The sequence below is a fragment of the Amycolatopsis sp. NPDC048633 genome, assembly GCF_040650695.1.
Lineage (GTDB): Bacteria > Actinomycetota > Actinomycetes > Mycobacteriales > Pseudonocardiaceae > Amycolatopsis.
Genome location: NZ_JBEZHS010000054.1, coordinates 1 through 41,156, shown reverse-complemented (window position 1 = coordinate 41,156; position 41,156 = coordinate 1). Strand labels below are relative to the sequence as shown.

The 41,156-nt window shown below is 70.9% G+C and carries 45 protein-coding genes; 19 read left to right on the top strand and 26 right to left on the bottom strand.

From position 1 onward, the window contains the following. Positions 1-98: 98 nt before the first annotated feature. Genes AB0C38_RS46745 through AB0C38_RS46730 form a run of 4 tightly spaced genes read right to left on the bottom strand, consistent with a single transcriptional unit; the run spans position 99 to position 3,306 of the window. Entirely contained in the window at positions 99-746 is a 648-nt protein-coding gene (locus AB0C38_RS46745) for a DedA family protein (protein WP_360687178.1), read from the bottom strand. 45 nt (positions 747-791) lie between these two features. Next, positions 792-1,793: a lipoyl synthase gene (gene lipA, locus AB0C38_RS46740; RefSeq protein ID WP_360687175.1), complete on the bottom strand. Its 1,002-nt coding sequence runs from the start codon at positions 1,791-1,793 to the stop codon at positions 792-794. 25 nt (positions 1,794-1,818) lie between these two features. Next, on the bottom strand, positions 1,819-2,766 hold the full coding sequence (locus AB0C38_RS46735; protein WP_360687172.1) for an oxidoreductase: 948 nt from the start codon (positions 2,764-2,766) through the stop codon (positions 1,819-1,821). A gap of 18 nt (positions 2,767-2,784) precedes the next feature. Further along, positions 2,785-3,306, bottom strand: coding sequence for a hypothetical protein (locus AB0C38_RS46730; RefSeq protein WP_360687169.1), 522 nt, complete (start codon positions 3,304-3,306; stop codon positions 2,785-2,787). A gap of 130 nt (positions 3,307-3,436) precedes the next feature. Between AB0C38_RS46730 and AB0C38_RS46725 the strand changes: the two genes are divergently transcribed. Both AB0C38_RS46725 and AB0C38_RS46720 read left to right on the top strand, forming a co-directional pair. Further along, complete coding sequence (locus tag AB0C38_RS46725) at positions 3,437-4,048, top strand: TetR/AcrR family transcriptional regulator (protein ID WP_155541882.1); 612 nt, start codon at positions 3,437-3,439, stop codon at positions 4,046-4,048. Between the two features lie 5 nt (positions 4,049-4,053). Continuing rightward, positions 4,054-4,989: an LLM class F420-dependent oxidoreductase gene (locus AB0C38_RS46720; protein ID WP_360687166.1), complete on the top strand. Its 936-nt coding sequence runs from the start codon at positions 4,054-4,056 to the stop codon at positions 4,987-4,989. 97 nt (positions 4,990-5,086) lie between these two features. On the opposite strand, the gene lipB is transcribed toward AB0C38_RS46720, so the two are convergent. The 5 genes from lipB to lpdA all read right to left on the bottom strand — a co-directional run bounded on the left by lipB (position 5,087) and on the right by lpdA (position 10,640). Beyond that, the gene (gene lipB / locus AB0C38_RS46715; RefSeq protein ID WP_360687163.1) at positions 5,087-5,830 is read right to left on the bottom strand and encodes a lipoyl(octanoyl) transferase LipB; all 744 of its coding nucleotides are present in this window, start codon (positions 5,828-5,830) and stop codon (positions 5,087-5,089) included. Continuing rightward, the gene (locus tag AB0C38_RS46710) at positions 5,827-6,450 is read right to left on the bottom strand and encodes a phosphatase PAP2 family protein (RefSeq protein ID WP_360687160.1); all 624 of its coding nucleotides are present in this window, start codon (positions 6,448-6,450) and stop codon (positions 5,827-5,829) included. The genes lipB and AB0C38_RS46710 overlap by 4 nt, the downstream gene beginning before the upstream one ends. After that, positions 6,447-7,322 (bottom strand): TIGR01777 family oxidoreductase, encoded by an 876-nt coding sequence (locus AB0C38_RS46705; RefSeq protein WP_360687157.1) that lies wholly within the window; start codon positions 7,320-7,322, stop codon positions 6,447-6,449. Before AB0C38_RS46705 ends, AB0C38_RS46710 begins: the two co-directional genes overlap by 4 nt. A 119-nt stretch (positions 7,323-7,441) precedes the next feature. Further along, positions 7,442-9,211, bottom strand: a complete 1,770-nt coding sequence (gene sucB, locus AB0C38_RS46700) for a 2-oxoglutarate dehydrogenase, E2 component, dihydrolipoamide succinyltransferase (RefSeq protein WP_360687154.1) — start codon at positions 9,209-9,211, stop codon at positions 7,442-7,444. A 55-nt stretch (positions 9,212-9,266) separates the two neighbouring features. Continuing rightward, the gene (lpdA, locus tag AB0C38_RS46695) at positions 9,267-10,640 is read right to left on the bottom strand and encodes a dihydrolipoyl dehydrogenase (RefSeq protein ID WP_360687151.1); all 1,374 of its coding nucleotides are present in this window, start codon (positions 10,638-10,640) and stop codon (positions 9,267-9,269) included. A gap of 182 nt (positions 10,641-10,822) precedes the next feature. On the opposite strand from lpdA, the gene AB0C38_RS46690 reads away from it, so the two are divergent. Continuing rightward, entirely contained in the window at positions 10,823-11,167 is a 345-nt protein-coding gene (locus AB0C38_RS46690; RefSeq protein ID WP_360687148.1) for an oxidoreductase, read from the top strand. Here the strand turns inward: AB0C38_RS46690 and AB0C38_RS46685 are convergent. The 5 genes from AB0C38_RS46685 to AB0C38_RS46665 all read right to left on the bottom strand — a co-directional run bounded on the left by AB0C38_RS46685 (position 11,164) and on the right by AB0C38_RS46665 (position 17,187). Then, positions 11,164-11,616 (bottom strand): GNAT family N-acetyltransferase, encoded by a 453-nt coding sequence (locus AB0C38_RS46685; protein WP_360687145.1) that lies wholly within the window; start codon positions 11,614-11,616, stop codon positions 11,164-11,166. The two genes, AB0C38_RS46690 and AB0C38_RS46685, sit on opposite strands and share 4 nt — an antisense overlap. Positions 11,617-11,626: 10 nt before the next feature. Then, a complete protein-coding gene (locus AB0C38_RS46680; protein WP_360687142.1) occupies positions 11,627-12,592 on the bottom strand; it encodes an SMI1/KNR4 family protein in 966 nt (321 codons plus the stop codon). 21 nt (positions 12,593-12,613) lie between these two features. Continuing rightward, positions 12,614-13,588 carry a TAXI family TRAP transporter solute-binding subunit gene (locus tag AB0C38_RS46675; protein ID WP_360687139.1) on the bottom strand — a complete coding sequence of 325 codons (975 nt, stop codon included), beginning with the start codon at positions 13,586-13,588 and terminating at the stop codon, positions 12,614-12,616. Next, positions 13,585-15,555 (bottom strand): TRAP transporter fused permease subunit, encoded by a 1,971-nt coding sequence (locus AB0C38_RS46670; RefSeq protein ID WP_360687136.1) that lies wholly within the window; start codon positions 15,553-15,555, stop codon positions 13,585-13,587. Before AB0C38_RS46670 ends, AB0C38_RS46675 begins: the two co-directional genes overlap by 4 nt. Before the next feature lie 132 nt (positions 15,556-15,687). After that, on the bottom strand, positions 15,688-17,187 hold the full coding sequence (locus tag AB0C38_RS46665; protein WP_360687133.1) for a leucyl aminopeptidase: 1,500 nt from the start codon (positions 17,185-17,187) through the stop codon (positions 15,688-15,690). Positions 17,188-17,297: 110 nt separating this feature from the next. Between AB0C38_RS46665 and AB0C38_RS46660 the strand changes: the two genes are divergently transcribed. Continuing rightward, complete coding sequence (locus AB0C38_RS46660; RefSeq protein WP_360687130.1) at positions 17,298-18,146, top strand: hypothetical protein; 849 nt, start codon at positions 17,298-17,300, stop codon at positions 18,144-18,146. Next, positions 18,139-18,813 (top strand): DUF402 domain-containing protein, encoded by a 675-nt coding sequence (locus AB0C38_RS46655; protein ID WP_360687127.1) that lies wholly within the window; start codon positions 18,139-18,141, stop codon positions 18,811-18,813. The genes AB0C38_RS46660 and AB0C38_RS46655 overlap by 8 nt, the downstream gene beginning before the upstream one ends. Here AB0C38_RS46655 and AB0C38_RS46650 read toward each other — a convergent pair. Next, positions 18,770-19,072, bottom strand: a complete 303-nt coding sequence (locus tag AB0C38_RS46650) for a hypothetical protein (RefSeq protein ID WP_360687124.1) — start codon at positions 19,070-19,072, stop codon at positions 18,770-18,772. The genes AB0C38_RS46655 and AB0C38_RS46650 overlap by 44 nt on opposite strands. 107 nt (positions 19,073-19,179) lie before the next feature. Between AB0C38_RS46650 and AB0C38_RS46645 the strand changes: the two genes are divergently transcribed. Continuing rightward, positions 19,180-20,283, top strand: coding sequence for a branched-chain amino acid aminotransferase (locus tag AB0C38_RS46645; protein ID WP_360687121.1), 1,104 nt, complete (start codon positions 19,180-19,182; stop codon positions 20,281-20,283). A gap of 70 nt (positions 20,284-20,353) precedes the next feature. On the opposite strand, the gene cobT is transcribed toward AB0C38_RS46645, so the two are convergent. Then, a complete protein-coding gene (gene cobT, locus AB0C38_RS46640; RefSeq protein WP_360687117.1) occupies positions 20,354-21,430 on the bottom strand; it encodes a nicotinate-nucleotide--dimethylbenzimidazole phosphoribosyltransferase in 1,077 nt (358 codons plus the stop codon). Between the two features lie 86 nt (positions 21,431-21,516). Between cobT and AB0C38_RS46635 the strand changes: the two genes are divergently transcribed. Next, positions 21,517-22,194 (top strand): IspD/TarI family cytidylyltransferase, encoded by a 678-nt coding sequence (locus AB0C38_RS46635; protein ID WP_360687114.1) that lies wholly within the window; start codon positions 21,517-21,519, stop codon positions 22,192-22,194. A 12-nt stretch (positions 22,195-22,206) separates the two neighbouring features. Here AB0C38_RS46635 and AB0C38_RS46630 read toward each other — a convergent pair whose 3' ends face one another. Further along, positions 22,207-22,659: a hypothetical protein gene (locus AB0C38_RS46630; protein WP_360687111.1), complete on the bottom strand. Its 453-nt coding sequence runs from the start codon at positions 22,657-22,659 to the stop codon at positions 22,207-22,209. A 138-nt stretch (positions 22,660-22,797) separates the two neighbouring features. Between AB0C38_RS46630 and AB0C38_RS46625 the strand changes: the two genes are divergently transcribed. From AB0C38_RS46625 to AB0C38_RS46615, 3 genes are read left to right on the top strand one after another with little or no spacing between them, the layout of a single operon-like run. Beyond that, entirely contained in the window at positions 22,798-23,547 is a 750-nt protein-coding gene (locus tag AB0C38_RS46625; RefSeq protein WP_360687108.1) for a GntR family transcriptional regulator, read from the top strand. Then, positions 23,544-24,386: a phosphoribosylaminoimidazolesuccinocarboxamide synthase gene (locus AB0C38_RS46620; RefSeq protein ID WP_360687105.1), complete on the top strand. Its 843-nt coding sequence runs from the start codon at positions 23,544-23,546 to the stop codon at positions 24,384-24,386. The genes AB0C38_RS46625 and AB0C38_RS46620 overlap by 4 nt, the downstream gene beginning before the upstream one ends. Next, the gene (locus AB0C38_RS46615) at positions 24,379-24,591 is read left to right on the top strand and encodes a hypothetical protein (RefSeq protein WP_360687102.1); all 213 of its coding nucleotides are present in this window, start codon (positions 24,379-24,381) and stop codon (positions 24,589-24,591) included. Before AB0C38_RS46620 ends, AB0C38_RS46615 begins: the two co-directional genes overlap by 8 nt. On the opposite strand, the gene AB0C38_RS46610 is transcribed toward AB0C38_RS46615, so the two are convergent. Both AB0C38_RS46610 and AB0C38_RS46605 read right to left on the bottom strand, forming a co-directional pair. Beyond that, positions 24,592-25,581 carry an aldo/keto reductase family protein gene (locus AB0C38_RS46610; protein ID WP_360687099.1) on the bottom strand — a complete coding sequence of 330 codons (990 nt, stop codon included), beginning with the start codon at positions 25,579-25,581 and terminating at the stop codon, positions 24,592-24,594. A 225-nt stretch (positions 25,582-25,806) separates the two neighbouring features. After that, positions 25,807-26,454 carry a DUF3043 domain-containing protein gene (locus AB0C38_RS46605; RefSeq protein WP_360687096.1) on the bottom strand — a complete coding sequence of 216 codons (648 nt, stop codon included), beginning with the start codon at positions 26,452-26,454 and terminating at the stop codon, positions 25,807-25,809. Between the two features lie 146 nt (positions 26,455-26,600). On the opposite strand from AB0C38_RS46605, the gene AB0C38_RS46600 reads away from it, so the two are divergent. Continuing rightward, a complete protein-coding gene (locus AB0C38_RS46600; protein ID WP_360687093.1) occupies positions 26,601-26,978 on the top strand; it encodes an iron-sulfur cluster assembly accessory protein in 378 nt (125 codons plus the stop codon). A 103-nt stretch (positions 26,979-27,081) separates the two neighbouring features. Here AB0C38_RS46600 and AB0C38_RS46595 read toward each other — a convergent pair whose 3' ends face one another. Then, positions 27,082-27,252: a hypothetical protein gene (locus AB0C38_RS46595; protein WP_360687090.1), complete on the bottom strand. Its 171-nt coding sequence runs from the start codon at positions 27,250-27,252 to the stop codon at positions 27,082-27,084. Positions 27,253-27,399: 147 nt separating this feature from the next. On the opposite strand from AB0C38_RS46595, the gene AB0C38_RS46590 reads away from it, so the two are divergent. Next, a complete protein-coding gene (locus tag AB0C38_RS46590; RefSeq protein WP_360687087.1) occupies positions 27,400-28,389 on the top strand; it encodes a carbohydrate kinase family protein in 990 nt (329 codons plus the stop codon). A 97-nt stretch (positions 28,390-28,486) separates the two neighbouring features. Here AB0C38_RS46590 and AB0C38_RS46585 read toward each other — a convergent pair whose 3' ends face one another. Both AB0C38_RS46585 and asnB read right to left on the bottom strand, forming a co-directional pair. Continuing rightward, positions 28,487-29,149 carry an alpha/beta hydrolase gene (locus tag AB0C38_RS46585; RefSeq protein WP_360687084.1) on the bottom strand — a complete coding sequence of 221 codons (663 nt, stop codon included), beginning with the start codon at positions 29,147-29,149 and terminating at the stop codon, positions 28,487-28,489. Positions 29,150-29,156: 7 nt separating this feature from the next. Next, positions 29,157-31,091, bottom strand: coding sequence for an asparagine synthase (glutamine-hydrolyzing) (gene asnB, locus AB0C38_RS46580; protein WP_360687081.1), 1,935 nt, complete (start codon positions 31,089-31,091; stop codon positions 29,157-29,159). Between the two features lie 184 nt (positions 31,092-31,275). Between asnB and AB0C38_RS46575 the strand changes: the two genes are divergently transcribed. Both AB0C38_RS46575 and AB0C38_RS46570 read left to right on the top strand, forming a co-directional pair. After that, positions 31,276-32,220: a cytochrome c oxidase subunit II gene (locus AB0C38_RS46575; protein WP_360687079.1), complete on the top strand. Its 945-nt coding sequence runs from the start codon at positions 31,276-31,278 to the stop codon at positions 32,218-32,220. Between the two features lie 32 nt (positions 32,221-32,252). Beyond that, positions 32,253-32,678, top strand: a complete 426-nt coding sequence (locus tag AB0C38_RS46570) for a cytochrome c oxidase subunit 4 (protein ID WP_360687076.1) — start codon at positions 32,253-32,255, stop codon at positions 32,676-32,678. Here the strand turns inward: AB0C38_RS46570 and AB0C38_RS46565 are convergent. Continuing rightward, on the bottom strand, positions 32,626-33,558 hold the full coding sequence (locus AB0C38_RS46565) for a DMT family transporter (protein ID WP_360687073.1): 933 nt from the start codon (positions 33,556-33,558) through the stop codon (positions 32,626-32,628). The two genes, AB0C38_RS46570 and AB0C38_RS46565, sit on opposite strands and share 53 nt — an antisense overlap. A gap of 83 nt (positions 33,559-33,641) precedes the next feature. Here AB0C38_RS46565 and AB0C38_RS46560 point away from each other — a divergent pair, with 83 nt between their 5' ends. Beyond that, the gene (locus AB0C38_RS46560; RefSeq protein ID WP_360687181.1) at positions 33,642-34,595 is read left to right on the top strand and encodes a helix-turn-helix domain-containing protein; all 954 of its coding nucleotides are present in this window, start codon (positions 33,642-33,644) and stop codon (positions 34,593-34,595) included. A 100-nt stretch (positions 34,596-34,695) separates the two neighbouring features. Here AB0C38_RS46560 and trpD read toward each other — a convergent pair whose 3' ends face one another. From trpD to AB0C38_RS46545, 3 genes are read right to left on the bottom strand one after another with little or no spacing between them, the layout of a single operon-like run. Beyond that, positions 34,696-35,730, bottom strand: a complete 1,035-nt coding sequence (trpD, locus tag AB0C38_RS46555) for an anthranilate phosphoribosyltransferase (protein ID WP_360687070.1) — start codon at positions 35,728-35,730, stop codon at positions 34,696-34,698. A gap of 5 nt (positions 35,731-35,735) precedes the next feature. After that, entirely contained in the window at positions 35,736-36,146 is a 411-nt protein-coding gene (locus AB0C38_RS46550) for a hypothetical protein (RefSeq protein WP_360687067.1), read from the bottom strand. 59 nt (positions 36,147-36,205) lie between these two features. Next, entirely contained in the window at positions 36,206-36,619 is a 414-nt protein-coding gene (locus tag AB0C38_RS46545) for a hypothetical protein (RefSeq protein ID WP_360687065.1), read from the bottom strand. 95 nt (positions 36,620-36,714) lie between these two features. On the opposite strand from AB0C38_RS46545, the gene AB0C38_RS46540 reads away from it, so the two are divergent. The 4 genes from AB0C38_RS46540 to AB0C38_RS46525 all read left to right on the top strand — a co-directional run bounded on the left by AB0C38_RS46540 (position 36,715) and on the right by AB0C38_RS46525 (position 41,074). Further along, complete coding sequence (locus AB0C38_RS46540; RefSeq protein WP_086681061.1) at positions 36,715-37,338, top strand: heme-copper oxidase subunit III; 624 nt, start codon at positions 36,715-36,717, stop codon at positions 37,336-37,338. Positions 37,339-37,404: 66 nt separating this feature from the next. Next, entirely contained in the window at positions 37,405-38,223 is an 819-nt protein-coding gene (locus tag AB0C38_RS46535; protein WP_360687062.1) for a c-type cytochrome, read from the top strand. Beyond that, complete coding sequence (locus AB0C38_RS46530; RefSeq protein ID WP_360687059.1) at positions 38,220-39,386, top strand: ubiquinol-cytochrome c reductase iron-sulfur subunit; 1,167 nt, start codon at positions 38,220-38,222, stop codon at positions 39,384-39,386. The genes AB0C38_RS46535 and AB0C38_RS46530 overlap by 4 nt, the downstream gene beginning before the upstream one ends. After that, complete coding sequence (locus AB0C38_RS46525; RefSeq protein WP_360687056.1) at positions 39,383-41,074, top strand: cytochrome bc complex cytochrome b subunit; 1,692 nt, start codon at positions 39,383-39,385, stop codon at positions 41,072-41,074. The genes AB0C38_RS46530 and AB0C38_RS46525 overlap by 4 nt, the downstream gene beginning before the upstream one ends. Positions 41,075-41,156: the final 82 nt, after the last annotated feature.

The following is a 41,156-nucleotide window of genomic DNA, read 5'->3' as shown; positions in this document are numbered from 1 at the left end:
GGCCTTCGGTGCGTTCAACGCACCGAAGGGCCCCTTGGGTGCGTTGGACGCAACCAAGGCCACATTGGGGCGCTGGGGGTCGCCGGGGGGAACGTGAGTCAGGGGACTCGCTCGGGCTCGGGTTCCGGCGTCGCGAGAGCCTTGCGCTTCTTCAAGCGCAGCAAGAAGAACACTCCCACCGCGGCGAGCACGCCCACCACGATCAGGCCTCCCGTGTTGAGGACGCCCTCGATCCGTTTGGCCGCCTCGCCCAGGGCCGCGCCGATGCTGATGTGGACCAGGGACCAGCAGAACGCGCCCGCCGCCGCGGCCGGGAGGAACCTGCGGAACGGCAGCCCGGACGTTCCCGCGGCGGCCGGGGTCAGCGTGCGGATCACCGGCAGGAACCGGGCGAAGAACACCGCCCACGCGCCGCGGCGCTCCAGGACCGCGGTCGCCTTGTCCCACGCGTCGAGGCCGTACTTGCGGATCAGTTTCGTCTCGCGCAGGCGTGGCCCGAAACGGCGGCCGATCAGGTAGCCGAGCGCGTCGCCCGCTGTCGCGCAGAGCGTGACCACCAGCCACAGGACCACGAACCGGGGGAGGGTGTTCGCTGTCGTCGCGGCGATGAGCAGCCCGGACTCGCCGGGGGCCACGAAACCCAGCCCGATCGTGCACTCGGCGAAGACCAGCCCGCCGGTCGCCGCAACGAGCCCCGGTTCCGGGAGTCCTTGCAACCAGCTGAGGAGGTCCGAAACCAGGGCCATGCGGCCCACTTTACCGATCCTTTAAGGATGGTGGGGTGACGTGCGTCACCGCGCCAACAGCGACGCGGCTTCCTGAGCTGCGGGTCCTTCGACCGCGAGGTGCTGGAGGTTCTCCGGGAGGACCTCGCCGCGGTGGGCCTTCGTCTGCGCGTACAGCCGTCCCGCGCGGTACGAGGAGCGCACGAGCGGTCCCGCCATGACACCGGCGAAGCCCATCGCCTCGGCGGCCTTCGAGTGCTCGACGAACTCCTCCGGCTTCACCCACCGGTCCACCGGGTGGTGCCGTGGCGAGGGACGCAGGTACTGGGTGATCGTCAAGATCTCGCAACCCGCGTCGACCAGATCCTGCATCGCCGGAGCGACCTCGTCCGGGGTCTCACCCATACCCAGGATCAGATTGGACTTCGTCACCAGACCGGCCTCACGCGCGGCAGTGATGACTTCCAACGAACGCGCGTACCGGAACCCGGGACGGATCCGCTTGAAGATCCGCGGCACCGTCTCCACGTTGTGCGCCAACACCTCCGGACGCGACCCGAACACCTCAGCCAACTGCGCAGGGTCCGCGTTGAAGTCCGGGATCAACAGCTCGACACCAGTGCCCGGATTGAGCGAGTGAATCTGACGCACGGTCTCCGCGTACAGCCACGCACCGCCGTCGTCCAGATCATCGCGAGCGACCCCGGTCACCGTGGAGTACCGCAGACCCATGGCCTGCACGGACTCCGCGACCTTCCGCGGCTCAGTCCGGTCCAGCTCAGCCGGCTTACCCGTGTCGATCTGACAGAAGTCACACCGACGCGTGCACTGATCACCACCGATGAGGAACGTGGCTTCGCGGTCTTCCCAGCACTCATAGATGTTGGGACAACCAGCCTCTTCACAGACCGTGTGCAAGCCTTCGCGGCGCACGAGACCCTTGAGTTCGGTGAACTCCGGCCCCATCCGCACCCGCGTCTTGATCCACGGCGGCTTCTTCTCGATCGGCGTCTCACTGTTGCGGACTTCCAGACGCAGCAGCTTCCGGCCTTCAGGCGCAGCACTCACGCTCTCAACCGTACGCCCGTCCGGGCTACGCGGGGTCGGGGGTGACGTCGGTCAACTTCGCCGTGAGCTCCCACAATGCGGACCCCAGCGGCTCGATGCGGGCGGTGGCCAGCGTGGGCACCTTGACGGGGTAGCCGCGCAGGTTTCCGAGGCCTCGCGGTGCGAAGTAACTGCCGCCTTCGACGCCGTCCGCCGTCGCCGCGTGGAGCTGGGGGAGGGCGCCGAGGCGGGGGCCCTGGGCGAACACCTCGCCGATGCGGTGGCCGCCGGCGATCAGGAACCGGACCACCGGGTTCGAGTACGACCGCGCCATGCCGCTGCCGAGCCCGGTCGCGGTGTACCCCGGGTGCGCGGCGACGCTCAGGATGTCCGAGCCCGCCGCCCGCAGGCGCCGGTCCAGTTCGAGCGCGAACACCTGGTCGGCGAGCTTCGACTGGCCGTACGCGGCGGCCGCGTTGTAGCGGCGGTGGTCGCCGTTCGGGTCGTCGAGGTGGATGCGCGCGCCGGTGGCGGCGAGGCTGGACAGCGTGACGACGCGGGCGTGCCGGCCGCCGCGCAGGGCGGGCATCAGCAGCCAGGTCAGCGCCGCGTGGCCGAGGTAGTTCGTGCCGAACTGCAGCTCGAAGCCGTCGGCGGTGCGGCCGCGGGCGGTCGCCATGACGCCGGCGTTGTTGACCAGGACGTCCAGCTTGTCGCCGGTCAGCTCGCGCGCCGACGCGGCGGCCGCGCGCACCGAGGCGAGCTCGCTCAGGTCCAGTGGGATGAGCTCGGGCTCGGCGCCCGCGGCGGCCGCTTTGACGACGTCCAGGGCCTTCGCCCCGCGTTCGGCGGAGCGGCAGGCGAGGAGCACGCGGGCCCCCTTGCCCGCGAGCACCTCCGCGGTGCGCAGCCCGAGCCCCGAGTTCGCCCCGGTGATCAGGGCGGTCCGACCGGTCTGGTCGGGAATGTCGGTGTCGGTCCAGCGCTCCGTCATGCGCTTACTTAACCGCGTTCACGCACTGGGCGCGAGCAGGCGCCGCAGGTGTCCCATGACTGGACGGCGGCGGGCGGGCTCCGCGCGGCTCGTGCGCAGCAACGCCTCGAGCGCGTGACCCACCTTGACGATCTCTTCGCCCGGCTCGCGCGGGTCGGCCAGGCCGGCGGTGACGGCGAGCATCCGCAGCTCACCTTCGTGCATCCGGCGCAGCGACGCGTGCCGCTCGTAGCCGCCGTCGAGCACCGCGCGCAGCGTCTCGTGCTCTTCGACGGACGCGCGCCAGGCGCGCGTGACGGCGTCGACGTGGTCGCCGAGGCCGTCGGCGTCGTCCGGGTCGGTGACCTCGGCACGCAGGCGGCCGCTCAGCGTCCGCGTCCACTGGTACTGCAGGGCCAGCAGGACGTTCTCCTCGGTGCCGAAGTGCTCTTCGGCACCGGGGATCTCGTCGAGCGGCAGCGGCGCGCCCGGGTTCCGGGCGGCCAGGCGAACCGTGGCGTCGAGGATTTCCTGACGCCGGTAGAAGTCTGTCCAGCTCATCGTGGGCTCCCCTTCCGTGGTCCGGGTCATACCGCGGGTCTGCGGCATACTCCCGGTACGGACCTGACCCGGTGAACATACCATGAGTATGGAGAGATCCTCCGGGCGTAAGGTTGTGAAGGTGGCGACAATGAGGTCCAGACGGCTCGACTACTCCGAGTCGACGCGGTCGGCGCTGGTCGACAGCGCGGTGGAACTGTTCACCAAACGCGGTTACGCGGGTACCTCGCTCGACGAGATCGCCAAACGCGCACGCGTCACGAAGGGCGCGCTGTACCACCACTTCAGCGGCAAGCAGGCACTGTTCGAGGCCGCGTTCGACCAGGTCGAAAGCCTCGTCTACGACCGCCTCGACAAGATCATGACCGGTGAGGGCTCACCGTGGGAGCGGGCCCTCGGCGGGCTCAACGCGTTCATCCGCGCCTGCCTCGACCCGGCCTACCAGCGGATCGCCATCCACGAGGCGCCGGTCGTCATGGGCTGGGAGCGCTGGCGCGAGGCCGAGGAGCGGTGCAGCTTCGGGCTCGTCCGCTCCGGCCTGCAGTCGCTGATCGACGCGGGCGAGGTCGAGCCGGTACCGGTCGAGGTCACCGCGCGGCTGCTGTTCGGCGCGCTGTCGAGCGCGGCGACCGAGATCGCCAGCTCGCCGGACCCGAAGAAGGTCGGGGCCGAGATCGAGGACGTGATCGTCCGCATGCTGGTACGGCTGCGGCGCACGGAGCCGGACGTCTCTATAGGCTGACTTTCGTGGACTTGAGGATCTTCACCGAGCCCCAGCAAGGGGCCAGCTACGACGACCTGCTGCGTGTCGCCAAAGCGACCGAAGCCGCCGGATACGACGCCTTCTTCCGCAGCGACCACTACCTGAAGATGGGCTCGGCCGACGGCCTGCCCGGCCCGACCGACGCCTGGATCACGCTGGCCGGCCTGGCCCGCGAGACCAGCCGGATCCGGCTCGGCACGCTCGTCACCGCGGCGACGTTCCGGTACCCGGGCCCGCTCGCCATCTCGGTCGCGCAGGTGGACCAGATGTCCGGTGGGCGCGTCGAGTTCGGCCTCGGCTCCGGCTGGTACGACGCCGAACACGAGGCGTACGGCCTGACGCTGCCGCCGCTGAAGGAGCGCTTCGACCGCTACGCCGAGCAGCTCGAGATCATCACCGGGCTGTGGAAGACGCCGGCGGGCTCGACGTTCTCGTTCAAGGGCGAGTACTACACGCTGTCGGAGTCGCCGGGCCTGCCGAAGCCGGCGCAGTCCCCGGCGCCGCCGGTGATCGTCGGCGGCCAGGGCAAGAAGCGCACCCCGGCGCTGGCCGCGCGCTTCGCGGACGAGTTCAACCTGCCGTTCGTGGACGCCGAGGCGGCGGCCGCGCAGTTCGCTCGCGTCGACGCCGCGGCGCGGGAGATCGGCCGCGACCCCAAGGAGATCCTGCGCTCGGTGGCGCTGACCATCGCCGTCGGCCGCTCCGACGCGGAGGTCGCGCAACGGGCGTCGGCCGTCGGCCGGGACGAGACCGAGCTGCGGGCGAACGGCCTGGCCGGGACGCCCGCCGAGGTCGTCGACCGGATCGGGCAGTGGCGGGAGAAGACCGGGATCACCCGGGTCTACCTGCAGCTGCTGGACCTGTCCGATGTGGACCAGCTCGAGCTGGTCGCGGCCGAGGTCGCCCCGCAGCTGGACTGAGCAGGCCCCCGTTTTCCACGCTAGCGGAAGGGACCGACAGTTCCGGACCGCCGAAGCCGGGCAGGCCTCCTGTTGTCCACAGGAGGCCTGCCCGCTTTCAGTTCTGGAGGGCGAAGGTGACGCCCGGCGCCTGGGGCGCTTCGGGACGCGGGAGCCAGCGGTCCTCGCTCACCGGGAGCTCGCCTTCGAGGGCCGCCAGGACGGCGTCGCGCGCCAGCGGGAGCACCGCTTCGACGCTGACGTCGCGCTGCAGCTCGTAGGACAGCGACGTCACGCCCGCGTCGCGGATGCCGCACGGCACGATCGTGTCGAACGCCGAGAGGTCCGCGTTGCAGTTGAGCTCGAAGCCGTGCATCGTCACGCCGCGCTGGACGCGGATGCCGATCGCCGCGATCTTGCGCTCGATGCCGCGGTCGTCGGCCGGGATCCAGACGCCGCTGCGGCCCTCGACGCGGCCGCTGTGCACGCCCAGCTGGTCGCACACGTGGATCAAGGCCTCTTCGAGCCGCCGCACGTAGTGGACGACGTCGATCGGGTCGCCGAGCTTCACGATCGGGTAGCCGACCAGCTGGCCGGGGCCGTGCCAGGTGATCTTGCCGCCGCGGTCGACGTCGATCACCGGCGTGCCGTCGGCCGGGCGGTCGGCGGGCTCCGTGCGCTTGCCCGCGGTGTACACCGACGGGTGCTGCAGCAGGAACATCGTGTCCGGCGCGGTGCCGTCGGCGCGCTCGGTGAGCCGGCTCCGCTGGAGCTCCCAGGCTTCGGTGTACTCGATCGTGCCGAGCTCCACGACGTCGACGGGCTCGGTGGTGGCGCGGCAGGAGATGCGGGAAGAACTCACCCGTCGAGGCTACGCCCGTCACCCGGGGGAAGCAGCCGCAAGGCGCACGCTGAGAGCAGCCCGACACCGGTCACCGCGAGCACTGCTCCGATCGTGTCCGTGACCCAGTGCACGCCCAGCACGACGCGGCACGCGGCGCCCAGCACGACGGCCACGACGACCGCGACCGAAACCCGGCGCAGCAGCCGCGGCCACAGCCACGCGGACAGCAGGAGCAGCACGAATCCCGTGCTCGCGACCGACACCACGTGCCCGCTCGGGTAGCTCAGGTCCGGGTAGTCGCGTGGGCGCTCCCGCAGGAAGAGCGGCTTGAACACCAGGCTCGTCAGCCGGCACAGCACCAGCACCGCGGCCAGCCGCACGCACAGGCCGACGTGCTCGCGCCGCCGCAGCGCCAGCGCGAGCAACGCGAAGCCGAGGACGAAGGGGAGCACCGGCCCGAGAACGTCGCTCCCGGCCTCCGCGACCCGGCCGAGCGGCTCCGCGTACACGCCGTGAAGAGCGTCCGCGACCGCGACGTCGAGGGTCAGCGGCTGCCGCGCCACGCTCAGACCCAGCACGATGAACGCGGCCGAGAGCACCGCGCCGACGACGAGCCAGCGCTGCAGCGGAACGCTCATGCGGCGGCGAGCGCGCTGTCCAGGGTCCGGTGCCGGAACTCGTAGCCGGACCGCTCCAGCGCGGCCGGGACGGCCCGCTGCCCGAACAGTGCCATCTCCTCGCCGGCCTGGCCGAGCACGGTTTTGAGCGCGATCCCGGGCACCCACCACGGCGCGGGGCGGTGCAGCGCCCGCCCGACCGCCTTGGTGAACTCGGCGTTGGTGACCGGAGCCGGGCCGCTGAGGTTGACCGGGCCGGACAGGTCGTCGTGCGTGAGGACGTGGACGATGGCGCCGACCTCGTCCTCGAGGGCGATCCACGGCATGAACTGGCGGCCGTCGCCGAGCCGTCCGCCCAGGCACAGCTGGAAGAGCGGGCGGAGCGTGCCGTACAGGCCGCCCTCGGCCGAGAGCACCAGCCCGGTCCGGATGTTGACGACGCGCGCGTCGCCCGCGCCCGCCGTCGCCGCTTCCCAGGCTTCGCAGAGCTCGGCGAGGAAACCGCGTCCGCGGGGGGCAGATTCGTCCACAGTGGACTCGTGGGTGTGGCCGTAGTACCCGACGGCGGAAGCGTTGACGAGCACCCCGACACCGTGTTCGGCGACGGCCTCGGCGAGCACCTCGGTCGGCTCGACCCGGCTGTCGGTGAGCTCCTGCTTGCGCATCGCGCTCCACCGGCCCGGGAACAGCGGCTTGCCCCCGAGGTTCACGACGGCGTCCACGCCTTCGAAGGCGCCGTCCGCGATGGTGCCGGACGGCGGGTCCCAGCGGAACTCGCCGCCTTCGCGCGCCTCACGCCGCACCAGCCGGCGGACCTCGTGGCCCTCGCGCCGCAGGCGTTCGCCCAGCGCCGACCCGATCAAGCCGCTCGCTCCGGCGATCAGTACTCGCATGGGTCGATCGTGGCCCATCCGGCGCGCTCCCGCACAGCCGGACCGCGTGTTTCACACCCGGGACCGGAAACGGCGAAGGCCGCCACGGAAAATCCGTGACGGCCTTCGTCCGGTGTGACTCAGAGGCCGAGCTCGTCCTCGAAGCTGCCCTCTTCCAGACGCTGCTTGATCGTCGTCACGAAGCGGCCCGCGTCGGCCCCGTCCACCAGGCGGTGGTCGTAGGTCAGCGGCAGGAACACCATCGAGCGGACGGCGATCGTGTCGTTGCCGTCGGCGTCGGCGACGACCACCGGACGCTTGACGACCGCGCCCGTGCCGAGCATGCCCGACTGCGGCTGCACGATGATCGGCGTGTCGAACAGCGCGCCGTTCGAGCCGATGTTCGTGATCGTGAACGTGCCGCCGGACAGCTCGTCGGGCTTGATCTGGTTGGCCCGCGCGCGGCCCGCCAGGTCGGCGATCCGGTGCGCGAGACCGGCCAGGCTCAGCTCGCCCGCGTCGTGGATCACGACCGAGAGGAGCCCGCGCTCGGTGTCCACCGCGATGCCCAGGTGCACGGCGCCGTGGTAGGTGATCTCCTTCGTGTCCTCGTTGTAGGACGCGTTGACGTTCGGGTGCTGCTTGAGCGCCTCGACCGTGGCCTTCGCGAAGAACGGCAGGAACGTCAGGTTGACGCCCTCGCGCTCCTTGAAGGCCGCCTTCGCACGCTGGCGCAGCTTCGCGACCTTCGTGACGTCGACCTCGTGGACCTGCGTGAGCTGCGCGGACTCCTGCAGCGACTCGCGGGTCTTGGTGGCCGTGATCTGGCGGATCCGGCTGGCCTTCTGCACGGTGCCGCGCAGGGCCTGGATCTCGGGGGAGACCGGGGCGGCCGGGCGCGGGGCCGACGGAGCGGACGCCGCGGGAGCCGACGGCGCCGCCGCGGGGGCCGGGGCGGCCTGCTGCTTCTGCTTCTCCTCGGCCGCGGCCAGGACGTCCTGCTTGCGGATCCGGCCGCCGACGCCGCTGCCGGTCAGCGACGCGAGGTCGATGCCGTGCTCCGACGCCAGCTTGCGGACCAGCGGCGTGACGTACGGGCCGTCCGCCGAGCTCTCCTTCGCCGCGGCCGGCTCGGCCTTCGGCTCCGGCTTGGGCTCGGGCTTCGGTTCCGGCTTGGACTCCTGGACCGGCTCGGGCTTCGGCTCGGGCTTGGGTTCCGGCTTCGGCTCGGGCTTGGACTCCTGGACCGGCTCCGGCGCGGACTCGGCCTTCGGCGCCGCGTTCGCGTCACCGATCACGGCCAGGACGCCGCCGACCTCGACGGTCTCGTCCTCGCCCGCGCGGATCTCCAGCACCGTGCCGGCGACCGGCGACGGCACCTCGGTGTCCACCTTGTCGGTGGAGATCTCGAGCAGCGGCTCGTCGACCTCGACCGAGTCGCCGACCTGCTTCAGCCAGCGCGTGACGGTGCCCTCGGTGACGCTCTCGCCCAGCTCGGGCAGCTTCACCTCGGTACCTTCGCCACCGGCGGCCGGCGCGGTGTCCGGCTTGCTCGGCGCGCTGTCCTGAGCCTGCGGCTCCGGCTCGGACTGAGTCTCGGGCTCGGGCTCGGGGGCCGGCTCGGACTTCTGCTCTTCCTGCGCCGGGGCGGAAGACTCGGCGGCGCCGCCGGACCCGTCGTCGATGACGGCGAGCTCGCCGCCGACCTCGACGGTCTCGTCCTCCTGGGCGCTGATCTTCACGACCGTGCCCGCCACCGGGGAGGGAACCTCGGTGTCGACCTTGTCGGTCGAGATCTCGAGCAACGGCTCGTCGACCTCGACGGTGTCGCCCTCCTGCTTAAGCCACCGGGTGACGGTGCCTTCGGTGACGCTCTCCCCGAGCTCCGGCAATGTGACGGAGTAGGCCATCGTTCGCTGACTCCTCTTCCAAGTTCTGCGTGGTCTGGATTCTGCTGGTGGGACGTCAGCTGTGCACGTGCAGCGGCTTCCCCGCGAGGGCGAGGAACGCTTCACCGAGGGCCTCGGTCTGGGTGGGGTGCGCGTGGATGAGCGGCGCGACGTCTTCGGGGAAAGCCTCCCAGCTGTAGATCAGCTGCGCTTCGCCGATCAGCTCGCCGACGCGGTCGCCGACCATGTGGACCCCGACGACCGGGCCGTCCGGGGCCTTGACCAGCTTGACCCCGCCGGAGGTCTTGAGGATCTGGCTCTTGCCGTTGCCGCCGAGGTCGTAGGTGAACGTCGTGACGTCGGCGCCGTACTTGTCCTTCGCCTGCGACTCGGTCAGCCCGACCGACGCGACCTCCGGGTGCGAGTAGGTGACCCGCGGGATGCCGCTCTCGTCGATCACGCGCGGGTTCTGCCCGGCGATCTCCTCGGCGACGAAGATGCCCTGCTGGAAGCCGCGGTGCGCGAGCTGCAGGCCGGGGACGATGTCGCCGACGGCGTAGACGTTCGGCAGGTTGGTGCGCAGCCGGTCGTCGGTGAGGACGAAGCCGCGCTCGATCTTGACGCCGGCCTCCTCGTAGCCGTGGCCCGCGGAGTTCGGCCCGCGACCGACGGCGACCAGCAACAGGTCGGCCTCGATGGTCTCGCCGGACTCCAGCGAAACGCTCACGCCGTTTTCGTCCTGCTTCGCGCCGGTGAACTTCACGCCGGTCTTGAAGGTGATCTTGCGGCGGCGGAAAGCGCGCTCGAGCTGCTTGGACGCGAACTCGTCCTCGTTCGGGACGAGCCGCGGCAGGGCTTCCACGATGGTGACGTCGACGCCGAAGGAGGCCCAGACGCTGGCGAACTCGACACCGATCACGCCGCCGCCGAGGACCACGACCTTCTTGGGGACGTAGTCCAGGGCGAGGGCCTGCTCGCTGGCGATGACGCGGCCGCCGAGCTCCAGACCCGGCAGCGTGCGCGAATAGGAACCGGTGGCGAGGATGACGTTCTTGCCGGTGTAGCGGGTGCCGTCCACCTCGACGGTCGTGCCGCCGACGAACGTGCCGCTGCCCTCGACGAGGTTCACCTGGTGCGCCTTGGCCAGGCCCTGCAGGCCCTTGTACAGCCGGGAGACGATCCCGTCCTTGTACTTGTTGACCCCGGCGATGTCGATGCCCTCGAAGACGGCCTTGACGCCGACCGCCTCGGCTTCGCGGGTTTCGTCGGCGACTTCGGCGGCGTGCAGCAGGGCCTTGGTCGGGATGCAGCCCCGGTGGAGGCAGGTCCCGCCGAGCTTGTCCTTCTCGATCAACGTGACGGAAAGGCCCAGCTCGGCCGCGCGGAACGCCGCGGCGTAGCCGCCCGATCCGCCTCCCAGGATCACGAGGTCGGCGGAGGTGTCGGTCACTTCAATAGCTCCTCGGCAAGCAGTGGGGTGGTGCTCTGTCGTCGCCTGTGCCCGGTATAACCGCGCGCGCGACACCCGCCATCTTGTCACTACGCCGGGCCGGGCTGCGAGCTAGCCGGGTGTGCGACACCGACCACACGTGGACATCGGGATAATGAGTGGGGAATGTCTCGGGAGGGAAGGTGGTCGCGGTGGGGTTGTTCGACTCGCTGCGCAGGCGCGCCAAGGGCGGGCAGAAGGCCGGTACGCTGCGGAAAGCCAGCTCCGGGGACACCCGGCACCTGGAGGAGTGGGCGGCCGAGCGCCGGGGTGTCGAGGCCTTCGTCGAGCCGAAGACGAACGTCACCGAGACCACTGTGGTGTTGATCGCCCACGACGGCGAATGGACCCGGCGCCGGATCGGCAGCCTGGAGGCGGCCCAGCAGTTCGGCCACCGCCGGTCGATCCCGGTCTACGAGGTCGCGCGGGTCGGCTACCCGAAGCGCATGCGCGAGTACACCGAGCGCAAGAAACGCGGCGAGGCCTAGAGCTCGATCCGGCCGACCACCTCGCCGTTGAAGGTCTGCCCGGTCGGGCGGAAGCCCAGCTTGAGGTAGAAGCCCTCCGGGCCGCCCTCGGCCGGGAGCCACAGCACCGTGACGGCCTTTTCGCCGCGCCGGCGAGCCTCCTCGAGGACGGTTTCGACCGCGAACCGCCCGAGGCCGCGGCCCTGGACGCCGGCACCGACGTTGAGCCGCCAGACCCCGCAGCGGAAGAAGTCCAGCTCCGCGGCCGGGTTGAAGCCGCCCATCACGAAGGCGACCGGTTCGCCGTCGTCGAGGATCAGCCGCGGCCAGGCGACCTCCGGCTGGGTGTAGGCCTCGGCGAGCGAGACGGCGACGGGCGCGACGAAGTCCTTCTGGTGCGGCTCGACGGCCAGCTGGCACGCGGCCGCGACGTTGTCCGGGGTGATCTTCTCCGCGGTGAGGGTGGTCACCCGGACCAAGCTAGCCTGCCTGGGCGAGCAGCGTGGCGTGCCGGCCCAGCGCCGCGCGGAACGACGGGTGGACCGTCGAGCCGAGCACCGGGTCGACCTCCACGACGTGGGACGCCGAAAGCAGCAGCACCGCCGGTTCGGCCAGGACCACCACGCCGTTCTCGGCCCGCAGGTCCGCCGTGCCCAGCAGGCGCGGGAAGACCACGTCCGCGGGCAGGCCGTCGCAGGTGCGCAGGAACTCCCGGTGGTCCTCCGGCAGCTCGACGCCCAGCCGCAGCTCCGCCGAGCGGATCGCCGCCTCCGACGCCGGGGGAGGGGCGCTGGGGCCACCGCGCAGCCGCAGGATCTCCGCGATCAGCTCGGGCCAGGTGCCGAGGTCCGGCGGGTAGCGCTCGTGCAACGCCGCGACCAGCGCGCCCGCGCAGCTCCCGGCCCAGTCGCGCAGGCCCAGCGGGTCCGCGCCGGCCACCAGCGCCGGGGCCAGCGCGCGCGTCGCGGCGAGCGTCGCCACGTCCGGCCGCTGACCGGCCAGCGAAGCCCACCGGGTGAGGTCGCCGTCGGCGAGGGCCGTGCGGACGCGGTCCGGGCGTGCAGGCGCGACGTGCTTGACCACCTCGGCGATCGGTCCGGGCGGGAGGACGCCGTCGAGGTCGGACACCGGCTTCCGGAGGAATTCCGTGTGGGCTCGCTCTTCGGTGTCGAGGTCGAGCGGGAGCAGGCCCTCGGCCCAGTCCGGCCGGCCGCCGCGGGCTTCGGAGAGCATCGCCCACGCGCGGGCCCGGACCGGGCCGGCCGCCAGCGAGGTCACCGGTCGTTCCGTGCGGGCCAGCCACTGCCCGGCCAGCCGGTCGGCCTCGTCGAGGGCGCCGGTGACCGCGAGCAGCAGGGCGGCGTACCCGACCTGGTCGTCGAGGCCCGGGTCGGCGGCGGTCAGGACGTCCCGGACCGCCGTCTCGAGGTACTCGCCGGCATCCACGTCCCGACCATGGCACAGGCGTCAGCCGAGGCCTTGTTTGGCCCCCGGGTGCAGCGGAACCGGATCGGTCTGCGGTGCCAGCTGCTTGGTGATCTCCTTCGCGGCCGGGTGGATCTTCGCCAGCTCCGCCTGCTTGTCGAAGAGCAGCTTGGTGATCGCGCACGCGTTGGCCGCCGGGAAGTCCTCGCGCACCAGCAGCAGGTTGGGCACCACGACCGTGGGGACGTCCGCGGGCTGGCCGTAGGTCGCCGCCGGGATGACGGCCTGGTCGTAGACGTCGTTGACCTGCTTGAGCTTCGGCAGCAGCGGCGTGATGTCGACGAACTTCACCTTGTCCTTCAACGCCGTGGTGATGTCCGTGATCTGCGCGGTCGGCAGGCCGCCGGACCAGACGAGCCCGTCGAGCGTGCCGGACTTCATGCCGTCCGCCGTCTTCGCCAGGTCGAGCCGCTGCGCCTGGACGTCGGTCTCGGGCTTGAGGCCCGCCGCCTGCAGCAGGCGGTTCGCGATCACCTCGGTGCCCGACTTCGGCGAGCCCGTCGAGATCCGCTTGCCCTTCATGTCGGCGACGCTGTTGATGCCGGAGTCGGTGCGCACCAGCACCTGCGTCGAGTTCGGGTAGATCCGGGACAGCGCCTGGATCTTCTGCGGCTTGCCGTCGAAGGAGCCCTTGCCGCGCACCGCGTCCGCCGCGGTGTCCGCCAGCGAGAACGCGACGTCGTAGTTGCCGGCCACCAGCTGCTGGATGTTCTGCACCGACGCGCCGGTCTCCGCGGCCGTCGCGCGCAGCTTGGTGTTGTTGCTGATCAGCTGGGCCAGACCGCCGCCCAGCACGTAGTAGACGCCGCCGCTGTTGCCGGTGGCGATGGTGATCCGGCCTTCGCCGGCCTCGCAGGACTGCCCGCCACCTTGGGCGGGCTGGTCGGCCTGCTGTTTCCCGCCGCAGCCCGTGACGGCCAGGGCGAGCACCGCGGCCAAGACCCATGCGCGTTTCATGCTGTCCTCCTCTTGATCACGGTGTGGGCGAGCACGGCCACGACGCCGAACGCGGCACCGACCGCGATCGGCACCGGTTCCAGGTAAAGCAGGCACAGGGCGGCCGGGACGAACAGCAGCCGCACGGGCAGGCTGACCGGTCCGAACAGCCACCCGCCGGTCACCACCGCGAGCGCGGCGACGGCCACCGCGGACACCGCCGCCACCCACAGCACGGTGAGCACATCGGACTGCAGCAGCAGCGCGGCGCCGTTGTCGGTGAGCACGAAGGCGATCGGCACCAGGAACGCCGGCAGCGTGTACTTCCAGCACTGCCACATCGTCCCGAGCACCGACCCGCCGGTGATCGCCGCCGAGGCGACGGCGGCGAGCGCGGTCGGCGGTGTGACCTCCGAAAGCACGGCGTAGTAGAAGATGAACATCGCGCGCTCGGCGTCGGCGACCCCGAGCGTCTCCAGTGCCGGGCCGATCACCACCCACGCGATGATGAAGCTCGCGGTGACCGGCACCGCGAGCCCGAGCACGCCGACCGCGATCGCCGAAAGCAGCACGGTCAGGATCAGGATCACCGTGCCGTTGTCGGAGAGGGCGCCGGCCAGTTCCACCAGCGCGTCGGCGAGTTCGAGGCCGAGCCCGGTCTTGGTGATGGTCGAGGTGATCACGCCGGCCGCCGCGCACACCGCGATCACCGGCAGCGCCCCGCGGACCCCGGCCGAGAGCGCGTCGACCATGTCCTTCGCCCAGCCTTTGACGTCGTGGCGGCGGGCGATCAGCGCGAAGAGCGCGGCGACGCCGGTCGCGTAGACCACCGCGGCGAACGGCGGGATGTCCAGGGCCAGGAACACGACGATGATCGCCAGGGACAGGAAGTGGTAGCCGCCCTGCCGCAGGAGCCGCCACGGATGGCCGTGCGGGACGTCGACCGGCTCGGCCTCGAAGCGCCGCGCGTCGGCCTCCATCGCGAAGACGATGCCGAGGTAGTAGAGCAGCGTCGGGACGGTCGCCCAGATCAGCACGGTCAGGTACGACGTCTGCAGGTACTCGGCGATGATGAACGCCGCGGCGCCCAGCGTCGGCGGCGAGAGGATGGCGCCGATGCCGGACGCGGCGAGCAGCCCGCCGGCGTTTTCCTTGGGGTAGCCCGCTTTCTTGAGGATCGGCCAGGTGATCGAGCCGAGGCTGACCGCCGTCGCGGTGCCCGAACCCGACACCGTGCCGAGCAGGAAGCCCGACAGGACGGTGGTCCGGCCCGGCGCCGTCCGCGACTTCCGGAACGCGGCGAAGGAGATGTCCACGAAGAACCGGCCGGCGCCGGAGGCGTTGAGCACCGCGCCGTAGAGGGTGAACAGCACGATGTAGCTGGCCGCGACGTCGAGCGGGGTGCCGTAGAAACCGCTGGCGTCGTTGTAGAGCGCGTTGACGATCTGGCTGAAGTCGATCCCGGCGTGGGCGATGCCCCAGTTCTGCGGGAGATAGCCGCCGTAGTAGGCGTAGGCGAGGAAGAGCAGGCAGACGATCGGCAGCACCAGCCCGGTGGTGCGGCGGGTGGCTTCGAGGATGAGCACGAGCAGCAGCGCGCCGGCGACGATGTCCAGCGGGGACAGGATGCCCTGGCGGTTCAGGAAGTCGTCGTAGCCGATGAGCACGGGGTAGAGGCCGACGGCCAGGGCGATCGCGGCGAGCGCCCAGTCGGTCCAGCCGGGGTCGTCGCGGCCGCGCAGCCGCGGGCGGTAGCAGAGGAAGACCAGCGGGAGCGTCACGCCGAGGAAGAGCACCAGGTAGAACTGGTTGCCCTTGGCGAAGGGGAAGAAGACCTGCTTGAGCACCAGCACGGCGACGGCGAGCGCGACGAAGTAGACGACGCGGTCGGGGACGCGGGAGAGGGTGCGCGCCGGCCGTTCTTCGTCGTGCTCGGCGGCGATCGCGGCGGGAGTGTCCTCTTCGACCGGTCGGGTCGGTTGGGTCATCACTGCCCCCTTCGCGATGATGACACCGTACGGTGTCGCCGATCACACCGAAAGCGGCAAAGGGATCACCCCGGGCGAAAAACGCCGAAGGGGCCCCCGCCGTGGCGGGAGCCCCTTCGGGCGAACCGTTGCTCAGCCGTTGGCGGCGATGTCCGCCAGCACCGCGGCGATCGTCCGCACCGGGACGCCGGTGCCGCCCTTGCCGGTGTAGCCCCACGGCGCCGCCGTGTTGAACGACGGGCCCGCGATGTCGATGTGGACCCAGTCGAGGCCGTCGGCGACGAACTCGCGCAGGAAGATCCCGGCCGCGAGCATGCCGCCCCAGCGGTGGCCGGTGACGTTGGCCAGGTCGGCCAGGCGCGAGTCGAGGTCGCCGCGCAGCTCCTCCGGCAGCGGCATCGCCCAGCCGTTCTCGCCGGTGGCCTGCATGATCCCGGTGACGCGGTCGCGGAAGTCGTCCGAACCCATCACGCCGGCGGTGCGGTTGCCGAGCGCGACGACCTGGGCGCCGGTCAGCGTCGAGGTCTCGATCAGGTAGTCCGGGTTCTCCTCCGCGGCGCGCACCATCGCGTCGGCCAGCACGAGCCGGCCTTCGGCGTCGGTGTTGAGGACCTCGACGGTCTTGCCGCCGTACATGGTCAGCACGTCGCCCGGGCGGTACGACGTCCCGGACGGCAGGTTCTCCGCCAGTGGGATGTGCGCGACGACCTCCAGCGGGTACTTCAGCTTCGCCGCGAGCACCACCGAAGCGAGCACGCCGGCGGCGCCGGACATGTCCGACGTCATGTGGTCCATGTTCGCGGCGGGCTTGAGCGAGATGCCGCCCGAGTCGAACGTGATGCCCTTGCCGACCAGCGCGACCTTCTTGCTCGCCTTGGCCGGCTTGTAGGCCAGGCGCAGCAGCCGCGGCTGGCGTGCGGAACCGCCGCCGACGCCGAGGATGCCGCCGAAGCCCTTGCGCTTGAGGGCCTTCTCGTCGAGGACCTCGAACTCGAGGCCGTTGTCCTCGGCCAGCTTCTTCGCGCGGTCGGCGAAGGAGGCCGGGTAGAGGTCGTTCGGCGGGGTGTTGATCAGGTCGCGGGCGGTGAGGACGGCCTCCGCGATGGAGCTCGCCGCCTTCAGCGTCGCCTTGTGCTCGCGGGCGGTGCCGTCGGCCGGGCTCGCGAAGTCGACCTTCGCGACCGGCGCGTCACCCTTCTCGGAGCGGTACGCGGTGAAGACGTACGAGCCGAGGATCGTGCCCTCGACGGCGGCCTGCAGGTCGAGCTCCGACAGCGTCACGAACGCGCGGTCGGTGCCGGCCAGCGCGCGACCGGCGGCCCCGGCGGCGCGGCGGACCTGCTCGGGGGTGACGGCGGCACCCTCCTTGCCCAGGCCGACGGCGAGCACCACGCCCGCCGAGAGCTTGCCCAGCGTCGGGATCTTGACGACCTCTTCGGCCTTGCCGCTGGCGCCGAGCGTGGCGAGCAGCCCGGCGAGACGGCCGTCGAAGGCGGCGTCCACGGCGGCGGCGCCCGCCGCGAGCAGCGGGCCGTCCTCGCCGGCCACGGTACCGATGACGATCACGTCGGCGCGCGTCTTGGCCAGTGCCTCCCCGGTGTTGTCGGACAGGGCGAGCTTAGGCACGGTCACTTCTGGCTCCTCGCGCGTTCGCGGTGGTACCGGGCGCCGGCCCGGTCGGGATCGTGAGCCATGCTAATGACGACCGGACCACGGGTGAACAGAGGGAGCGGGAGGGCGGCGTGCGGCTGGGCGGTGGACTGCTGGTGGCGCTGGCGGCCGGGGCGGCGGGCGCCGGCTGGTGGCTGCTGGCCGGGCTGGTGCTGGCGGCGATCGCCGCGGGCGTGCCGGCCCGGGTCCCGGACCCGGGGGACGCGCTGGTCGACCGGGTCGTGGTGGCCGTGGCGCGGCTGGCCGAGGTGACCGTCTACGCGATCGCGTTCGGCGCCTATGTCGTCCCCTCGCACCGGGAACTGGCGGCTGTGGTGTTCGTCGTGGTGGTGACCGGCGCCGGGTTCGCCGGGCTGAAGATCCCGACGATCGTCGTACGGATCGCGGGTGGGCTGCTGCTCGTCGCGGGACTCGTCCTGGTCGCGTTGTGCGTGGCCGTGCCGCCCGTGTCGACGGCCGGGGGCGGGCTCCGGCCTCCGGACTTCGCGGGCGTGCTCGTCGCCGCGGTGGTGACGCTGCCGTTCCTGCGGCCCACCGGCCGCGAAGGCGCGGGCTGGCGCGTGCTGCTGCTCGGCGCGGTCGCGGTGCTGGCCGCCTTCGCCGCGCTGTACCAGCTCGGCGCCGTCCGGCTCGGGCTGTCCCTGACGTCGTTGCGTGACCTGCTTTCCGCCGCCGACGCGGACTCGCTGCAGCCGTTGCTCACCGTCGTCGCCGTGGTCGCGACCGTGGTGCCGGCGCTCGTCGCCGGGGGCGAGGTCCGGGAGCGGGCCGGCACGAGCGGCCTGGCGGGGATCGCCGTCGCCGCGGTGGCCGCGTACTTCCTGCCGGTGCTGCCCGTGCTCGTCGTCGCGGGGCTGGTGACCGTGATCGAGCTGCTACTGGGCGTGCGCGCCCGCCGGTACAGTGGGTCACGTGAGTGATCGACGCTGGCGGCCGGGGGAGACCGTGGTCGAACGGTTCCACCGCCCGGACGGCTCGATCGGCCAGGTCCACCCGCTGCGCGCGCTCGCCGACGACGGCCGCGTCCTGCTCGCCTGGATCCCGGCGGGCACCCCGATCGTCGGCAGCAGGCTGGTGGACGGCCGGCACATGGCGGACGCGCCCCTGCACCAGCGGTTCCGCATCCCGCGCGTGCCGGTGCCGGACTTCTGGCACCGCACGTCCACGCTGCGGCGCATCGCCGACGACGAGTGGTCGTCGGTGTGGTGGTTCTTCGACGCCGCGGGTGAGTTCACGAACTGGTACGTCAACCTCGAGGTCCCGCTCGGCCGGACCCCGGCCGGGGTGGACCGCATCGACGGCGTGCTCGACGTCGTCGTCGAGCGGGACGGCACCTGGCGCTGGGACGACGAGGACGAGGCCGAGGTCGCGATCGACGCCGGCCGGCTGACGCACGAGCAGCTGGACCGGCTGCGCGCGGAAGGCGAGCGGATCGGCGCGCTGGCCGAGCGCGGCGCCTACCCGTTCGACGGGACGGACACGGACTTCCGCCCGGACCCGGACTGGCCGGTGCCCGAGCTGCCCGCGGGGCTGCTCGAGGAGCTCAGCCCGCGGTCAGGAGAAGGATCAGCGCCAGCACCGCGTTGACGACCGCGAGGATGACCACCGACTTGGTGGGGATCACCTTGGGGAACACGACCTTGCCGTGGATGCTCCGCCACCACACGACGCCGAAGACGCCCGCGACGAGGCCGAGGAAACCGCCGAAGCCGCTGCTGAGGACGGCCCAGCCGACCATGCCGAGCAGGCCGACGCCGAAGGTCAGCAGCACCGCGGTGACGAACGTCTTGACGTCGGTCCCGCCGGTCTTGGGCCGGGGGACCGGCTCCGTGGAGTGGTAGGTCACGCCGTCATCCTAGAGTCATCACGGCCCGGACGCGGGGAAGGCGTGGGAACGCCGGAACAGTGGGACATCCGACTAACGTGCCTCCGACCAAACGGTATCGTGTAGCCATGACCACCTCGACGCAGTTCGCCCATGTCCCGCACCCGAGTCCTGCGAGCGCGGACCGTGTCGCGGAGGTACTCGAGACGCCCGGTTTCGGGCTGTACTTCACCGACCACATGGTCACCGTCAAGTGGTCGAAGACCGACGGCTGGCACGACGCCCAGGTCGGGCCCTACGCCCCCTTCACCCTCGACCCGGCGACGTCGGTGCTCCACTACGGCCAGGCCATCTTCGAGGGTCTCAAGGCCTACCGCCAGCCGGACGGCTCGATCGCGTCGTTCCGCCCGGACGCCAACGCCGCGCGGTTCCGGCAGTCGGCCGAGCGGCTCGCGATGCCGCAGCTGCCGGAGGAGGTCTTCGTCGAGTCGCTGCGGGAGCTCATCGCCGTCGACGGCCGGTGGGTGCCCACCCGTCCGGGTGATTCGCTCTACCTGCGGCCGTTCATGATCTCGACGTCCACCGGGCTCGGCGTCAACAGCCCGGCCGCCGACTACGTGTACACGGTCATCGCCTCCCCGGCCGGCTCGTACTTCTCCGGCGGCGTGAAGCCGGTGAGCGTCTGGCTGTCGACGGAGTACGTGCGCGCGGCGCCCGGCGGCACCGGCGCGGCGAAGTGCGCCGGCAACTACGCGGCGTCGTTCGTCGCGCAGGCGCAGGCCGTGGAGAAGGGCTGCGACCAGGTCGTCTGGCTCGACGCGGTGGAGCGTCGCTGGGTCGAGGAGATGGGCGGGATGAACCTGTTCTTCGTCTTCGGCTCCGGCGAGAACGCCCGGGTCGTCACCCCGGAGCTGTCCGGCTCGCTGCTGCCCGGCGTCACCCGCAAGTCGCTGCTGCAGCTCGCTCAGCGGCTCGGCTACAAGGTCGAGGAGCGTCGCATCTCCACCGAGGAGTGGGAGAAGGCGTCGGCTTCGGGTGAGCTGACCGAGACGTTCGCGTGCGGCACGGCGGCGGTGATCACCCCGGTCGGGCACGTCAAGCACGCGAACGGCGAGTTCACCATCGCCGACGGGCAGCCGGGCGCGCTGACGATGAAGCTGCGCGAAGAGCTGACGGGGATCCAGGAGGGCACCCGGCCCGACGCCGACCAGTGGATGGTCCCGCTCGGCTGAGGTTCTAAAGCCGTGAAGGGCACCTTCAGGGACTCCAGCTCCCTGAAGGTGCCCTTCACGGCGTTACGGGTCAGGAAGCGGTGGCCGGGATGACCGGGCCGGAGACGCCGGCCTGCTCGTGGGTGGCGGTTTCGGCGAGGACGCGGGCGGCCATCATCAGCAGCGGCAACGCCGTCACCGCGCCGGTGCCTTCGCCGAGGCGGATGTCCAGCTCCAGCAGCGGGCCGAGGTCGAGGTGCTCCAGCGCGAGCGAGTGGGCGGGTTCGGCGGTCCGCTGCCCGGCCACCCACCACCGGCGCGCACCCGGCGCGAGGTCCTCGGCGACGAGCGCCGCGGCGCACGCGACGAGCCCGTCCAGCACCACCGGCGTCCGCCGGACCGCGGCCTGGGCCAGGAACCCGGCCATCGCGGCGATGTCGGCTCCTGCGGTGGTGCGCAGCAGGGCGACCGGGTCGGCCAGGACCGCGCGGGCCCGGCGCAGCGCGTCGCGCACCGCGGTGGCCTTGCGCATCCAGGCGTCGTCGTCGATGCCGGACCCGCGGCCGACCACCGCGACCGGCTCGGTGCCGGTCAGCGCCGCCACCAGGACCGACGCCGGCGTGCTGTTGGCGATCCCGAGGTCGCCCGGGATGAGCAGGTCCGCGCCGCCGTCGACTTCGGCGTCGGCGATCGCGATCCCGGCGCGGATGGCGGCCTTGACCTCGTCGGCGCTCAGCGCGTCCTCGACATCGATGGACCCGGACCCGCGGCGGACCTTGTACTCGCCGATCGAGCGCGTCGCCGGCGCTTCGGTGTCCACGGCCATGTCGACCACGCGGACGCTCGCGCCCGCGGCGGCGGCCAGGACGTTGATCGCGGCGCCGCCGGTCAGCATCGTGCCCAGCAGCTGCGCGGTGACCTCGGCGGGATAGGCCGAGACGCCCTTCGCGGCGATGCCGTGGTCGCCGGCGAACACGATCACGCGCGGCCGGGTGAACGGCCGCGGCGGCGACTGACCCTGGCAGGCCGCGATCCACACGCCCAGCTCCTCGAGCCTGCCCAGCGACCCGGCCGGCTTGACCAGCTTGTCGTGCAGGGCGATCGCGCCGGACCGGGCGTGGTCGTCGGGCGGGGTGATCTCGGGGAACTCGATGTCTTCCGGCTCCACACCAGGCCCTTTCTCGTGCACGGCAGCGTTCGTGACGACGCCGTGGCCAACCTACCGGTGCACCGGCCCCGGTAGTCTCGCGGCTCGTGGAGACGACGGCGGCCGCGGTGGTGCTGGCCAGCGGCGCGGGCACCCGCGTCGGCGCGAAGCTGAACAAGGTCTACCTGCCTCTGGTGGGCCGGCGGGTGGTCGCCTGGTCGCTGGACGCCTTCAAGCGCGTCCCTGGCATCGGCGTCCTCGTGCTGGTGATCCGGCCGCAGGATCGGGAACTCGCCGAAGAAGTCGTCGACGGCACCGTCGAGATCGTGCACGGCGGGGACACGCGCCAGGCGTCCGAGCTCAACGCGCTGCGCCACCTCGCCCCGAGAATCGCAGGCGGCCGGGTCGACGCCGTGCTGCTGCACGACGCGGCCCGGCCGCTGGTCCACCCCGACCTGGTCGGTGCGGTGTTGGCCCGGACACGCGAGGACGGGGGGGCTGTGCCGGGCCTGGCCGCTGACGACATCTTCGGGGTGGATGCCGGGCACCTGGTCGCCCAGGTGCCCGGCGCGATCCGCGTCCAGACGCCTCAGGGCTTCCGGGCCGGACCGCTGCTCGAGGCCTACGAACAGGCCGAACGTGAAGGCTTCTTGGGAACGGACACTTCGTCCTGCATGGAGCGGTTCTCCTCGCTGCCGATCCGCTGGGTCCCGGGGGCTCCCGAGAACCTCAAGATCACCTATCCCCACGACCTCGTGGTCGCGGAGCGGCTGCTCGCCCGCTGAGCCCGGCGAAAGCTAGGCACACGCGGGCGGGCCGCCACCGTTGTCCTCCTCCGGCTCCGTGGTGCTCGTCGGCCGGATCGTGACGACCTGCCGCAGCTCCGGCGGGATGTGGCACTGCGGCTGCGGGCGCAGCGCCTGCAACGGGGCGCCCGGGGTGCCGGGCTCCGAGAGGGTGAGCACCGCCCGCAGCGTCCAGACCGGGGTGGCGTGGTACTGCCAGGTCACCACCCGCGGGCTGAACACGTCGGTGCCCGGGAAAGTCGGTACGCGGTAGGCGCTGGCGCGGTGCTCGTCCCGGAGGATGATGACGTCCGCGCAAGTCGGCCACGTGTGTACCGCGGCGTAGATCTCCGGGGCCTCGCGGCCGCCGAACAGGTGCAGAACCCACTTCCGGCGCCGGAGCTCCTCGAGGAGCTCCTCGAGGCCCGGGCCGTTGGAGCCGCTGTGCGCTGTGGGCGGGGACACACTTTCGAGAGTAACTTGCGTACTAGAGCGCAGTCCAGTGCGTGTACTAGTACACCTGGGTGGTTCTGAACAGGCCTTTGTGTGTCACCCGTCGGCGTGCTAGAACACTTGTGCGTGTTGTCCCCGTGAGGAGCCGCCTTGCCCACCCTCGACCGTCCTGAGCCGCCGTACCTGCAGATCGCGGGCCGGATCCGTGACGACATCCTGTCCGGCCGGTTGCAGGAGGGCGACGCGGTGCCGTCCGCCCGCGAGATCGCGCGTACGTGGGCCGTCGCCATGGCGACGGCCACCAAGGTCCTGGCCACGCTCCGCTCGCAGGGCCTCGTGCGCCCGGTGCGCGGCGTCGGCACGGTCGTCGACCGCGGCGGCCTGCACCGCACGGCCCGCGACCGCACCGCCGCTTCGGCGCGGACGGGCCGCATCTACCCGCCCGGCCACTACGCCGTGATCCGGTCGGCCGGCCTCGAGCAGGCGCCCGAACGCGCCGCGGCCGCGCTGGGCCTGGAGGAGGGCGCCCCGGTGATCCGGCGGCGGCGTACCACCTACGGGCCGGACTCGCGGCCGCTGTCGACGTCGACGTCGTGGTTCGACGGCGCGCTGTCGGCCAAGGCGCCGGCGCTGCTGGTGCCCGAGCGGATCGTCGAGGGCACCTCGGCCCACGCGGCCGCGCGGCTCGGCACGAAGATCGCGACGACGCAGGAACGGCACGCGGCGGGCCGCGCGGGCGACGAGGAGGCGGCCGAGCTGGGCCTGCCCGCCGGGTCGCCGGTGCTGCTGGGCCGGAGCACCTTCCTGGCGGCCGACGGGACGGTCGTCGAGTACGGTGAATCCGCCGCCTTGCCCGACCACTGGGTTTTCTACGAGTACACGACTGAGGACGGCGAATGAAGCACATCCACGCGGGCAAGGTCCGTGATCTGTACGAGCTCGACGGCGGGGACATCCTGCTCGTCGCGTCCGACCGGGTCTCGGTCTACGACGTCTCGCTGCCGACGCCGATCCCGGACAAGGGTGCGCTGCTCAACCAGCTGTCGGCGTGGTGGTTCGACCGGATGTCCGGCGTGGTCCCGAACCACGTCGTGTCGACGACCGACGTCCCGGCGGAGTTCGCCGGGCGCGCGACGCGCTGCAAGCCGCTGAAGATGGTCCAGGTCGAGTGCATCGCGCGCGGCCACCTCGCCGGCCTCGGCCTGCGCGAGTACCAGCGCGACGGCAAGATCTCGGGCGTCTCGCTGCCGCCGGGCCTGGTCGAGGGCGACAAGCTGCCGGAGCCGATCTTCACGCCGACGACGAAGATCTCCGACACCGGCCACGACGAGTTCATGACCTTCGACGAGGTGCTGAACGAGATCGGCGAAGACACCGCGAAGCGGCTTCGCGAGCTGACGCTGGAGATCTACACGAAGGGCGCCGAACACGCGGCCGCCCAGGGCGTGATCATCGCGGACACGAAGCTGGAGTTCGGGTTCGACGCCGACGGCACGCTGACCCTCGGCGACGAGGTCCTGACGTCGGACTCGTCGCGGTTCTGGCCCGCCGACGAGTGGGAGCCGGGCCGCCCCCAGCACGCGTTCGACAAGCAGTTCGTCCGCGACTGGTCGCTGACGACCGGCTGGGACAAGACCCCGCCCGGGCCGGAGATCCCGGCGGAGATCGTCGAGCAGACGCGGCAGCGCTACACCGAGGTCTACGAACGGATCACGGGGGAGACCTGGGTCCGTGGGTGACTGCGACCCGTACCGGCTGATCGACGACGTCGAGACGCTGCTGACCGAGCGCGGCCTGGCGCCGTCGCGCGTGCCCGGGCGCGGAGGCGACCGGCTGGCCGGGGCCAGCCGCCTCCTGCGCGGGTTCGGGCTCGAGCCCCGGATGGCCCCGGAAGACGCGCTCGACCTCGGCGTGCCGTTCCAGGGCCGGATCAACCAGGACTAGCTAGGGGCTCTTCGTCAGGCTCGCGTCGCGCTCGACGACGTCACCGAGGACGTCGTCGATGGCGGTCAGCAGGTCGGCGTCGAGCTTCTTGCCGGCGGCCTTGACGTTCTCGTGCACCTGCTCCGGCCGCGAGGCGCCGATGATCGCCGAGGCGACGTTCGGGTTCTGCAGCACCCACGCGACGGCCAGCTGCGCGAGGCTCAGGTCGGCCTGCTTGGCGAGGGGCTCCAGCTCGGCGACGCGCTTGAGGACGTTCTCGTCGAGGAAGCGGGCGACCATGTTGGCGCCGCCCTTCTCGTCGGTGGCCCGCGAGCCGGCGGGGTAGTCCTGGCCGGGCTTGTACTTGCCGGTGAGGACGCCCTGCGCGATCGGCGACCAGACGATCTGGCTCAGGCCCTCGCGCTCGGAAGCGGGGATGACCTGGTCCTCGATGACGCGCCAGAGCATGTTGTACTGCGGCTGGTTGGAGACGAAGGGGATCTTCAGCTCGCGGGCGAGGGCGGCCCCGCGGCTGATCTGCTCGGCGGTCCACTCCGAGACGCCGACGTAGAGCACCTTGCCCTGGCGGACGAGGTCGGCGAAGGCGAGCATGGTCTCTTCGAGCGGGACGCTCCGGTCGAACCGGTGCGCCTGGTAGAGGTCGACGTAGTCGGTGCCGAGCCGCTCCAGGGAGGCGTTGGCCGACTCCATGATGTGCTTGCGGGACAGGCCCTTGTCGTTGGGGCCCTTGGGGCCGGTGGGCCAGAAGACCTTGGTGAAGATCTCCAGGCTTTCCCGCCGCTGCCCCTTCAGGCCGCGCCCGAGCACGGACTCGGCGGCGGTGTTGGCGTAGACGTCGGCGGTGTCGAAGGTGGTGATGCCGGCGTCGAGGGCGGCTTTGATGCAGGCGTGCGCCTGGTCCTCCTCGACCTGGGAACCGTGGGTGAGCCAGTTCCCGTACGAGATCTCACTGACGTTGAGGCCGCTGCGGCCGAGACGACGAAACTCCATGGCGCCAGCCTAGGCGGTAATCGTTTGCTTTGCTAACGATCCTGGAGTGACTCCAGCCTCGCTCCCCACGCCGGCGAGGTGTCATGAAAGACCCTTTCATCGCCTCCGACGACATGAACGACCCTTTCATGACGTCCGGGCTGCCACCTGCCACGCGCGCTGGGCGGACCCTGGACAGCAAGAAGCCGGGTGGAGGCTCGCTCCACCCGGCTTCTCGAAAACCGCTCAGTTCGGGATCGGGTCCCCCGGCTTGAGGCGCGGCTTCGGCACCCGCAGCCGCCGGATCTGCGAAGCCCGGACGAACGCGTACCAGCCGATCGACCGGCCGCTCACCGCTTCCTTCGGGAACTTCTCCCGCGCCAGCTTCGCGATCTTGCGGCCGTTCACGAAGCCCTCGATCGCCATCACCAGCAGCATCGCCGTGCACAGCAGCGTGATGTACGACTGGACCTGGGGCAGCGGCACCAGCAGCGCCAGGAACACCAGGATCGCCAGCGGCATGAACAGGCCGAGCAGGTTGCGCCGGCTGTCGACCAGGTCGCGGACGTACGCCTTGACCGGCCCGCGGTCGCGCGGGAGCAGGGCCTTGTCGTCGCCCCGCATCATCGCCTCGCGGCGGGCCTTCGCCGCCGCCCGGCGGTCTTCCTTGGTCTGGGGGTTCGCCTTGCGCAGTTCCTTGTTGCGCTTCATCGCCTCACGCATCGACGTGGGCGGCGGCGCTACCGGGCCGCGCCGCTTCGCCTCCGCGTCGCGACGCTTCGGCGTAGCTTTGCCCTTACCGGGCGTGTACGACTTGCCGCTGACGTCGACGGCTTCCGCCGTCTCCGGCTCGTCGGCGGCGGTGTCTGTGGTGCTTCGGCGCAGGAACCTCACCTCACCAGGGTATTGCAGGCGTCACGCCGCCGTTCACCAGGTCGATCGATGTGCGACCATGGTGGGGGAACAGAACGGGCGCTCCGGGTGTTGAAGACGTCAGCACAAGGACTGTCCGCAGTGAGTTCGAACTTAGAGGGAGTGCCATGACGACCGCTGAGCACGCCGGCGCGACGCAGGCCGAGACCGCCGAAGAGACCCATGGCGTCACGCTGACCGCCACCGCGGCTTCGAAGGCGAAGGCCCTGCTCGAGCAGGAGGGCCGCGACGACATGCACCTGCGTATCGCCGTCCAGCCCGGTGGCTGCGCGGGCCTGCGCTACCAGTTGTTCTTCGACGAGCGTTCGCTCGACGGCGACCTGTTCCGCGACTTCGACGGCCTCAAGGTCGCGGTCGACCGGATGAGTGCGCCGTACGTGTCGGAAGCCGTCATCGACTTCGTGGACACGATCGAGAAGCAGGGCTTCACGATCGACAACCCGAACGCCACCGGCTCCTGCGCCTGCGGCGACTCGTTCCACTGAGTCACCGGCACGACTGAATCACCGGTACGACTGAGTCACCAGCGTTACGCAAAGAAGGCCCCGCCCTCCGACCGGAGGCGGGGCCTTCTTCGTCGCTGCCGACCTACACGTAGGCGTCGAGCTCCGCGACCTGGGCGTGGCACACCTCGTCGACCTCCCACGGCTTGGCCGCGGAGCGGGGCAACGGCAGGTTCTCCGCCTGGAGCGTCGCCGGGATGAGCGCGCAGTCGGCGATCAGCTCGGACAGGGTCTCGGGTTCGGTGACGGCGTTCACGATTCGTAACGCTATTGATCCGCTCTCGACTGGAGAAGGAGTACCAGCCGGTAGTGTCGGTGGGGCGTGCGCGAACTACCCGGACGGGTCATGACCCGGGGTAACTTCGCGCCTTTTGCCGTGAGGTCGAGCACAAAGGAGCAGCCGGTGGCAGACAAAGCCAGGATCGCGGTGTCCGGCAGTATCGCGACCGACCACCTCATGCACTTCCCCGGGAGGTTCGCGGAACAGCTGGTCGCGGAGCAGCTGCACCGGGTTTCGCTGAGCTTCCTCGCCGACGACCTCGTGGTCCGGCGCGGCGGCATCGGCGCGAACATCGCCTTCGGTCTCGGGGTGCTCGGCGTGCGGCCGGTGCTCGTGGGCGCCGTGGGTGCCGACTTCGCCGACTACCGGTCCTGGCTGGAGCGGCACGGCGTCGACACGTCCGGCGTGCACGTCTCGGAGGTCGCGCACACGGCGCGGTTCGTCTGCACGACCGACGAGGACCTCTGCCAGATCGCGACGTTCTACGCCGGGGCGATGGCCGAGTCCCGCAACATCGAGCTGCAGCCGATCGCCGAGCGCGCGGGCGAGCTGAGCCTGGTGCTGATCAGCCCGGACGACCCGGAGGGCATGGTCCGCCACGCCGCGGAGTGCCGCCAGCGCGGGTACGAGTTCGCCGTCGACCCGTCGCAGCAGCTGGCCCGGATGAGCGGCGAGCAGGCGCGCGCGTTCGTCGCCGGCGCGAAGTACCTGTTCAGCAACGACTACGAGTGGGAGCTGCTGCTCCAGAAGACCGGCTGGACCGAAGCCGACGTGCTCGACCAGGTCGGCCTGCGGATCACGACACTGGGGGAGAAGGGCGTCGAGATCGTCGGCAAGGACTTCGTCGCCCTGCAGATCGGCGCGGTCCCCGAGCGCGCGAAGGCCGACCCGACGGGCGTCGGCGACGGTTTCCGCGCGGGCTTCCTGGCCGGTCTCGACGGCGGCTTGAACGTCGAGCGCGCGGCCCAGCTCGGCTCGCTGATCGCGGTGCTGGTGCTGGAGACGGTGGGCACCCAGGAGTGGCTGTTCGACCGCGCGGACGCGCTGGCCCGCATCGGCGAAGCCTTCGGCCCGGAGGCGGCCGCGGAGATCTCGGCGGTCCTGCCGGCCTGACCGCAACGCCTTCGACGACCCGGCCCGCTCGAACGCAGTGAATGACTCATTCCTGTCGTCCGACGACAGGAATGAGTCATTCACTGCGCGGCCGACGTCAGCCGCTGGTGAGCAGTGCGGCCAGTTCGGCGGGCCGGGACACGTGCGGGCAGTGCCCCGCGTCCAGCTCGACGGGCTCGACACCCAGCCGTTCGCGCGCCGCGCGGGCCATCCAGTCCGGGCGCAGCGTGCGGTCGGCCGTCGGCACGACCACCGTCGACGGGATTTCCGGGACCGGCCCGGCCGGGTGCGCCGGAAGCGCCGGCGGGTGGAACAGCCGCAGCGTCCCGTGCGCCCAGTCCCGCACGTCCGGCGGGCAGTCGTGGAACAGGAACCGGTCCGCGAGCGCCGGGTCGCGGGTCGGGTCCACGCCGACCCACTCGCGGTGGAACATCGCCTCGACACCCGCCGCGGCCTCCTCGGCGAGGCTCCGGCCGCCCGCGAAGTCGGGGATGTAGGCGCCCACCCACACCAGCCGGGACGCGCCGAGCGCCGCGGCGACCGCGGGCAGCAGCACGCCCGACCCCGAGTGGGCGACCACGACCGGCTCGCGCACGTCCGGCAGCTCCCGCCGGACGGACGCGGCGATGGCCGGCACCGTCGAGGTGTCCGCACCGGACAGCAGGTCGACGGCGAAGACGTGGTGCCCCTTCAGCTCCCGGGCCAGCAGGTCCCAGCCGCGGGGCGTCTGGGTCGTGCCGTGCAGGAGGACGAAGTCCACCTCGCGCTCAGAGCTTGACCGGGTACACCGGCTCCGGGATCTCGGGCTTGATCCGGTGCTCGACGAAGATGCCGTGCCACAGCATGAACACGATCAGCGCCCACAGTTGGCGGCTGCGGTCGAGCTGGCCCGCCTTGTGCTCCTCCAGCAGCGCCAGGATCGCCTTCTTGTCCAGCAGCTCGTCGGTCTTCGAGTCGCTGATGATGCCCTTGGCCCAGTCGTACATCTCGTTGCGCAGCCACAGCCGGATCGGCACCGGGAAGCCGAGCTTGCGGCGGTTCAGCACGTGCGCCGGGATGATCTTGGCCAGCGCCTGGCGCAGCGCGTACTTCGTCGTGCCGTGCGCCAGCTTCTGGTCCAGGGGGATCGACGCCGCGACCTTGAACACCTCGGCGTCCAGGAACGGCACCCGCAGCTCGAGCGAGTTCGCCATGGTGACCTTGTCGGCCTTGACGAGGATGTCGCCGCGCAGCCACGTGTAGAGGTCGACGTGCTGCATGCGGGCGACCGGGTCCCAGCCGCGCGAGACGTCGTACCAAGGCGCCGTGACGTCCTTGAAGCCGATGCCTTCCTGGTACGTCTTCAGCACGTTGCGCAGCTGGTCGTCGCGGAAGTTGCGGGCGTTGCCGTAGTAGCGGTCCTCCAGCGGCAGCGCGCCGCGGCGCAACAGGTCCTTGCCGCGGGTGCCCTCCGGGATCTTCGTCGACACCTTGCCGATCAGCTTCCGCATGCCGCCCGGGATCTTCTCGAACGGCGCGAGCGAGATCGGCTCGTTGTAGATCGTGTAGCCGCCGAACAGCTCGTCCGCGCCTTCGCCGGACAGCACCGCCTTGACGTGCTTGCGGGCCTCGCGGGCGATGAACCACAGCGGCACGAGCGCCGGGTCGGCCACCGGGTCGTCGAGGTACCAGACGATGAGCGGCAGCACCTCCATCATCTCGTCCGCGGTCACCGTGCGGACGACGTGCTTGACGCCGATCGCGGCGGCCGACTCGGCGGCGACGTCGACCTCGGAGTAGCCCTCGCGCTCGAACCCGGTGGTGAACGCGATCAGGTTCGGGTTGTGCTCCTTGGCCAGCGTGGCGGTGGCGGTGGAGTCGATGCCGCCGGACAGGAAGGCGCCGACGGTGACGTCCGGGTCGGAGATCATGTGCTTGCCGACCGAGTCGCGCATCACATCGGCGATGCGCTCGTACAGCGCCTCGGCCTCGGCCGGCCCGTTGACCGGCTTCGTGGCGAACTGCGGGTGGAAGTAGCGGGTGAACTCCACCTCACCGCCGGGCACGACCTCGAACGACGTCCCGGACTCGACCCGGCGGATGCCCTTGTGCAGCGACTCGGGCTCGGGCACGTACTGCAGGACCAGGTAGTGCTGCAGCGCCGTGCGGTCCAGTTCCTGCGCGACGCCGAGGGTGTCCGACAGCTCCAGCAGGCTCTTCTTCTCGCTGGAGAACGCCACGCCGCCGGGGCCGGCCGAGTAGAACAGCGGCTTGATGCCGAACGGGTCGCGCGCGCCGAAGACGCGCTTCTCCTGGGAGTCCCAGATCATGAAGGCGAACATCCCGCGCAGCCGCTTGACCCAGTCGGCGCCCAGGTAGTGGAAGCCGGCGACGATGGCCTCGCCGTCGCCCTCGGTCTCGAACTTCGCGCCGTGCTTCTCGGCGAGCTCCGCGCGCAGCTCCAGGTAGTTGTAGATCTCGCCGTTGAAGTTCATCGTGTAGCGGCCCGGCGCCTCCGGCGGCCCCCAGACCAGTGGCTGGTGGGCGTGCTCGACGTCGATGAAGGCGAGCCGGTTGAAGCCGTAGACGACCTCGGCGTCGGCCCAGGTGTCCTGCTCGTCGGGGCCGCGGTGGCGCTGGCAGCGCATGGCCGCGCCGACGGCGTCACGCGCGTTCGCGGCGCCGGTCTCGGTCGCGCAGATCAGTCCAAGCAGGCCGCACACGGGTACTCACACACCTTCAGGGTCTTCGTGGGGCTGGGGAGCGCCCAGTATGCCGGGCGGGCCGTGGCGAGGACCACGCGCGTCGAGAGTTACCCCTTGGTCAGCGCGGAGCGCCAACTCGGCTAGGCTCCGGCCTGTCACAAAGATCTGTCGTAGGAGGCTCTGGGTGAAAGGGCGAGGCGCAGTGGGACAACCCAAGCGCACCCTGGGGAAGCGGACCGTGCGCGTCGCCGCGCTGGCCGTGCTGGTCGCGCTGACCGCGACGGGCTGCTCCGGCGACGAGATCCTGCGCTTCGGCTGGCCCGTGGGTGTCACCGAGCAGGCGAACGAGATGCGCACCCTCTGGACCTGGACCGTGGTCGCGGCGCTGGTCGTCGGGGCCATCGTGTGGGCGCTGATCTTCTGGACCGCGGCGTTCCACCGCAAGAAGAAGACGGTCGACGGCGAGCCGGAGGAGCTGCCCCGGCAGTTCCAGTACAACATCCCGCTCGAGCTGTTCACGGTCGTCGTCCCGACGATCATGGTCTGCGTCCTGTTCTTCTTCACCGCGACGACGGAGTCGAAGGTCCTGGACAAGATCCCGAACCCGGACGTCAAGGTCCAGGTCGTGGCGTTCCAGTGGAACTGGGAGTTCAAGTACGAGGACTCCAGCGCCGCGAAGCCCGACGGCAGCGGCCAGGTCAGCACGGTCGGCTCGTCCGGCGAGATCCCGCTGCTGGTGCTCCCGGTCGGCAAGACGATCCAGTACGACCTGCTCTCGACCGACGTCATCCACTCCTTCTGGGTGCCCGAGTTCCACTTCAAGCGGGACGTCTTCCCGAACCCGGACAAGAACAACCAGGACAGCTCCTTCCAGAACAAGATCGACCGCGAAGGCTCCTTCGTCGGCCGGTGCGCGGAGCTGTGCGGCACTTACCACTCGGTGATGAACTTCGAGGTCCGCGCGCTGTCGGCGGACAAGTACGACGCGTACATCGCGCTGCGCAAGCAGGTGAACCCGGCCACCGGCCAGACGTTCACCGCGTCCGAGGCGCTTTCGAAGATGAACTGCGGCGAGCTGTGCACCCCGCACGCGGTGACCACCCAGCCGTTCAACACCGACCGCACGGCGCGCTCCGCGTCCAACTGACGCCGCAGTCACACAGGGAGTAGGAAAGACCCATGAAGGCCGAAGCGCGCATCTTCTTCATCGTGGCAGTCTTCGCCGTGATCATGGCGGGCGTGTACTGGGCGTGGGCCGTGCTGGACCCCCGCTTCGGAGGCAAGCCCGAGCCGGTGGGCATCGTCTCGCTGATCCTGACCGGCGGCCTCGCGTTCCTCGCGGGCAGCTACATGCAGTTCGTCTCCCGGCGCATCGAACCGCGCCCGGAAGACCGCGAGGACGCCGAGATCAGCGACGGTGCCGGCGAGCTGGGCTTCTTCAGCCCGGGCAGCTACTGGCCGGTCGCCATGGCGGCCACCGCGGCTCTCGCCGCGCTGGCGCTGGCGTTCTTCCACATCTGGCTGCTCGTCATGGCGCTGGTCGCGCTGCTGATCACGATCGGCGGGCTGGTGTTCGAGTACCACACGGGTCCGTCGCACGACTGACCTTCGGTTCTTTTGGTGACTGGCCGCGGCGCTGAGGACTCAGCGCCGCGGCCAGTACTGCGAGCATCCCCAGTGCCTCCGGCCAGGTCGGGCGGTGGCCGTAGAAGGCGACGTCCACCAGCACGGCGACCACCGGGTACAGGTAGGACAGCAGCGCCACCGTCGTGGTCGGCAGCTTGCCGATGCTCGCGTACATCAGCACGTACATCAGTGCGGTGTGGACAGTGCCCAGCAGCACCAGCCAGAGCAGTTCGCGTGGCGCCGTCGGCAGCGGCGTGACGAGCAGCACGGGCGCCAGCAGGATCGCGCCCACCGTCGTCTGCACGGCCGCGAGCAGATGCGGGCGGATGTGCTTCAGCTGCTTCGCGACGAAGGACGCGCCGGCGTAGAGCAGGGCCGCGCCGAGCGCCAGCCCGATCCCGGCGAGCTGCACGGGCTTGCCGTCCTCACCGTGGGCGGACAGGGAGATCAGGGCCACGCCGCCGAACGCGATCGCGGCCCGGACCAGGTGGCTCTTGGCGACCTTCTCGCCGAGGAACGCCGCCGCCAGGCCGACCAGGATAAGCGGCTGGGTGTGGTAGACGACCGTGCTGACCGAGATCGACGACAGCGCGTAGGACGCGAACAGCAGCACCCAGTTGCCGACGAGGAACAGCCCGCCGAGGACGGCCAGCCCGAGGTCGCGCTTCGAGGGCCGCCAGGCCGGGAGCCAGCCGCGGGCGAGGCACCAGAGCACCAGCAGCGTCCCGCCGACGAAGCAGCGGGCGAAGGCCACGGCGGGGGCGGCCGCGCCACTCTCGAGGACGACGGCGCCGATCGTGCCGGACATCGCCATCGCCGCGGACCACTGCAGCAGCGGGCGGGTTTCGGAGTTCGTCATGGCGTTCAGGTTCGTCTCGCCGGTCGCGGTCGACCAGTGTCAGAGATGACAACGGCCGCAAAACTTGTGACATGCTGGCCGGCATGGACGTCAACCGGGTCGCGGTGGTGCTGGCCGACCACGTTTCGCCGTTCGAGCTGGGCGTCGCGTGCGAGGTCTTCGGCACCGACCGCAGTGCCGACGGCATCGAAGGCTGGGAGTTCGGGGTCTGCTCGCCGGCGGGTGCGTCGGTCTCGAGCTGGTCCGGCTTCGGGCTGACCGGGCTGCGCGGGCTGGACTTCGCGGCGTCGGCGGACCTGCTGATCGTGCCGACGTGCGCGCCCCGGACGGCGCCGCCGCCGTCGCCGGTCCTGGACGTCCTGCGCGAAGCGGCGGCGCGGGGCGCGTGGGTGGCGGGGTTCTGCGCGGGCGTGTTCACGCTGGGCTACGCGGGCCTGCTCGACGGCCGCCGCTGCACGGTCCACTGGGTGTACGAGGCGGAGTTCCGCGCCCGCTTCCCGACGGCGTCCGTGGACACCCAGGCGCTGTACGTGGACGACGGCGGGGTGTTGACGAGCGCGGGCACGGTCGCGGCGGTGGACCTGTGTCTGCACCTGGTCCGGCGGCTGCGCGGCGTCACGGCGGCGACGACGCTGGCGCGCCGGATGGTGGCGGCGCCGTTCCGGGCGGGTGGTCAGGCGCAGTTCGTCCAGGCCCCGGTCCCGAAGGTTTCGGACGACTCGGTGGTGGCGGAGGCGCTGGAGTGGGTGGAGAGGCGGCTGGACCAGCCGTTCACGGTGGCCGAGCTGGCCCGGCGCAGCGGGTTGGGAGAACGAACGTTCCTTCGCCGCTTTTCGGCGGCCACGGGGACGACGCCCCACCGATGGTTGACGGAGCGGCGCCTGGACCGCGCCCAGGCATTGCTGGAGGAGGGACGGCTGTCGGTGGAGGACATCGCGACGGCCTGCGGCTACGGGTCACCGGCCGCCCTGCGGCACCAGTTCACCCGGTTGAGGGGGACGAGCCCATCCTCGTACCGGACGGCCTTCCGCGGCTGACCGAGCGCCCCAATGTGGCCTTCGGTGCGTTCAACGCACCCAAGGCGGCCTTCGGTGCGTTGAACGCAACCAAGGCCACATTGGGGCGCTCGGGCCGTGCTCAGCCGAAGGCGATCCAGCGGTCCAGCAGTGCCGCCGCAGCCCCGGAATCGATGGCCTCGCCCGCCCGCGCCAACCCAGTGCGCAGATCGTCCTCGAGGGACCCGGAGAACCCCGTGAAAGCCGCCAAAGCGGCGGCCGCGTTGATCAGTACCGCGTCCCGGACCGGACCGGGCTTCCCGCCCACCAGCTCCCGGACCACCTCCGCGTTCGCCGCGGCATCGCCACCGCGCAGGTCCGCCGCCGTCGCGCGCGGGATGCCCAGCGCTGCCGGGTCGAACGTCGTCCGCGTCACCGTTCCGTCCGACACCACCCACACGGTCGAGGTGGTCGTCGTCGTGATCTCGTCGAGGCCGTCGTCGCCGCGGACCACCAGCGCACGGGTCCCGCGGCGGGCGAACACCTCCGCCAGCACCGATGTCTTGTCCTCGTACGCGCAGCCGATCAGGGCGCTGCCCGGCTGGGCCGGGTTGGTCAGCGGGCCGAGCAGGTTGAACGTCGTCGGGATGCCGAGCTCGCCGCGGACCGGGCCCGCGTGGCGCAGCGCCGGGTGGAACGCCGATGCCAGGAAGAACCCCACGCCGACCTCGGTGAGGCTGCGCTGGACCTCCTCCGGCGGCAGCGAAATCGTGACGCCGAGCGCCTCCAGGACGTCCGCCGCGCCGGACTTCGACGACGCGCTGCGGTTGCCGTGCTTGGCCACCGGGGCGCCGGCCGCCGCCGTGACGATCGTCGCCATCGTCGAGATGTTCACCGAGTTCGAGCCGTCGCCGCCGGTGCCGACGATGTCGACCGCCGGGCGGTCCAGCTCGACCCGCCGGGCGTGCGCCAGCATCGTCGCCGCCATGCCCGTGATCTCCGAAGGCGTTTCGCCCTTGGCGCGCAACGCCACCGCGAACCCGGCGATCCGGGCCGGGCTCGCCGCGCCGCTCATGATCTGGTCCATCGCCCACGCCGTGTCCTCCTCGGACAGGTCGACGCGTGCGACGAGCTGCTTGAGCAGCGGCGGCCAGGTGCGGGGGACCGGGGTGGTCACCGGGCTCAGCCGTTCACGACGGGGACCCGTCGCGCGCGCAGCACGTCGGCGACGGTCTCCGCGGCGGTCAACGGGTCCAGCGGGTGGACCAGCACGGCGTCCGCCTGCGACCACGTCGCCAGCCACCGGTCGTCCCGGCGCCGCACCGCGACCACGATCGGGGGACAGTCGGCGATTTCGCTCTTCAGCTGCCGGCAGAGGCCGATGCCCCCGGTCGGCTGCGCCTCGCCGTCGAGGATCGCCAGGTCGACGTTCCCCGCGTCCACCTCGGACAGCACGTCCGCGATCCCGTCCGCCTCTACGTAGTCCACGCGGGCCAGATCGGCGGCGGGCCGCCGGCCGACCGCGTTCACGATCGCTTCGCGCACCTCCGCCTTGTGGCTGAACACCAGTACCCGCATCGACCGCTCGCCCATGTGAGGAAGCCTCCCTCTAGTCACCACGTCTCGCCCGATCGTATCGGCCGAGACCGACATCACGCGGGCGCCTCCGGCTGGAGCGCGTCCCAGCCGAGCGCGTCGCCCCCGAGACGCTGCGCCAGACCCGCCATCCGGGACCGTTCCTGGGCGCAGTGCAGCGCGTCGAGCACCTGGACGCGGACGGCGTGCGCCTGGGCCAGGTCGCCTGAAACTCCCTGTTCCCGCAGGTCGTAGCCGTCCTGGGCGAGGATCGACGCGGCTTCGGCGAGCCGGTCCGGCGGCAGGAGCAGGTGGTGCCGCAGGACGGCCGGTGCCGTGCTGACCCAGGTGGGTGAACCGGCGAGGACGGCGGAGTCCGCGACGGCCGGGTCGAAGGCCTCGGCGACGATCTCCAAATCGGGCGAATCAGCGGTCAGACCGGGGCTTTCGTGCTTCTTGACCAGGTCACGCAACCGGTCCAGTAAACCCATGAGTAGCTCTCACCTTCCCGGACATCCGGTGTGATCGGTTACGCAGACGACTTGCCGTGGACCCACCCGGCGGAGCGGCGGCGCGAGAGGACATAATGCGACGCGTGACAACGGCAGCTCCCACCATCAGTCAGCGGGTCCACTCGCTGAACCGGCCGAACATGGTCAGTGTCGGCACCATCGTGTGGCTGTCCAGCGAGCTGATGTTCTTCGCCGGACTGTTCGCGATGTTCTTCACCGTCAAGGCGCAGAACTCCTCCGGCCAGTGGCCGCCGCCCCTGCACGGTGAAGAGTTCCACCTCAACGTGGCGTACGCGATCCCGTTCACGGTGATCCTCGTGCTGTCCTCGCTGACTTGCCAGTTCGGCGTGTTCGCCGCCGAGCGCGGCGACGTCTACGGACTCCGCCGCTGGTACATCATCACGTTGATCATGGGCGCGATCTTCGTCGGCGGCCAGGCCAACGAGTACCACAACCTCGTCGAAGAGGGGATGACGATCCCGTCCGGCCCGTTCGGCACGGTCTTCTACCTCGCGACCGGGTTCCACGGCCTGCACGTCATCGGCGGGCTCATCGCCTTCGTGTACCTGCTCATCCGCACGAAACTGAGCAAGTTCACGCCCGCCCAGGCCACGTCGGCGATCGTCGTGTCCTACTACTGGCACTTCGTCGACATCGTGTGGGTCGGCCTGTTCGGTGTGATCTACCTCCTCCCGTGAGGGCTTCACGCCCAGCCGCCACCACCTTCACCATCGGCCTGAACTGACAGCAAGGGTTGCCGCAAGATGACCACCAGCACCAAAAAGTCGGAGCGCCGCTACCGCGCGCGGTCGAAGCTGCGGAGGCGGTTCGCCGGCCTGCTCGCGCTCGGAATCGCGCTGGTGGGCGCCGGCGCCCTGTACGCCGTGTTCGCCCCGGAGCCGCAGACCGCGCAGGCCCAGGGCACGCCGGCGCAGCTGCGCCTCGGCGAGCAGGTCTACAACAACACCTGCATCGCGTGCCACGGCGCGAACCTCGAGGGCGTGCAGGACCGCGGGCCGAGCCTGATCGGCATCGGCGACGCCGCGGTGTACTTCCAGACCTCCTCGGGCCGCATGCCCGCTTCGCGCCAGGAAGCGCAGATCGAGCGCAAGCCGCCGAAGCTGACCGAGGCCGAGATCGACGCGGTCGGCGCCTACATCCAGGCGCACGGCGGCGGCGCCCAGCGCCCCGCGGAGAAGGGCGAGGCCCTGCGCGGCTCCGACCCGGCCCGCGGTGGCGAGCTGTTCCGCCTCAACTGCGCCTCGTGCCACAACTTCACCGGCCGCGGCGGCGCGCTGTCGGCGGGCAAGTACGCGCCGAACCTGGACCCGGCGAGCGAAGAGCAGATCTACACGGCCATGCTCACCGGCCCCCAGAACATGCCGAAGTTCTCCGACCGGCAGCTGTCGCCGGAGGAGAAGAAGGACATCGTCGCCTACGTGAAGTCGGTGTCCGACGGCAACAATGACCCGGGTGGTAACGGCCTCGGCGGGGTCGGCCCCGCTTCCGAGGGCGTGATCGCCTTCATCGTCGGGATCGCCGCGCTGATCGGCGTGACGTTGTGGATTGGATCGAAGGCATGAGTGCCGAGGGGCCTAAGCCGCCGACGGAGGCGGAGCTGGCGGAGATGGACCGGGACCAGCTGGTCAAGCTGGGCGGCGCGCTCGACGGTGTCGAGATCGTCGAGTACCCGACCCCGTGGCCCGTGGAGGGCACCCGCGCGGAGAAGCGGGCCGAGCGCCTGGTGGCGTTCTGGTTCGGCCTGTCCGCGCTGGCCGGGATCGGGTTCGTCGTCTCGCTCATCTGGTGGCCGTGGCAGTATGAGGCGCCGGACAACGAGAGCGGCCACTTCTGGTACAGCCTCTACACCCCGATGCTCGGTCTCACGCTGGGCCTGGCCATCCTCGGCCTCGGCATCGGCGTGATCCTGTACACGAAGAAGTTCGTGCCCGCCGAGGTCTCGGTGCAGGAGCGGCACGACGGGGACGGCCAGGGTTCGCCCGAGGTCGACCGCGCGACGATCCTCGCGCACCTGGCCGACGCCGGGAGCCGCAGCACCATCGCGCGCCGGTCGCTGGTCAAGCGCTCGGCGATCGCCGGGGCCGGCGCGCTCGGCCTCGCGGCCGCGGCGCTGCCGCTCGCGTCCTTCATCAAGGACCCGTGGAAGGACACCGAGAACCGGGCGTCCCTGTGGCACACCGGCTGGCTGCCGAACTTCCCCGGCGAGAAGGTCTACCTGCGCCGCGACACCGGCAAGCCGCTCGAGGTGGAGCACGGCAAGGAAACCGAGGTCCCGCTGCTCAAGGTCGAGGACCTCGACGCCGGCGCGATGGAGACCGTGTTCCCCTTCCGCGAGTCCGAGCGGAACGACGCCGAGGCACTGGCGGCCGCGCTGACCCGGATCGACAACCCGGTCATGCTGATCCGCCTGCGCCCGACCGACGCCGCCAAGGTGGTCAAGCGGGCCGGCCAGGAGGACTTCAACTTCGGCGACTACTACGCGTACACGAAGATCTGCAGCCACGTCGGCTGCCCGACCTCCCTGTACGAGCAGCGGACCAATCGCATCCTGTGCCCGTGCCACCAGTCGCAGTTCGACGCCCTCCACTACGCCAAGCCGATTTTCGGCCCGGCGACCCGTCCGCTGGCCCAACTACCGATCACGGTGGACGAAGAGGGATACTTGATCGCGCGAGGCGACTTCATCGAGGCCATCGGTCCGGCCTTTTGGGAGCGTAAGTCATGAGTTCACTCACCACGCCGACCAAGGGCTCGAGTGCCGTGGAGCGGCACCTGGGCCAGGCCGCGGACAACGCCGACCAGCGGTACCACGCGGCCAAGGGCCTGCGGCACCAGCTGAACAAGGTGTTCCCGACCCACTGGTCGTTCCTGCTGGGCGAGATCGCGCTCTACAGCTTCATCATCCTGCTGCTCACGGGCGTGTACCTGACGCTGTTCTTCGACCCCTCCATGAAGGAGGTCGTCTACCAGGGCAGCTTCAAGAACATGCAGGGCCTGGAGATGTCGCGGGCCTTCGCCACCACGCTCGACCTGTCGTTCGACGTGCGCGGCGGCCTGTTCATGCGGCAGCTGCACCACTGGGCTGCGCTGATCTTCGTCGCGGCCATGGCCGTGCACATGCTGCGCATCTTCTTCACCGGCGCGTTCCGGCGCCCGCGTGAGGCCAACTGGGTGATCGGTGGCCTGCTGCTGATCCTGGGCTGCTTCGAGGGCTTCTTCGGCTACTCGCTGCCCGACGACCTGCTTTCCGGTACCGGTATCCGCGCGACGCTCTCGGGCATCGTGCTCTCGGTGCCGGTCATGGGCACGTGGATCCACTGGGCGCTGTTCGGCGGGGAGTTCCCCGGCGACCAGATCATCCCGAGGCTGTACACGCTGCACATCCTGCTGCTGCCGGGCATCATGCTCGCCCTGGTCGGGGCGCACCTGGCGCTGGTCTGGTACCAGAAGCACACGCAGTTCCCGGGCGTGCGCCGCAAGGAGACCAACGTCGTCGGCGTCCGGATCATGCCGTACTTCGCGCTGAAGGGCGGGGCGTTCTTCACGCTGGTCGTCGGCGTGCTGGCGCTGATGTCGGGCCTGTTCCAGATCAACCCGGTGTGGAACTTCGGCCCGTACAACCCGGCGCAGGTGTCGGCGGGCTCGCAGCCCGACTGGTACATGGCCTGGGCCGACGGCATGCTCCGGATCTGGCCGGCCTGGGAGGTCTACCTCGGGAACTACACGATCCCGGCGGTGTTCTTCCCCGGCGCGGTCGGCATGCCGATCCTGATCGGCCTGCTGCTGGCCTACCCGTTCCTCGAGCGGAAGCTGTCCAAGGACACCGCGCACCACAACCTGCTCCAGCGGCCCCGGGACGCCCCGGTCCGCACGGCGCTGGGCGCGATGGCGCTGGGCTTCTTCATGGTCATCGAGCTGTCCGGCTTCAACGACATCATCGCCGACAGCTTCGACATCTCCCTGAACGCGACTACGTGGGCGGGCCGCATCGGTGTGCTCGTCGTGCCGCCGGTGGCCTACTACCTGACCTACCGGCTCTGCCTGGGCCTGCAGCGGGCCGACCGCGAGGTGCTGGAGCACGGCGTCGAGACGGGCATCATCAAGCGCCTGCCGCACGGTGAGTTCATCGAGATCCACCAGCCACTGGCCGGCGTCGACAGCCACGGCCACGCGGTGCCGCTCGAGTACCAGGGCGCCTCGGTGCCGAAGAAGATGAACAAGCTGGGCTCGGCCGGTCAGGCCGTGCCGGGCACGTTCTGGTCGCCGGACCCGGCCGAGGAGACCGTCGCGCTGCAGCGGGCCCACGGCAACGGGAACGGCCACGGCAACGGCCACGGCAACGGGCACTCGATCACCCAGGGCGAACCGGGTGAGGTCGAGAGCGTCGAGACCGCCAAGGGCTCGGACCACTAGCCGAACGTGAAGAAGGCCACCACCGGAGTCGCCGGGGGGGGGCTAATTAACGGTCAGGTACGGTCATGGTCGCGCCGGCCCG

Coding starts and splice junctions, on each gene's coding strand:
- AB0C38_RS46745 (WP_360687178.1), bottom strand. CDS start 746: ATGGCCCTGGTTTCGGACCTCCTCAGCTGGTTGCAAGGACTCCCGGAA.
- AB0C38_RS46735 (WP_360687172.1), bottom strand. CDS start 2,766: ATGACGGAGCGCTGGACCGACACCGACATTCCCGACCAGACCGGTCGG.
- AB0C38_RS46730 (WP_360687169.1), bottom strand. CDS start 3,306: ATGAGCTGGACAGACTTCTACCGGCGTCAGGAAATCCTCGACGCCACG.
- AB0C38_RS46725 (WP_155541882.1), top strand. CDS start 3,437: ATGAGGTCCAGACGGCTCGACTACTCCGAGTCGACGCGGTCGGCGCTG.
- AB0C38_RS46710 (WP_360687160.1), bottom strand. CDS start 6,450: ATGAGCGTTCCGCTGCAGCGCTGGCTCGTCGTCGGCGCGGTGCTCTCG.
- AB0C38_RS46705 (WP_360687157.1), bottom strand. CDS start 7,322: ATGCGAGTACTGATCGCCGGAGCGAGCGGCTTGATCGGGTCGGCGCTG.
- sucB (WP_360687154.1), bottom strand. CDS start 9,211: ATGGCCTACTCCGTCACATTGCCGGAGCTCGGGGAGAGCGTCACCGAA.
- AB0C38_RS46675 (WP_360687139.1), bottom strand. CDS start 13,588: ATGAAACGCGCATGGGTCTTGGCCGCGGTGCTCGCCCTGGCCGTCACG.
- AB0C38_RS46670 (WP_360687136.1), bottom strand. CDS start 15,555: ATGACCCAACCGACCCGACCGGTCGAAGAGGACACTCCCGCCGCGATC.
- AB0C38_RS46645 (WP_360687121.1), top strand. CDS start 19,180: ATGACCACCTCGACGCAGTTCGCCCATGTCCCGCACCCGAGTCCTGCG.
- AB0C38_RS46620 (WP_360687105.1), top strand. CDS start 23,544: ATGAAGCACATCCACGCGGGCAAGGTCCGTGATCTGTACGAGCTCGAC.
- AB0C38_RS46610 (WP_360687099.1), bottom strand. CDS start 25,581: ATGGAGTTTCGTCGTCTCGGCCGCAGCGGCCTCAACGTCAGTGAGATC.
- AB0C38_RS46600 (WP_360687093.1), top strand. CDS start 26,601: ATGACGACCGCTGAGCACGCCGGCGCGACGCAGGCCGAGACCGCCGAA.
- AB0C38_RS46570 (WP_360687076.1), top strand. CDS start 32,253: ATGAAGGCCGAAGCGCGCATCTTCTTCATCGTGGCAGTCTTCGCCGTG.
- AB0C38_RS46565 (WP_360687073.1), bottom strand. CDS start 33,558: ATGACGAACTCCGAAACCCGCCCGCTGCTGCAGTGGTCCGCGGCGATG.
- AB0C38_RS46560 (WP_360687181.1), top strand. CDS start 33,642: ATGGACGTCAACCGGGTCGCGGTGGTGCTGGCCGACCACGTTTCGCCG.
- AB0C38_RS46550 (WP_360687067.1), bottom strand. CDS start 36,146: ATGGGCGAGCGGTCGATGCGGGTACTGGTGTTCAGCCACAAGGCGGAG.
- AB0C38_RS46545 (WP_360687065.1), bottom strand. CDS start 36,619: ATGGGTTTACTGGACCGGTTGCGTGACCTGGTCAAGAAGCACGAAAGC.
- AB0C38_RS46540 (WP_086681061.1), top strand. CDS start 36,715: ATGCGACGCGTGACAACGGCAGCTCCCACCATCAGTCAGCGGGTCCAC.
- AB0C38_RS46535 (WP_360687062.1), top strand. CDS start 37,405: ATGACCACCAGCACCAAAAAGTCGGAGCGCCGCTACCGCGCGCGGTCG.
- AB0C38_RS46530 (WP_360687059.1), top strand. CDS start 38,220: ATGAGTGCCGAGGGGCCTAAGCCGCCGACGGAGGCGGAGCTGGCGGAG.
- AB0C38_RS46525 (WP_360687056.1), top strand. CDS start 39,383: ATGAGTTCACTCACCACGCCGACCAAGGGCTCGAGTGCCGTGGAGCGG.